This is a genomic window from Pseudoalteromonas sp. THAF3 (genome assembly GCF_009363775.1).
GTDB classification, from domain to species: Bacteria; Pseudomonadota; Gammaproteobacteria; order Enterobacterales; family Alteromonadaceae; genus Pseudoalteromonas; species Pseudoalteromonas ruthenica.
The window spans coordinates 2130371-2188041 of the sequence record NZ_CP045418.1 but is presented as its reverse complement, the minus strand read 5'-3'; the positions used below and the strand labels follow the sequence as shown (position 1 = coordinate 2188041).

The 57671-nt window shown below is 47.6% G+C and carries 44 protein-coding genes and 11 tRNA genes (2 of these 55 running past the window's edge); 28 read left to right on the top strand and 27 right to left on the bottom strand.

Annotated features, from left to right (window positions below; all coding sequences use genetic code 11):
* The 3 genes in view from FIU82_RS10100 to FIU82_RS10090 are tightly spaced (at most 11 nt apart) and all read right to left on the bottom strand, a layout consistent with a single transcriptional unit that may run on beyond the window.
* Positions 1-678 carry the beginning of a hypothetical protein gene (locus tag FIU82_RS10100; RefSeq protein WP_152441001.1) on the bottom strand. Its footprint begins 1236 nt before the window's first position, so only the first 678 of its 1914 coding nucleotides appear in the window; its start codon is at positions 676-678; its stop codon lies beyond the left edge, outside the window.
* A gap of 11 nt (positions 679-689) precedes the next feature.
* Complete coding sequence (locus FIU82_RS10095) at positions 690-1703, bottom strand: M48 family metallopeptidase (protein WP_152441000.1); 1014 nt, start codon at positions 1701-1703, stop codon at positions 690-692.
* Positions 1704-1706: 3 nt separating this feature from the next.
* A complete protein-coding gene (locus FIU82_RS10090) occupies positions 1707-2816 on the bottom strand; it encodes a YjgN family protein (protein ID WP_152440999.1) in 1110 nt (369 codons plus the stop codon).
* A 160-nt stretch (positions 2817-2976) separates the two neighbouring features.
* On the opposite strand from FIU82_RS10090, the gene FIU82_RS10085 reads away from it, so the two are divergent.
* The 8 genes from FIU82_RS10085 to msrB all read left to right on the top strand — a co-directional run bounded on the left by FIU82_RS10085 (position 2977) and on the right by msrB (position 11837).
* Positions 2977-3720, top strand: coding sequence for an RNA methyltransferase (locus FIU82_RS10085; protein WP_152440998.1), 744 nt, complete (start codon positions 2977-2979; stop codon positions 3718-3720).
* 42 nt (positions 3721-3762) lie between these two features.
* A complete protein-coding gene (locus FIU82_RS10080) occupies positions 3763-7152 on the top strand; it encodes a chromosome segregation SMC family protein (protein ID WP_152440997.1) in 3390 nt (1129 codons plus the stop codon).
* A gap of 30 nt (positions 7153-7182) precedes the next feature.
* Complete coding sequence (gene zipA / locus FIU82_RS10075) at positions 7183-7923, top strand: cell division protein ZipA (RefSeq protein WP_138589157.1); 741 nt, start codon at positions 7183-7185, stop codon at positions 7921-7923.
* A gap of 63 nt (positions 7924-7986) precedes the next feature.
* Positions 7987-10005 (top strand): NAD-dependent DNA ligase LigA, encoded by a 2019-nt coding sequence (ligA, locus tag FIU82_RS10070; protein WP_152440996.1) that lies wholly within the window; start codon positions 7987-7989, stop codon positions 10003-10005.
* 1 nt (position 10006) lies between these two features.
* Positions 10007-10351 carry a DUF3392 family protein gene (locus tag FIU82_RS10065; RefSeq protein WP_152440995.1) on the top strand — a complete coding sequence of 115 codons (345 nt, stop codon included), beginning with the start codon at positions 10007-10009 and terminating at the stop codon, positions 10349-10351.
* Positions 10348-10845: a DUF2919 domain-containing protein gene (locus FIU82_RS10060; protein WP_152440994.1), complete on the top strand. Its 498-nt coding sequence runs from the start codon at positions 10348-10350 to the stop codon at positions 10843-10845. The genes FIU82_RS10065 and FIU82_RS10060 overlap by 4 nt, the downstream gene beginning before the upstream one ends.
* The gene (locus FIU82_RS10055; protein WP_152440993.1) at positions 10805-11293 is read left to right on the top strand and encodes a hypothetical protein; all 489 of its coding nucleotides are present in this window, start codon (positions 10805-10807) and stop codon (positions 11291-11293) included. The genes FIU82_RS10060 and FIU82_RS10055 overlap by 41 nt, the downstream gene beginning before the upstream one ends.
* A gap of 97 nt (positions 11294-11390) precedes the next feature.
* Entirely contained in the window at positions 11391-11837 is a 447-nt protein-coding gene (gene msrB, locus FIU82_RS10050; protein WP_152440992.1) for a peptide-methionine (R)-S-oxide reductase MsrB, read from the top strand.
* Positions 11838-11874: 37 nt separating this feature from the next.
* On the opposite strand, the gene FIU82_RS10045 is transcribed toward msrB, so the two are convergent.
* From FIU82_RS10045 to FIU82_RS10010, 8 genes are all read right to left on the bottom strand, one after another.
* Positions 11875-13743: a DUF885 family protein gene (locus tag FIU82_RS10045; protein WP_152440991.1), complete on the bottom strand. Its 1869-nt coding sequence runs from the start codon at positions 13741-13743 to the stop codon at positions 11875-11877.
* Positions 13744-13836: 93 nt separating this feature from the next.
* Positions 13837-15468 carry a response regulator gene (locus tag FIU82_RS10040; protein ID WP_022944715.1) on the bottom strand — a complete coding sequence of 544 codons (1632 nt, stop codon included), beginning with the start codon at positions 15466-15468 and terminating at the stop codon, positions 13837-13839.
* Between the two features lie 622 nt (positions 15469-16090).
* Positions 16091-16166, bottom strand: a tRNA-Val gene (locus FIU82_RS10035).
* Between the two features lie 32 nt (positions 16167-16198).
* A tRNA-Val gene (locus FIU82_RS10030) sits at positions 16199-16274 on the bottom strand.
* Between the two features lie 42 nt (positions 16275-16316).
* Positions 16317-16392 (bottom strand) — tRNA-Val (locus FIU82_RS10025).
* 31 nt (positions 16393-16423) lie between these two features.
* Positions 16424-16499 (bottom strand) — tRNA-Val (locus FIU82_RS10020).
* Positions 16500-16541: 42 nt separating this feature from the next.
* Positions 16542-16617, bottom strand: a tRNA-Val gene (locus tag FIU82_RS10015).
* Positions 16618-16649: 32 nt separating this feature from the next.
* A tRNA-Val gene (locus FIU82_RS10010) sits at positions 16650-16725 on the bottom strand.
* 269 nt (positions 16726-16994) lie between these two features.
* Here FIU82_RS10010 and FIU82_RS10005 point away from each other — a divergent pair.
* The 6 genes from FIU82_RS10005 to FIU82_RS09980 all read left to right on the top strand — a co-directional run bounded on the left by FIU82_RS10005 (position 16995) and on the right by FIU82_RS09980 (position 19095).
* On the top strand, positions 16995-17801 hold the full coding sequence (locus FIU82_RS10005; protein WP_172972727.1) for a class III extradiol ring-cleavage dioxygenase: 807 nt from the start codon (positions 16995-16997) through the stop codon (positions 17799-17801).
* 265 nt (positions 17802-18066) lie between these two features.
* A tRNA-Ala gene (locus FIU82_RS10000) sits at positions 18067-18142 on the top strand.
* Positions 18143-18342: 200 nt separating this feature from the next.
* Positions 18343-18418, top strand: a tRNA-Glu gene (locus tag FIU82_RS09995).
* A 141-nt stretch (positions 18419-18559) separates the two neighbouring features.
* Positions 18560-18635: transfer RNA gene (locus tag FIU82_RS09990), tRNA-Glu, on the top strand.
* Between the two features lie 141 nt (positions 18636-18776).
* A tRNA-Glu gene (locus FIU82_RS09985) sits at positions 18777-18852 on the top strand.
* 167 nt (positions 18853-19019) lie between these two features.
* A tRNA-Glu gene (locus FIU82_RS09980) sits at positions 19020-19095 on the top strand.
* A gap of 169 nt (positions 19096-19264) precedes the next feature.
* On the opposite strand, the gene gloA is transcribed toward FIU82_RS09980, so the two are convergent.
* The 9 genes from gloA to FIU82_RS09935 all read right to left on the bottom strand — a co-directional run bounded on the left by gloA (position 19265) and on the right by FIU82_RS09935 (position 27491).
* A complete protein-coding gene (gene gloA / locus FIU82_RS09975; protein WP_022944716.1) occupies positions 19265-19663 on the bottom strand; it encodes a lactoylglutathione lyase in 399 nt (132 codons plus the stop codon).
* Positions 19664-20302, bottom strand: a complete 639-nt coding sequence (nth, locus tag FIU82_RS09970) for an endonuclease III (protein WP_022944717.1) — start codon at positions 20300-20302, stop codon at positions 19664-19666.
* 34 nt (positions 20303-20336) lie between these two features.
* Complete coding sequence (locus FIU82_RS09965; RefSeq protein ID WP_152440989.1) at positions 20337-21035, bottom strand: electron transport complex subunit E; 699 nt, start codon at positions 21033-21035, stop codon at positions 20337-20339.
* Positions 21032-21673, bottom strand: coding sequence for an electron transport complex subunit RsxG (rsxG, locus tag FIU82_RS09960; RefSeq protein WP_138547627.1), 642 nt, complete (start codon positions 21671-21673; stop codon positions 21032-21034). The genes FIU82_RS09965 and rsxG overlap by 4 nt, the downstream gene beginning before the upstream one ends.
* On the bottom strand, positions 21670-22728 hold the full coding sequence (gene rsxD / locus FIU82_RS09955) for an electron transport complex subunit RsxD (protein WP_152440988.1): 1059 nt from the start codon (positions 22726-22728) through the stop codon (positions 21670-21672). Before rsxD ends, rsxG begins: the two co-directional genes overlap by 4 nt.
* The gene (gene rsxC / locus FIU82_RS09950; RefSeq protein WP_152440987.1) at positions 22725-25193 is read right to left on the bottom strand and encodes an electron transport complex subunit RsxC; all 2469 of its coding nucleotides are present in this window, start codon (positions 25191-25193) and stop codon (positions 22725-22727) included. Before rsxC ends, rsxD begins: the two co-directional genes overlap by 4 nt.
* A 10-nt stretch (positions 25194-25203) precedes the next feature.
* Positions 25204-25758 carry an electron transport complex subunit RsxB gene (rsxB, locus tag FIU82_RS09945; protein ID WP_022946146.1) on the bottom strand — a complete coding sequence of 185 codons (555 nt, stop codon included), beginning with the start codon at positions 25756-25758 and terminating at the stop codon, positions 25204-25206.
* A 1-nt stretch (position 25759) separates the two neighbouring features.
* Positions 25760-26341: an electron transport complex subunit RsxA gene (rsxA, locus tag FIU82_RS09940; RefSeq protein ID WP_022946147.1), complete on the bottom strand. Its 582-nt coding sequence runs from the start codon at positions 26339-26341 to the stop codon at positions 25760-25762.
* A 121-nt stretch (positions 26342-26462) separates the two neighbouring features.
* Entirely contained in the window at positions 26463-27491 is a 1029-nt protein-coding gene (locus FIU82_RS09935) for a LacI family DNA-binding transcriptional regulator (RefSeq protein ID WP_022946148.1), read from the bottom strand.
* A gap of 487 nt (positions 27492-27978) precedes the next feature.
* Here FIU82_RS09935 and pgi point away from each other — a divergent pair, with 487 nt between their 5' ends.
* The 5 genes from pgi to FIU82_RS09910 all read left to right on the top strand — a co-directional run bounded on the left by pgi (position 27979) and on the right by FIU82_RS09910 (position 37237).
* Complete coding sequence (gene pgi / locus FIU82_RS09930; protein WP_026111282.1) at positions 27979-29619, top strand: glucose-6-phosphate isomerase; 1641 nt, start codon at positions 27979-27981, stop codon at positions 29617-29619.
* 439 nt (positions 29620-30058) lie between these two features.
* A complete protein-coding gene (gene zwf, locus FIU82_RS09925; protein ID WP_022946149.1) occupies positions 30059-31531 on the top strand; it encodes a glucose-6-phosphate dehydrogenase in 1473 nt (490 codons plus the stop codon).
* Positions 31531-32241 (top strand): 6-phosphogluconolactonase, encoded by a 711-nt coding sequence (gene pgl / locus FIU82_RS09920; RefSeq protein ID WP_152440986.1) that lies wholly within the window; start codon positions 31531-31533, stop codon positions 32239-32241. Before zwf ends, pgl begins: the two co-directional genes overlap by 1 nt.
* A gap of 759 nt (positions 32242-33000) precedes the next feature.
* A complete protein-coding gene (locus tag FIU82_RS09915; RefSeq protein WP_022946151.1) occupies positions 33001-35649 on the top strand; it encodes a TonB-dependent receptor in 2649 nt (882 codons plus the stop codon).
* Between the two features lie 67 nt (positions 35650-35716).
* The gene (locus FIU82_RS09910; RefSeq protein ID WP_152440985.1) at positions 35717-37237 is read left to right on the top strand and encodes a tryptophan halogenase family protein; all 1521 of its coding nucleotides are present in this window, start codon (positions 35717-35719) and stop codon (positions 37235-37237) included.
* Here FIU82_RS09910 and FIU82_RS09905 read toward each other — a convergent pair.
* Positions 37234-38781, bottom strand: coding sequence for a tryptophan halogenase family protein (locus FIU82_RS09905; RefSeq protein WP_152440984.1), 1548 nt, complete (start codon positions 38779-38781; stop codon positions 37234-37236). The two genes, FIU82_RS09910 and FIU82_RS09905, sit on opposite strands and share 4 nt — an antisense overlap.
* A gap of 17 nt (positions 38782-38798) precedes the next feature.
* On the bottom strand, positions 38799-39494 hold the full coding sequence (locus FIU82_RS09900) for a DUF6445 family protein (RefSeq protein WP_152440983.1): 696 nt from the start codon (positions 39492-39494) through the stop codon (positions 38799-38801).
* A gap of 168 nt (positions 39495-39662) precedes the next feature.
* Here FIU82_RS09900 and FIU82_RS09895 point away from each other — a divergent pair, with 168 nt between their 5' ends.
* The 3 genes from FIU82_RS09895 to hemH all read left to right on the top strand — a co-directional run bounded on the left by FIU82_RS09895 (position 39663) and on the right by hemH (position 42306).
* Positions 39663-40376, top strand: a complete 714-nt coding sequence (locus FIU82_RS09895; protein WP_022946155.1) for a SapC family protein — start codon at positions 39663-39665, stop codon at positions 40374-40376.
* A 180-nt stretch (positions 40377-40556) separates the two neighbouring features.
* The gene (gene adk / locus FIU82_RS09890; protein ID WP_022946156.1) at positions 40557-41201 is read left to right on the top strand and encodes an adenylate kinase; all 645 of its coding nucleotides are present in this window, start codon (positions 40557-40559) and stop codon (positions 41199-41201) included.
* Between the two features lie 100 nt (positions 41202-41301).
* Complete coding sequence (gene hemH / locus FIU82_RS09885) at positions 41302-42306, top strand: ferrochelatase (protein WP_022946157.1); 1005 nt, start codon at positions 41302-41304, stop codon at positions 42304-42306.
* 52 nt (positions 42307-42358) lie between these two features.
* On the opposite strand, the gene tpx is transcribed toward hemH, so the two are convergent.
* Positions 42359-42946 (bottom strand): thiol peroxidase, encoded by a 588-nt coding sequence (gene tpx, locus FIU82_RS09880; protein WP_152440982.1) that lies wholly within the window; start codon positions 42944-42946, stop codon positions 42359-42361.
* A 213-nt stretch (positions 42947-43159) separates the two neighbouring features.
* Here tpx and FIU82_RS09875 point away from each other — a divergent pair, with 213 nt between their 5' ends.
* Complete coding sequence (locus FIU82_RS09875; protein ID WP_152440981.1) at positions 43160-44164, top strand: response regulator; 1005 nt, start codon at positions 43160-43162, stop codon at positions 44162-44164.
* 3 nt (positions 44165-44167) lie between these two features.
* A complete protein-coding gene (locus tag FIU82_RS09870; RefSeq protein WP_022946160.1) occupies positions 44168-45133 on the top strand; it encodes a diguanylate cyclase in 966 nt (321 codons plus the stop codon).
* Here FIU82_RS09870 and FIU82_RS09865 read toward each other — a convergent pair whose 3' ends face one another.
* From FIU82_RS09865 to FIU82_RS09850, 4 genes are all read right to left on the bottom strand, one after another.
* Positions 45134-46642 (bottom strand): SpoVR family protein, encoded by a 1509-nt coding sequence (locus tag FIU82_RS09865; RefSeq protein WP_045980311.1) that lies wholly within the window; start codon positions 46640-46642, stop codon positions 45134-45136.
* A 15-nt stretch (positions 46643-46657) separates the two neighbouring features.
* Positions 46658-47944, bottom strand: a complete 1287-nt coding sequence (locus tag FIU82_RS09860) for a YeaH/YhbH family protein (protein WP_022946162.1) — start codon at positions 47942-47944, stop codon at positions 46658-46660.
* Positions 47945-47973: 29 nt separating this feature from the next.
* Positions 47974-49896: a PrkA family serine protein kinase gene (locus tag FIU82_RS09855; RefSeq protein ID WP_022946163.1), complete on the bottom strand. Its 1923-nt coding sequence runs from the start codon at positions 49894-49896 to the stop codon at positions 47974-47976.
* A 231-nt stretch (positions 49897-50127) separates the two neighbouring features.
* Positions 50128-50712: a superoxide dismutase gene (locus tag FIU82_RS09850; RefSeq protein WP_022946164.1), complete on the bottom strand. Its 585-nt coding sequence runs from the start codon at positions 50710-50712 to the stop codon at positions 50128-50130.
* Positions 50713-51066: 354 nt separating this feature from the next.
* Between FIU82_RS09850 and FIU82_RS09845 the strand changes: the two genes are divergently transcribed.
* From FIU82_RS09845 to FIU82_RS09830, 4 genes are all read left to right on the top strand, one after another.
* Positions 51067-51405 carry a Grx4 family monothiol glutaredoxin gene (locus FIU82_RS09845; RefSeq protein WP_022946165.1) on the top strand — a complete coding sequence of 113 codons (339 nt, stop codon included), beginning with the start codon at positions 51067-51069 and terminating at the stop codon, positions 51403-51405.
* Between the two features lie 193 nt (positions 51406-51598).
* Positions 51599-52513, top strand: a complete 915-nt coding sequence (locus FIU82_RS09840) for an ABC transporter substrate-binding protein (protein ID WP_152440980.1) — start codon at positions 51599-51601, stop codon at positions 52511-52513.
* A 338-nt stretch (positions 52514-52851) separates the two neighbouring features.
* On the top strand, positions 52852-57309 hold the full coding sequence (gene gltB, locus FIU82_RS09835; RefSeq protein WP_152440979.1) for a glutamate synthase large subunit: 4458 nt from the start codon (positions 52852-52854) through the stop codon (positions 57307-57309).
* Positions 57310-57317: 8 nt separating this feature from the next.
* Positions 57318-57671: the 5' end (the start) of an FAD-dependent oxidoreductase gene (locus FIU82_RS09830; protein WP_151172491.1), read on the top strand. 1062 nt of this gene lie beyond the right edge of the window; only the first 354 of its 1416 coding nucleotides appear in the window; it begins with the start codon at positions 57318-57320; its stop codon lies off the right edge, out of view.

Genomic DNA, 57671 nt, shown 5'->3' with positions numbered 1-57671 from the left:
GAGCTGTTTAACGCGTTTAAGACTGACGGCCTTGGCTGCACTGCGCCAACATAGCAGTAGGTAGACTAAAATAAGCGCTGAAAAAATAGGAATAATAATATGGCCCGCTTTACCGGCAAGCCCAGAAGAAGACACAAAATACGTCAATGCGAAGGCAATAAGCGCGAGCACTGTCTGCAACAACACCGCGACAATTTCTTGTGCGACATTACGCATTGGATAAGGTAAAAACACCAGCTTTGGCATAATCGAATGCACCAAGCGGCCAACCCAACCTTTGGGTTCGCTAAACGTGGTGTTTTTGCGGCCCATCAGCATCGACTCTAGGGTTTTTGCGCTGTAGGCTAACGATCCCTTTCGGCGCTCCAACTCTGCATTTTCTTGCTCGCTTTTAGTGAGGTTTAGCGCCAAGGAGCTAGGCACAGAACGACCAACAAAAAACTTAAACAACTGGAACAAGCCACTGCCACAGCGCTGTAACCCCATAATCAACAGCACAAGGCCAAAGCCGGCGTAGATCCAAGCCGCGACCAAGTTGTGCTCGGTGAGGGTGGTTACTTTAAAGAGGCTATATAGGCCTAATAGGGCGATACATAGGCCGCCGATGGAGCGAATTAACCCTTCCGCTTTAAAGGGGTTGGTTATGCCTAAGCCTTTTGAACCAAAATCATACGCCATAAGGGTTCCTTTTATTCTTGGGCCTGTTGAGCCCGTTCAATACGTTCAGAAATAGCAGGGTGAGAAGATAAGTACTCCCACTGCGAATCTTGCTGAGGGTCCAACTCATGAGCCTGTGCGAGCGCTTCCATGGCCTCAGCAAAGGCTTTCGATGAATAGCCTAAGCGTTTAAGTTCGCGTAATGCGTAATCATCGGCTTGGCGCTCCATATCGCGGGAAAATTGCTGTTGTAGCAACGTCGAGCCGGTGCCCATGATAATCTCAGCAAACCCTTGCAAGTCGCCAAATAAGAGCGCCAAGGATACCGAGGCACCCGCTGATTGCGCCGCTAAGGTGAGACCGTGCTGATACTCGACATGACCAATTTCATGCAACAGCACCGCCAGCAATGCGGTGTCGTTCTCTTTTAATGCGTCGGCCAACTCATCAGTTAACACGACTTGCCCATCGGGCAGAGCAAAGGCATTGGCTCCGATTTTTGGGGCGCTAAAAAAGTGCAATTGTAAATGCGAAGGTGGATGCTCGATCTTGTTTATATGGGTGCGCCACAGGGTGCGGATGTGCTGTTTACGCGCGTCACTCAGTTCGCTGGGTTCAAGGTAAAGGTATTTAACCGCTTCGAAACTTTGCTCTGAGGCAGCATGGACAATGGGTTCAGGCAGAGCGCGAGCCACCGTTGCAGCGGTGCTAGGAATAATTTTGAAAAATAAGGCCCAGCACAGTAAGGCCGCGGCCAAAACACAGACGCAAAGGGCCAACTTATGGCGCTCAATAGCTTCCAATGCTTTGTCCCAGCGCGACTCACTCGGCCAGCGATGCTGAGCGTCGTGAGGCACAAAGCGACTGCCATCGGCAAAGGTCAATTCCACCGGTAGGCCTGTTATTTGTTGCCCTTGCTGATAATCATCAAACTGCGCGATGAGCTCATCATCACTGAGCAGTTGCACACCAGCATCACAAAGCCAAAGCGTGGCGTGCACACTTTGGCTTTGCTTATGCAAGTAATAAACGCCCGTTACTTGCATGGCTTATCCTAATGAAAGGTCAACATCAAAGAAATCAGCTGCTTCTTCAGCAAATGATGAGTTTTGCTCACCTTGCGCGTCAGTCAGTGTTTGCGGATCGCATAAGAAGGTGATCTCAGTGGCTCGGCATAGCATTTTTGCAGTGCGTACTTTTGCCCACGGGATGGCTAAACCGAGAGTACATAACACGGCAAGGGCATTGGTAAGAGTCAGTAAGGTGTAATCCACTATGCGTAAATCGGATTTAAAACCGGCGATACCTTCGATCTCACTGCTATTGAGCAAGTGGTTACGAACATGAGTTTGATACACACCCATGTAAACGGCAAAAATAGCGGTATAGCCAACAACGAATAAGATGATTAATGCCACAGCGCTAATGGTGGTGAGCGATTGTTCAAACCCTTCAGGGTCGAGCATCATGGTTTGTAAACTCAAACCAAATACGCCAGCAATCGTCATGACTATTACACCGACAATGGCACAGGCAACATAGGCCAAAATCACAGCCAAGTAATACTCACCGCCTTTGGTGTTCACAGTGATGGGTTTATCGGCATAGCTAATTTCGCTATGTAGGTATTTATCAATGCGCTTGAGTACGTAAGGCAGCAACAAATAAAGCGTAAATACACTAACGATAGGCAACACGATAAAATTCAAAAATGCATCGCCATAGTTACCTTTAAACGCAAAGCGTACATTGCGATAGCGACTCATGCGCATATTAAAACGCATGCCCTGATTGACCATCCACGGCATTAAAAATAGCAATCCGAACACCGCTAAAACACCGAGAATAGGCACAAATTGAGTACAAAACATATAAATAACAAATAAAATAAAGGCGAGAATGCGGCCTTTTAAAATTTGTATAGGCGATGCAAGGTAATCAAACCGGTGGCCATCAAGTTGGGTGTGACCATAAAAATAGCGATAAGTGCGCACTTTGGCCCAAGCGGAGTATATGCCTAGCGTCAACAAGGTGAGCACGATATTAACGATCCAAATTGAGAAAAACTCTTTCCCGGAGCCGGAAAATTCTACGCGCCGAGAGTAGGCTTCAAACTCTTGCGAGCGCGCGGATGGGGTGGGGGTAGTATCTAAGTCCATTTAAACGTCCATAAGTCCTAAGTAAATTTAAGAGCGTTAATTTAGCGTTAAGCTTAAAATATTGCAACCTGTGCAATGCAACCTTTGATCAGGGCTCCGCTTTATGCTCGCGCATGTGTATAATCGCGACTATTGTCTAGGGGAATGACGAAGGCACTGTATGCTGTCCAAAAACCAACAAAAATATTTGCGCCAGTTAGGGCAAAAGAAATATCGCCGTCAACATCATATGTTTTTAGTACAAGGGGCGAAAAACGTCCTTGAGCTATTGCAAAGCGACCATGATATTGACAGTGTCTTTGCCAGCGAAAGCTTTTTAGCGCAGCATCACCAACTGCTGGGCTCTCGTCTCAATGCCCGCCATATTCACCAAAGCGATGAGGGAAGCCTCTCTAAAGTCAGCACGCTGGTGACCAATAACGAGGTTATTGCTGTTGCGCCTATGCGCGATGTCACTATTCAGGAAACGTCTTGGCAATTGGCCCTTGATGGCGTTAGCGACCCTGGCAACTTAGGCACCCTGATCCGTTTGGCGGATTGGTATGGCTTTTCGCAGATTTTACTTTCACCGAATTGTGCCGACCCATACAACCCCAAGGTGATCAGTGCCACTATGGGTTCATTCACGCGTGTGTCGTGCGCCACAGTTGATTTACCTGAGTACCTGCAACAGCTTGATAAACCTGTTTACGGTGCATTTCTAGGAGGCACTAACGTGCACCATGTCGAATTTGCTCAGCAAGGAGTGCTCGTTATGGGCAGTGAGTCTCATGGTATTAGTGAGGCGGTGGGTCAAGCTATCTCAGAACGAATTACCATTAACGGGTACGGTGGGGCAGAGTCGCTGAATGTGGCTATTGCCAGTGGCATAATTTTAGATAATATAAAGCGTTGTAGCGGTTAGGCCGCAGCCACCAAACATAAAATCATAATAACTGGGGCATCAATGCGCTTAAGCAGCATTAAGCTGGCGGGGTTTAAGTCCTTCGTCGAGGCAACAAAAATACCTTTTCCCGACGCCATGACCTGTGTTGTCGGCCCTAACGGCTGTGGCAAATCGAATGTGATTGATGCCGTTCGTTGGGTGTTAGGAGAAAGCTCGGCAAAGAATTTACGTGGCGACGCGATGAGCGACGTTATTTTTAATGGTGCAGCCACCCGAAAACCGGTCTCCCAAGCCGCCGTTGAACTCATTTTTGATAACACGCAAGGGCGTTTGCCCGGCACCATGGCATCACGTAACCAAGTAGCCATTAAGCGTGTTGTTACCCGCGATGGTCAATCCCTGTATTACCTCAACGGCAGTAAATGTCGTAAGCGAGATATCACTGACATCTTCCTCGGCACCGGCTTGGGCCCGCGCAGTTACGCCATTATCGAGCAAGGGATGATTTCCCGGCTTATCGAAAGTAAACCTCATGAGCTGCGAGTGTTTATCGAAGAAGCTGCTGGCGTGTCGAAATACAAAGAGCGCCGCAGAGAAACACAGACCCGCATTCGCAGCACCCGCGAAAACCTTGAGCGCTTGCTTGATGTGCGTAGTGAACTGCAAGCTCAACTCGATAAACTTGATACTCAGGCGCAGCAAGCCCAGCAATATCGTGAACTCAAAGCCCGACAACGACAGCTAAAAAGTGAACTGGCGGTGTTGAAATGGCAAAAACTACATGCCCAGCAACTGGAAAAATCGCAACAACTCGCGCAGTTAAAAGAGCAGCTCACCTTTATTAAAGAAGCACACAGTGGTGAGCAAGATATACTCAGCGCCTATCAACAGCAAGTTGATGATACCCAGCACGCTTTAGCCGCTGCACAGCAACAGCAGTTCCAAACCGATAATCAGTTGGCGCGAGTCGAGCAGCAACATATTCATAGCAAACAGCAGCTGCAGCAGTTGCATGCAACATTGCAGCAAAGTGATGAAAAGCACCAAGCGCTGGTGGTTGATAAGCGCCAGCAAAACGATGCGGTGGCGCAAAAACAGCAAGAGTTAGCGCAGGTGCGTGAACAGTTGGAATTAATGGAAGCGCAAGCAGAGCAGTTAACTGAGCAGCACCTTATCGCGCAAGAACAATTTGAGCAACTGCAAAACCAGCAACATCAACAGCGTGAGCAGCTGTACCAAAGCCAGCAGCAAGTCCAACAAAGCCAGCATGAGTTGCACGCACTGAGCGCGGAGCAACGCAGTAACACTGAGCAACTGCAAGAGGTGCAAGAGCAACTCAAGGCGCACCACGAGCAACCTATTAATCAACAGCTGCAAGATAGTGAAGCTGAGGTCAAAACCTTGACCACTCAGTTAGCCAGTGCCAAAAGTGAGCAGCAGCGTATCGAAAAGCAATTAACTGTGGCGCAACAGGCCTATCAACAGGGCAAAAACGAATATCAACAACACCAAGATCAAGCGCGTCAACTGAGTGCCAAACAACAAGCGATGGCGGAGTTGCTCGCACAGCACCAAGAGCAACAAAGTCTATTGTTTCAGCTCGAGGTGCAAAGCGGTTATGAAGCGATAATTGAGGCGGCACTGATGCAGTTACAGCATTTGCAGTTAACTGAGCAGCGCCAGGGGAGTTGGCTCCAGCCCACCGAACACCAGGTTAAAGCCGAGGCTGTCAGTGCGTTTATCCAGCAAGGCGAGTACCCGGACCTGCTTGACCGTATCGCCTATGTCGAAAATGGTGATATTACGCTGTTGGCCGATGACTATTGGTTTGCGGTGGTTGACAGCCAAGGTACATTGCATGGTCGTCATTGGGCACTCGAAAATGAGCAAGCACAACAAGGCATCTTAGCTAAGCGTCAGCAACTGGCGCAACTTGATAGCCAGCTTGAGCGTGCACAGCGACAGCAACAACAAAGTGAGCAATATCTACAACAGTTGCATGAGGAGCGAGGGCAGTATACGCAGCAACTGGACAATAGTAAGAAGCAAGTGCATGAGCTTTCACGTAGCCATGCCAGCATGCAAACCCGGTTGGAATTATTGCGCGAGCAACAACAACAATGGCAACAGCAACAACAACGCCTCACTGAAAAACAACAAGCGTTGATGACCCGAGACCGTGAGCTTCAAGATAAGTATGCACTTACTGATGAGCAGTTCCAGCAGGCACAGGAGCAGTTGGAACAAGCGCAGCAGCACAATGAGCAATTGCAGGGTCAGTACGAGCAGGGTCAACAGCACCTGCGCCAATGCGAGCAGCAGTTGCGGGAGCATCAAGCTCGAGTCGCAGATATGCGTCTTAGCGCAGAGCGTCAGCAAAGTGAGCTGTCCCTCAGTGAGAATAAGCTGACACACATCGACAATGAATTAAGCCGCTTGGCGTTAACGGTGGAACAGGCTCAGGAGCAGCAGCAAGCGCTGGAGCAGCCGCTTGAGCAAATGGCCGAGCAAATTGAAACCTTGTTGCAGGCAAAAGAGCGCCTGAGCGAGCAGCAGGTTGATTTGCGCCATCAGCTTGAGTCAGCACAGCAAAACTATGAGCAAAATAAGTCACGCTTAGCCCAAGGTGAGCAGCAGCGTGAGCAATTGCAAGAGCAGATTCAGCAGGTGCTATTGGCGGAGCAAACCCTGACACTGAAAGCGCAGCAGGCGCTAGCACCATTAGAAGAGCTCAAAGTCACGCTCAAAGAGGTGCTCGAAAGCCTTGATGACGATGCCGCAGTGGGTCGCTGGCAAGCGCAACTCACGCAAATTGATAAGCAGTTAGACACGCTTGGCGCTGTTAACCTGGCGGCGATTGATGAGTTTGCCAGTGCCAAGCAGCGCAAAGCTTACCTTGATGAGCAGCTACAAGATTTAACCGATGCCTTGGAGATTTTAGAGTCGGCGATTGCTAAAATTGACCGCCAGACCAAAGCGCAATTTAAAAGTACCTTTGATCAGATCAATGACGATCTCAAAGAGTTGTTCCCTAAGGTCTTTGGCGGCGGCTCAGCCTATTTGGAATTAACCAGCGATGATTTGCTGGAAAGCGGCGTCGCTATCATGGCTCGTCCGCCAGGCAAGAAAAATTCAACGATCCATTTGCTAAGTGGTGGAGAAAAAGCGCTGACCGCATTATCATTGGTGTTTTCAATATTCAGGCTCAATCCAGCCCCGTTTTGTATGCTTGATGAGGTGGATGCACCTCTGGATGATGCCAATGTCGGTCGTTTTTGTCGTTTGGTCGAGGAAATGTCGCAAACAGTGCAGTTTATTTATATAAGTCATAACAAAATAGCCATGGAGATGGCAGGGCGTTTAACCGGCGTGACCATGGCTGAGCCTGGTGTGTCGCGTATGGTTGCGGTGGATATTGAGCAAGCAATGGAAATGGCTCAAGCCAGTTAAGTTAAACAAACACAGAATAAAGGTGAGGGGATGGCCGAAAATCTCAGATGGGTATTAATTTTAATCAGTGCAGTGGTCATTGGTGGTTTGCTAGTTCATGGCTTGTGGTCAGTACGCAAACGCTCTCAGGCAGTCGAGAACAAACCTGCTAAAGCTAAACCACAGCCAAAGGCAGAGCCCCATGAACCGCACAACACGCAAGACACGGTGAGTCGTTCTGAACCTGAGCCAACATCAGTGCAGCATGACGAGCCTAGCTTTGGTGCTATCGACGATGAACCAAGCATTGGCGAAATTAACATTGATGACGAGCCTGCAACGGCGCATGAAGAAACTGAAGCGAATAGTGACAGCGAGCAGCCAGCAGAAGATTTTGTGATCATTCACGTGCATATGCCTGAAGGGCTGCAAATGCAAGGGGCTAAGTTATTACCCTTAGTGCTGACCTTAGGGTTTAAATATTCCGACGATGGTTTTTTCCACCGTCACGAGCAAGCCAGCGGTCAGGGCCCGGTGTTGTTCCGTATGGTTAACATGTACAACCCAGGCACTTTTGACGTCGACAATATGGAGCAGTTCAGCACTGCAGGCGTGAGCTTATTTATGACTTTGCCTAACGATGGCGAAGCCATGGCCACCTTTAATATGTTGCACAGCGCGGCGAAGAAAGTGGCAGATGAGTTTGGCGCTGAGTTATTAGATCATAACCGCCAGCCACTAAGCGTTAGCACCGTGCGTGAATACGTCGAAAAAGTACGTGAATACGCTTAATATCACATTCTGTAAGTAGTAGCAGCCACCCACTTGATGCGGTGGCTTTTTTATGAGGAACTTATGAGTAGCACGCCAGAGCAACGCATTGCACAATTGCGCCTTGAGATAGAAGAGCACAATTACAACTACTACGTATTGGATAACCCCAGCATTCCCGATGCCGAATATGATCGTTTGCTGCGCGAGTTACAGACGCTCGAAAACGAACACCCACATTTGCTTAGCCCTGATTCTCCCAGCCAAAAAGTCGGCGGCACAGCACTGAGCAAGTTTGCTCAAGTCACCCACCAAGTGCCGATGTTATCCTTGGATAATGCCTTTGATGAGAGCGAATTCAACGCCTTTAATAAACGTATTCAAGACCGCTTGGCAGACACGCAAGCACTGGCGTTTTGCTGTGAGCCCAAGTTAGACGGTTTAGCGGTGTCGATTTTGTACCGCGACGGCGTATTAGTGCAAGCGGCAACGCGCGGCGACGGTCAAGTTGGTGAAAATATTACCGAGAACGTTAAAACCATTCGTAATATTCCCCTAAAGCTGCGGGGTGATTACCCACAAGAGTTAGAAGTGCGCGGCGAAGTGTTCATGGATTTAGCGGGTTTTGCGCGCCTTAACGAAGAGGCGACAAAAAACGAGGGCAAAGTGTTTGCCAATCCACGCAATGCCGCAGCGGGAAGCCTGCGTCAGTTAGACTCTAAAATTACCGCTAAGCGGCCATTGATGTTTTATGCCTACTCAATGGGGCAAATTACCGGGGCCGATTTGGCCGACGGCCACTATGAGCAGCTGCACCAATTAAAAGACTGGGGATTGCCGCTGTGCCCGGAGACCAAGCTTGTCAACGGCACAGAGCAAGCGATTGCTTACTATCAAGACATTTTAACCCGCCGAGGCGAGCTTAAATATGAAATTGATGGGGTGGTAATTAAAGTGAATAGTAAGGCTCATCAGCAACGTTTAGGCTTTGTCGCCCGAGCGCCGCGCTGGGCTATTGCCTATAAATTTCCGGCGCAAGAAGAGATCACCCAGTTACTGGATGTGGAATTCCAAGTGGGTCGTACTGGGGCAATTACCCCCGTAGCCCGCTTGCACCCGGTGTACGTAGGGGGGGTGACAGTATCCAACGCCACACTGCACAATGGTGATGAAATAGCCCGCTTAGGCGTAAAAGTTGGTGATACCGTGGTGGTGCGCCGAGCTGGTGATGTGATCCCTCAAATAACTCAAGTGGTGCTTGAGCGCCGCCCCGCAGATGCCAAGGAGATTGTCTTTCCGCAGCAGTGCCCAGTCTGTGATTCCCACGTTGAGCGTATAGAGGGCGAGGCTGTGGCGCGCTGCAGCGGTGGTTTGGTATGTGCTGCGCAGCGTAAAGAGGCCATTAAACACTTTGCCTCACGCAAAGCCATGGATATCGATGGCCTCGGCGATAAAATTGTTGAGCAACTGGTGGAGCGCGAATTAATCCACACGCCAGCAGAGCTTTTTCAACTGCGTCAGGGTCATTTTGAGAGCCTTGAGCGTATGGGGCCCAAATCCGCAGCCAACCTAGTCAGTGCCCTTGAAGCGGCGAAAGAAACAACCTTGGCGAAGTTTATTTACGCGCTGGGGATCCGTGAAGTGGGAGAGGCCACCGCACAAAACTTGGCCATGCACTATCGCACCCTCGACGCGCTAATGCAGGCCGACGTCGAAAGCTTACAAGAGGTCAGCGATGTCGGTGAAGTGGTGGCTAAACACATAGTGAGTTTCTTTAGTGAGACGCTAAACCAGCAAGTGGTTGAGGAATTACTAAAGCAAGGGCTGCACTGGCCGGCTATTGAAGTGAAAGCCGATAACGAGCAACCACTCAATGGTCTAACCTATGTGATCACCGGTACCTTAAGCCAGCTGAGTCGCAATGACGCCAAAGCGAGATTACAAGCATTAGGAGCGAAGGTTGCGGGCAGCGTATCGGCTAAAACTCATGCCTTAGTGGCTGGGGAAAAAGCGGGCTCGAAGCTAACCAAAGCGCAAGAATTGGGAGTGGATGTGCTCTCAGAAGAGGCGCTGCTCGAATTGCTAAGCGAGCATGGCGGTTAATATGAGTGACTTCATTAACTGGCTGAAATTAGGCCTTTATCAACTGGGACAATGGCTATCGCCTTATCTTGGTGATATTGCCTTGGTGTTTGTGGTGTGCATCATCGGCCTGTATGCCGCTGATGTGATCAAGGCGGTGAAAAAAGTAGTTGCTGCGAAGCACTTTATGCTGCGCACCTTAGTGTTTGTGCTGGTGAGTGCATTCGGCTTGGGAGCGCTTACGCTGTGGGTAAGTCCTCTGATCGCTAAATTATTGATGCTCTTTGGCAGCACTTATTTGCCACTGACGGTACTGGCGGCGTTTATATTGGTGGGTGTGTTAGCCGATAGGAAGTCGCAGCTGTGAATCGATATGGCCCCGAGTATTGGGATAAACACGGTGCTTATCGCACCCCTATAGGCTTTACTTTGTCCCTACTGGTGCTGCTTCGGGCTTATCTAATTTGGGCGTTTGCAGCGATTTCGCGACGCCCCGAGCTTGATTTACTCGCCTTGGTATACCAACAAAAACGTGACTTCTTTATTGCCTTAGGGATTGGTGCCATTGCCTTAGTCCCTGCGGTGCTTTACTCATTGCGCCGACCCAGCTCGAGCCTGAAACTCAAACCCCTATGGCGGTTTATGCGTTGGCCGTTATTAGTGTGCGCGATATTGGATTTTACTTGGATCATGCTCCAAGCCGCTCAGCAGTATTATCAATTCTCTCTCCATTTAGCCCTACAGGGAGTCATGGTTGCGTGGGTCATACTGTATTTATTGCGTAGTCGCTACCTCAAAGTCTTTTTCGCTGACTGGCCGGATGAACTGGAAAGCAAAAAAGACGGTGCAGATAAGCGCTAACCAGATGAAGGTCGTTAACGCCGCCCGAGCTGTGGATGTAATGCTTGCTAAATACACCTTATTGGCTCTACCCGTGGTGGTGTTAATTATGGTTTTGACGTTATCTTGGCCTTGGTTAACACTGATCATCGGGGGTGGCTACTTGGTGGCGCTAAGCTCATGCCTTTATCGGCTCACGGCGCTGTTCAGGACGCGCAACCCCATTAGCAATTTTATTCATCGTCAGCAGGGTCAACTCAGAGTGTGCTCACTAGCAGGGGTTTATGATCTCCATGGCCCGTGGCAGAGTATTCCCTTACATAATATCAGACACATTAGGGTGTACGACCATCGTATGTGCATTGTCACTAGCAATAGCGAGTGTGAGCTGAGTTTAGTCGCTACGCGTGACGCGCTATTGGCATACATGCGCGCTATTATGGCCGATACACAGGTCGAAATTAAATAGTTCATGTGGCTAAACAGTGGTCCTAAAAGCAGCCTCGCTGTGGCGTTAGCTTTGCTGTTCTATCATCTTAAGGCATTATCAAATTTAAGGAGTGTTTATGCTTAATTGGCAAGACATCATGCGTATGAGTGAAAAAGGCAACCCCGAGCCTCCTTATCGTGTGGAAAAAAGCGATGAACAGTGGCGGCAGCAACTCAGTGACGAAGCGTTTTATGTGACTCGCCAAAAAGGCACTGAACGTCCATATAGTAGCGATTCATGCACTCTTTTTGAGCCAGGGCGTTACCTTTGTGTGTGCTGCGATAACGTTTTATTCGCCGGTGATGAGAAATTCGACAGCGGCAGCGGTTGGCCTTCTTTTACGCAACCGGCACAAACCAATGCTATCGCCTACATCAGTGATAGTAGCCATGGGATGCAGCGGATTGAAGCGGTGTGCAACGTGTGTGATGCGCATTTGGGGCATGTGTTCCCGGATGGCCCGCCACCGTCTCACCTGCGCTACTGTATTAACGCAGTGGCCATTTATAAAGGCGAGGATTAAAGGAGTACGGGGCGAGGTAGCTCGCCCCACGCAAAGGTTATTGTTGACTGGCTATCCAAGCATCAATGTCTTGCTCAACAATCGCCATAGGGCGAGCCCCGGGAGTGAGAACAACATCGTGGAACGCTTTTATATCGAACTTGTCGCCTAGTGCTGTACGCGCTTTATCACGCAGCTCGACCAGTTTGATCATACCTAGTTTGTAACCTAAGGCCTGACCTGGCCACGCAATATAGCGGTCAATGGCAGAGACAACATCACTCATAGCGGTGCCTGTGGCCTCGGCAAAATAATCAATGGCCTGCTGGCGTGTCCATTTTTTATAGTGCAGGCCGGTGTCTACCACCAAACGTGCAGCGCGGTACACTTCAGCCTGTAATCGTCCTAAGTCACCAAACGGGTCGTCCTGATACATCCCCATCTCATAAGCGACGAGCTCGGAGTAAAGCGCCCAGCCCTCTACATAGGCATTAAAGGAGGCATTTTGGCGCATCAGGCCAATATCTTGTTGCAACATATTCAATGCGATTTGGAAATGGTGTCCCGGTACGGCCTCATGGTATGTGAGTGTTTTCATGCCGAAGCTGGGAACTGCTTTCATATCCTTGAGGTTAATAAAGAATACACCAGGGCGTGAACCGTCCAGCGATGGGCCGTTATAATAGCCGCCGGCGGAGCCTGCCTCAACAGCGACAGGAATACGACGAACCTCTACTTTTTGTGGTGGTAAGGTGGAGAAATACTGCGGCGCCTTGGCGACAATTTTGCTTATCTCACCGCGTAAAAAGGTGAGTAGCTCGGCTCGCCCTGCATCGCTATCTTCATATAAAAAGCGAGGTTCGTTATTGAGTTGCTGCATGCGCTTGCCAACGCTGCCTTCACTGTAGCCGTTGGCTTTAAGGATTTCATCCATACGTTCGGTAATGCGCGCGACCTCATCAAGGCCTAGCTGGTGGATTTGCTCGGCAGTGAGCGTGGAGTCCCCTAAGTAAGTGATTTCATGCTGATAGAAAGCATCGCCATTTGGTTGAGCCCAAATACCGACATCAGTGGGCGCGTGCTCTTCAAGCGCCGCCATGTCTTTGCTTACACCCGCAAAACCAGGATAAATCTCTGTGCGCACGAGTGTCTCGGCAGTGTTTATGTAATCTTGGCGTTGGCGCTCATCAAGGCCGTCGATAGCACTTAGCTTGTTGGCGAATGAGGCAACAAGCGGGTGCTCGCTGGGTTGCACAGCGGTAAAATTAGTTAAATAACCCAATGTGTTTGCAAACAAGGGTTTCGGTAATATGACTCCAAGCTTGGCGTCGGCTTTAAGTTTTTCTCTGACCTGTGCAATAACCTCGGCAAAACCACGTAGACGAGCAAGGTAATTGTCAGCATCTTCAATGTCTGAGACCTCATGCTGATCCTTTAGCAGGTTGGGTAAATCGATGAGCGGACCGGACAGTTGGTTGACCACGTAAGGTAGGTGCCCGCCCCAGGTATCGATATAGCCCGCTGCAAAGTCCTCGTCACCAGCATAATAGCGAGCAATTACCTCATTGACGCGCAGGTGCAATAACTCATCCGCAGCCAGATCAGGGTGTTGCAGTGCTGCTAATTGCTCGCCAGCGCGGCGCATATCTTTTTGCAGTTGCTGCATACCGGCCACCGAATAATCAGGGAGCTGGCGGTTATAGTCACCATAACTTTGCTCTGGTAGCTTAAGCGACGTGGCTAGGGCGCTTTGATGGTTGATAAAGGTTTTGGTGTATTGCTCTACGGCATTATGAACTTGTTCAGACGTTGGCGCTTGATTGCGTTGCTGAGTTGGTTGCTCTGCTTTTGCGATGGTTTGGGGGGCTTCAGAGCAGCCTACTAAGGCCAAAGTGATGGCAAGAGCAAGGGTGTTGATTGGCTTCATTGTTGTCCGTGTTTTTTATTGTCGTTGGGTAGTGACTTAATATACACGCTTGGCATAGCAAAGCTAGCAAGGTGCGGGCAACAATCTAGGCGGCTAAGCGATATGTGAGTGCTTGTTAATATATTTCTGCTTTATCTTTTCAAAGCGCTCGCTCATCTCCGCATCTAAATCCGCCTGTTCCAGTAAGCTTACACACTTGTTGGCAAGTTGCTGGTTAAACGTCATGCCTTGGCGGGTGCTGCCTTCATATAAGCACTGCAATAAGTTTAGGGCAATACTGCGGTTTTTCGGCATCACCCGAAAAGCCTGAGTAAAAGCTTCCAGTGCCAATAGGTAATTGCCCTGTTTAAATTTCTCTACCGCATGGTTGTTCAACTCACGCGGCCCCATGCGTAAATCTCGGCGCTCACTTTGCTGTTGAATGACGCTTTTTAGTTGCAATTCAGAGCGTCTCTCAGGGTAGCGCTCACAATGATCGATAATCTTGTTAAACAATGCCTGTGCTTGCGTGTGAAAGCCTAGCTCATGGTATGCCTTGGCTTGATCAAGGGCACCATCAATAGAGCGAATAGGGGAGTCATCAATGACCAGCTGCTCGATAAGCATTTTGGCTTTGTGGTGTTCATCTTTTAAATAATGAAGCCGCGCGTTAAGAACATCCACCTGGGTTTGTTGCTGGGCATCAGGAAACTGCTTTTTTAGGTCATTAAGGTATTTGGTTGTTTGTCGGGTAACGCGGGATATTTGCTCGCCTTGATCGGTTGTCAGGGCATAATCAATACCTGCTCGAGCGGCATTAAGGTAGACCTCAGGGTTATCGTGTACTGAGTGGCGAGCAAACTTAGCAATATCACGTTTAGCTAGGTAAGTTTGTTCATAATCATGATTGATCTGCGCTACCTGCGAGAGAGACTCTTGACGCTCTAGGTTGCGCGGAGCCATAGTGGTAGCCGCACTTAAGTACTCTTGAGCCTGCTCGAATTGATTCAATTTTATCTCTAACTGCCCTAATAAGTCATAAGCAACAAGACGGGTTTCAGTACGCTCTAGCAGGGTTTTGAGCATGCGGTGGGCGAGGTTATGCTCGTTGTTTCCAATAAGTGCTTCAACTAAGCCAATGCGCGCCCAGGTAAATTTTTGAATATCCAATACAGATTTAAAGAAGGTTTTTGCCTGCTCATATTGCTGCTGCAGTAGCAGAGCATCTCCCTTAAGGCGCAGTAGCACTGCCGCATAACCTTGTTGGCTGGCAAGTTTAGTATCGATCATCTTTACCGCTTTGGAGTAATTCTCATCATCCATGAGCTGGAAAATATCCTTGAGCGCGCGTTTGCGTTTCACTACGCGCTCGATACGGCTTTTCAGTTCTAGGGTATTGAAGGGTTTTACTAAAAAGTCATCGGGGTGTAGCTCAAGCACACTGTGTACTAATGCCCCCGAAGTTTCTGCAGAAATAAAAATAAAGCCGGTGGCGCCTTTGATCAGCTTATTTACCTTGAGCTCTTCGTATAATTGATAGCCATCTTGGTGCTTGCTTAAGTTAAACGCACAGATGATCAAGTCGAAAGCGTCTTCTTTACATAATGTTTTGGCGACTACGGCATTTTCAGCAAAGCGTAAGCGTCTGTAGCCCAAACGCTCTAAAGATTGCTTCATATAGCTAAGTGCTAATGGCTGCTCTTCAATGATTAATATATGCGCTGAGCTGGAAACTTGCTGGGCCATACCGCTACTAGGGAGATGTTATTTAAACCGACTATATAAACTAGTCTAGCTGCTGACAAGTAAATCGCGAATAAAGCCAGAAAATGCTGGTGAAGAGAGTAAAAGCTGTGCAGTCATGGTTAATGTGCAGGCGTTGGATAATAAGAAGGTGGTATGTTGAGTACCTAAGGCTTTATATTACAAGGCGTTTATATATTGTGCTTTATATCTAAAGAGTATCTATACGGTGGGTTGTACTGGACTTGAACCAGTGATTTTTGCCTTGGAATAGGGACTGAGTGCGGTGCTGAGCATCGAGAGTTTTATATCTGGTGAGTGTCTATATGGTGGGTTGTACTGGTTTTGAGCCAGTGATTCTAGCCTTGGAATAGGACTGAGTGCGATGCCGAGCATCGAGGGTTTTATATCTGGTGAGTGTCTATATGGTGGGTTGTACTGGACTTGAACCAGTGATTCTAGCCTTGGAATAGGGAACGAGTGCGATGCTGAGCATCGAGGATTTTATAACTGGTGAGTGTCTATATGGTGGGTTGTACTGGTTTTGAGCCAGTGATTTTTGCCTTGGAATAGGACTGAGTGCGATGGCGAGCATCGAGGGTTTTATATCTGGTGAGTGTCTATATGGTGGGTTGTACTGGACTTGAACCAGTGACCCTCGCCTTGTAAGGGCGATGCTCTCCCAACTGAGCTAACAACCCATATAGAGTTGTGCGGATAAAGCACGGTAGAATGGTGGGTTGTACTGGACTTGAACCAGTGACCCTCGCCTTGTAAGGGCGATGCTCTCCCAACTGAGCTAACAACCCGGGTCTAAGTTATTCTATATGCGATACTCGAAGGTGAGTAAATGGTGGGTTGTACTGGACTTGAACCAGTGACCCTCGCCTTGTAAGGGCGATGCTCTCCCAACTGAGCTAACAACCCATATAGAATATGCAGATGTCTCACTTTAAAATGGTGGGTTGTACTGGACTTGAACCAGTGACCCTCGCCTTGTAAGGGCGATGCTCTCCCAACTGAGCTAACAACCCGGGTCTAAGTTATTCTATATGCGATACTCGAAGATGAGTAAATGGTGGGTTGTACTGGACTTGAACCAGTGACCCTCGCCTTGTAAGGGCGATGCTCTCCCAACTGAGCTAACAACCCATATAGAATAAACAGATGCGTCACTTAAAAAGTGGTGGGTTGTACTGGACTTGAACCAGTGACCCTCGCCTTGTAAGGGCGATGCTCTCCCAACTGAGCTAACAACCCACATCTGACAACAAAGAGTGAGGAAACCTCTCTCGCTGTTGTGGGGCGCTATTATAGATAGAGACGAAAGACTGTCAACACTTGAGTTGCACATTTTGTTTTATATGCGGGTTTTATAAACAACCTGTTCATCAACTACGCACGCGAAGCTAGCACTCTCGCTTATGTGAGTCATAGTTGTGCGCGTGGTAACAAGGGATGTGCGTTCATAGAGCTATATAGGTATCGATACCAGCGCAATAATGAAGGTCTTATTTATGGAGCGCATTATGAATCACAGTCTTTTTATCTCCCACGGGGGAGGGCCGTTACCTCTATTGGCTGAACCAAGTCACACAGGTATGTGTGATGCATTAGCAAAACTAGCGACTCAAATCCCTAAGCCTCAGCTTGTTATTGTAATAAGCGCGCATTGGCTTTCACAGGAGGGAGTTGCTATTAATACCCAGCAACAGCCCAACTTGCTGTATGACTATTACGGTTTTGATAGGGCGGCCTATGATATTGCTTATCCTTGCACGGGTCATACTCGAGTTGCCAACTACTTAGCCGGTTATTTACAACACCAAGGTATACCTACTCTTATTGAGCAGCAACGAGGGCTAGATCATGGTGTCTTTGTACCGTTAAAGTTAATGTATCCAGATGCAGACGTCCCTTGTGTACAAATATCATTGCATGGCGGTTTAGATGAGCGCTTTCATGTAGAGTTAGGGCAACACCTCGCAAATGCTGTTGCTGATCTTGATAACGTATTATTGCTTGGTTCAGGTTTCACCTTTCATAATATGGCTGCATTTAAAAAAGGGCCGATTGATGATACTCAGGGGTATAATCGACAGTTTGAAGATTGGCTCATACACACTTTGCATGCGCCAATGAGTGAAAAGCAGCGCCAACAGCAGTTAATTGCGTGGCGAACAGCACCTGGTGCACTTTATTGTCAGCCCACATCAGAACACTTGCTGCCTTTACACTGTGCATATGGAGCAGCTCGCTGTCGACCTGATACCCATATCTCAACAGAAATTATGGGGTGGAAAGCCAGCTTTTTATTATGGCAACTAGAGGCTTAAATGGTCATTGCGATTAAGGTGATATTTTGGCTGACGAAATAACCACAATAGATACCGGTATTTATCTGTATCAAGTTAGGTAAGTGGTTAATAAAGAGCCACATTTGACTGTTTTTGTCTAACCTTTGCGCGTCTTGGCTAAAATTGCTTCGGTCAGTAAAAAGTTACTTAAAAAGTGTTGACTTTGTTTAGGGGGGTGCATAGAATGCGCCCCGCACTCAACGAGATGAACACCGCAAGTTTGGCAGTTTATCTCAAGCTGTTTGGGGCTATAGCTCAGCTGGGAGAGCGCTTGCATGGCATGCAAGAGGTCGGCGGTTCGATCCCGCCTAGCTCCACCAAATTCTATAGTGCAACACACGTTTCTATCTCGGTAGGCTAAACTTCGAATGTTTAGGTGTGATACTCGTATGGTAAGAGTTTAAATAACCAGTCCTAGTGACATTAAATTCAGCGTTTTTGCTAAGGCCGCTTCGCCTCACTGGTTCGGCTCAGCCTTCAAAAAAATTTATCGAAGTTATACTTCGATAGCGAAATTTGTGTCCCCTTCGTCTAGAGGCCTAGGACACCGCCCTTTCACGGCGGTAACAGGGGTTCGAATCCCCTAGGGGACGCCACTTTACTCGTATGGTAAGAGTTTAAATAACCAGTCCTAGTGACATTAAATTCAGCGTTTTTGCTAAGGCCGCTTCGCCTCACTGGTTCGGCTCAGCCTTTACAAAAATTTATCGAAGTTATACTTCGATAGCGAAATTTTTGTCCCCTTCGTCTAGAGGCCTAGGACACCGCCCTTTCACGGCGGTAACAGGGGTTCGAATCCCCTAGGGGACGCCACTTTACTCGTATGGTAAGAGTCTAAATAACCAGTCCTAGTGACATTAAATTCAGCGTTTTTGCTAAGGCCGCTTCTCCTCACTGGTTCGGCTCAGCCTTTACAAAAATTTATCGAAGTTGTACTTCGATAGCGAAATTTGTGTCCCCTTCGTCTAGAGGCCTAGGACACCGCCCTTTCACGGCGGTAACAGGGGTTCGAATCCCCTAGGGGACGCCACTTTACTCGTATGGTAAGAGTTTAAATAACCAGTCCTAGTGACACAGAATGTAGTGAGCTTGTTGCTCGTACAGGTTCTGCTTGGATGAATAAGGCCATTCGCTTTCGCGGGCTCAAGCTCATCTTACGCAGAATAAGCAAAGTACACTTTGCTAAACCAATTCTGCGTCCCCTTCGTCTAGAGGCCTAGGACACCGCCCTTTCACGGCGGTAACAGGGGTTCGAATCCCCTAGGGGACGCCACTTTCTTCAAGTACTCACTTGAAAAACACCATCTCTTCATAGCTATTAATATTCATCGCTTATAAAAAATTCCCGTTATTTTTTCTTTTCTTGCCACAGAAGTGCGCATTAAAGCGTGGTTTATGGGAAGGATAGGAGCCAAGGGACAACCTTGACTCAGGAGCGTAGCTTAAAAGCTGTTATCAGCCTTTTTCTGGATCAGTTCAATTGCATAGCCATCAGGGTCTTTAACGAAGGCTATTTCTGTCGTGCCTCCTTTTACCGGACCCGGTTCGCGGCTTACTACGCCACCGGCGGCACGAATTTGCTCGCAAGCCTGGTAAATGTCGTCATACTCAATGGCAATATGGCCATAAGCATTGCCGAGATCGTAGCTATCTTCATCCCAGTTATACGTAAGCTCTAACACGGTAGTGTCTTTCTCCTCACCATAACCGACGAAGGCGAGGGTGTAGCGGTATTGCTCGTTGTCGGCACGGCGTAGCTCTTTCATACCCAGTACATTGGTATAAAACTCGATCGAGCGCTCTAAGTTGCCAACACGCAACATGGTGTGTAATAAACGCATTTATGCTACCTCAGTCTTGTCTTTAAATTCACATAAGTCTTCGATAATACAGCTGCCACAGCGCGGTTTGCGCGCCACGCAGGTATAGCGGCCATGGAGAATAAGCCAGTGGTGTACATCAACCTTAAATTCTTTCGGCACGACTTTTTCTAGCTTTTGTTCCACCGCGACGACATCTTTACCCATAGCAAACTTGGTACGGTTAGAGACCCGGAAAATGTGGGTGTCAACGGCAATGGTTGGCCAGCCAAAGGCGGTATTAAGCACGACATTTGCGGTTTTGCGACCAACGCCGGGTAACGCTTCTAAGGCTTCACGGTTTTCAGGGACTTCCCCGCCATGTTGTGACACCAAAATTTCGCACATTTTGTACACGTTATTGGCTTTGGAATTATATAAGCCGATGGTTTTGATACTCTCACGCAGTGCCTCAAGACCGATATCCAAGATTGCTTGTGGCGTATTGGCACGCGGAAAGAGTTTTCTGGTCGCCTTGTTGACCCCGACATCGGTGGCCTGTGCAGATAAAGTCACTGCCACTAAGAGCTCAAAAGGAGAGCTATATTCCAGCTCTGTTTCTGGGTGCGGATTGGCTTCGCGCAACCGCTCAAGGATGAGTCGGCGCTTATCTTTGTTCATTGTTGCCCCTTGATTGTATGTCGTTAAAACGAGCTTAATCTAAACTGGTCACGCGTGCTCGTGGACCTTTTACTTCCTCAGCGCTAGGCGCATGTTTGGCTTTAAGCTGCGCGTCAATGAGATTTTTAGCTGCGATCAGCAAGCCTAAACCAATAAATGCTCCCGGAGGTAAGATGGCCAGCAAGAATTGGTGGTCAAAGTGAATAATGTCTAGACGCAGGCTTTGCGCCCATGGCCCCAGCAGTAAGTCGGCGCCATCGAATAAGGTACCTTGACCAATGAGTTCACGCATGGCACCCAGGAGCACTAAGATCATGGCAAAGCCCAGGCCCATCATGAGCCCATCCCATGCACTTAATAACGCATTGTTTTTAGAAGCAAACGCTTCTGCGCGGCCGATAATGGCACAGTTAGTGACTATCAGAGGGATGAAAATGCCTAACGACTGGTATAAACCAAAGGTAAAAGCGTTCATCAGCAATTGGATAATGGTTACAAACGCGGCGATGATCATCACAAACACGGGAATGCGGATATCTTTAGGCACCCATTGGCGCACCAGAGAGACTGTTACATTAGAGCCCACTAATACCAGTAATGTCGCTATTCCCAGCCCCAGTGCGTTAGTGACTGTGCTGCTGACTGCCAGCAACGGACACAAGCCCAGTAATTGCACTAGCGCCGGGTTGTTGCCCCATACACCTTCTTTAAATAAGGTTTTATATTGGCTCATGATTGCTCCTCAGCTAAGCAATGATTGTCTGCTGTTGCGAGCGTGTCAAAGTGTTGTTGTGCATATAAAACGGTGCTTTTCACTGTTGTCACCACTGCGCGAGGAGTAATGGTTGCGCCGGTGAACTGATCAAACATGCCGCCATCTTTTTTCACTGCCCAACGCTCATCGTCTGCGCCTTGCACTTGCTTATTGGCAAACGAGTAAATCCAATCACTGCGTTTAGTTTCTACTTTATCGCCAAGCCCTGGGGTTTCGTTGTGTTTGGTAACTCGCACTCCACTGACGGTGCCGTCAGGATAAACAGCACTGATCATATCTATATTGCCACTGTAGCCATTGGCGGCGGTACTTTGTAGCACTAAGGCGATGACCTTACCTTGCCTGCGAGCACGATACACTGTGTAGCTCTCACGCGGGCCTAACTGCGGGGTATTGACGGTGGTGCAGTCTAAATAAAGGTCGTTGTCATATTGCGATGCCGGCAACACTTGTTGTAACAAGCCTTGTAACTGCTTTTTCTCTTGGATCGCAATTTTGGGCGCGGTGTATTGCTGCACTAAAGTCACAGCACCTGTAGTTATAAGCGCGAATGCAGCTAAAATTCCACCATTTTTCGCCATCGAAGAAATAATCATGATTTTGCTCCGTGACCATAAGTACGAGGCTGGGTGTAATGATCTATGAGTGGCACTGCCATATTCATCAGTAACACCGCAAAGGCGACGGCATCGGGGTAGCCACCAAAGCTACGAATAAGATACACAATAACGCCTATGGCAGCGCCATAAATTAACCGGCCGCGATTCGTGGTTGATGCCGAAACCGGGTCGGTAGCAATGAAAAACGCACCGAGCATAGTGGCCCCGCTTAACATATGAAATGCCAGCCCAGGTTGGTTGCCCGAGTCGAAGATATAGCCGATGCTTGCACACACAGCCAAGGCACTGAGCATCGCCACCGGAGTGTGCCAATTGATTACGCGTTGTTGTAGCAATAACACGCCACCAAAGAGATAGGCCATGTTGACCCATTGCCAAGCGATCCCAGCGTACTCGCCAAACACAGGTTTTTCCATGCTCTCGGCTACAGTTAGGCCATGGCTAATATCGGTGCGTAGGGTATCCAGTGGCGTGGCCATGGTAACGCCATCAACACCGACACGGATCTGTTCGAGGCTAAAGCCGGCTTCGGTATAGTGTGTGAAGATGAGTGACAGCTCATCGCTAAAACTTAGTGTGTGCTGCATAAGCTCGCTCGGGGGCACCCATAAGGTCATTTGCACTGGGAAGGAGACAAGCAGTAGCACATAGCCTGCCATGGCCGGATTAAATAAATTAAAGCCCAGTCCGCCATAGAGCTGCTTAACAAAGACAATGGCAAAAAAACAGCCAATGACAATAACCCACCACGGGGCGAGGGGAGGAATACTGATAGCCAGTAGAAGTCCCGTGAGCCAAGCACTGCCATCTTGCAAGGTTGGCCAAATTTTACGCCCGCGAATCGCCAGCATAGCGGCTTCGAATACACTCACGCACACTAAGGCTAAAACTAATTGCACCACCACACCCGCGCCGAAAAAATACCACTGTGTGGCAATGCCTGGAAGCGCCGCGAGCGCCACCAAAAGCATTAATTGCGTGACTGATTTATGGCTGTGCTTATAAGGTGAACTCATCATATTGAGCTTCATGATGACTCCTCATCATCGTTTTTATCGGCTTCTCGGGCGGCTTTCTTGGCTTTGGCGCGAGCTATTGCGGCGGCCACAGCAGCTTTTTTGTTATCCTCTGCAGAGGATGCCTCGGTCTCGCCTTCGGCACTGTCATCTGCCCCATCGGGCTGCTGCGTAGTTGTATTGGCTTTTGCCGCCTTTTTCGCTTTGGCGCGAGCTATTGCAGCGGCCACAGCGGCTTTTTTCTTATCCTCAGGGGAGGGGGGATCGCCACTATCTTCGGCTTCGGCACTTTCAACTGCCCCATCGGGCTGCTGCGTAGTTGCATCGGCTTCTCGGGCGGCTTTCTTGGCTTTGGCCCGGGCTATTGCGGCGGCCACAGCGGCTTTTTTCTTATCCTCAGGGGAGGGGGGAACGCCACTATCTTCGGCTTCGGCACTTTCAGCTGCAGCATTGGGCTGCTGCGCAGATGCATCGGCTTTCGCCGCTTTTTTCGCTTTGGCGCGAGCAATAGCAGTGGCCACAGCGGCCTTTTTGTTATCCTCAGCAGAGGATGCCTCGGTCTCGCTTTCGACATTTTCAGCTGCCTCGTCGGGCTGCTGCGTAGATGCATCGGCTTTTGCCGCCTTTTTCGCTTTGGCGCGGGCAATAGCAGCGGCTACGGCGGCCTTTTTATCTTCTGCGGCTGTGGGCTGGCTATCACTTTGTTCACTTTGCTGGGCTTTTTTCGCCTTGGCACGAGCAACAGCAGCGGCGACTGCGGCTTTTTTGTCATCCGCTGTTGCGCTTGGCGTTTGCTCAGGCTGTTGTTTTTGTGCCTTGTATGCACGAGCCTGCTCTTTTCTTTGCGCACGAGCTTGAGCAACCTCTGAGTTATCTGGCTCAGGCGCTTCACCTTGCGCTTTTTTGGCTTTGGCGCGGGCAATAGCTTCGGCGACTTTTGCCTTGTTATCACCTGGCTCTGTTTTCTTTGCTTTCACGCGAGCCAGGGCCTCAGCCACTTTTTCCTTACTTTCACTGCTTTTAGCGGCGCTTCGGCTGGGCCGTTTGTGGCGGTTACGGCGCTCTTCTTGCTCGCGCTCTAAGCGTGCTTTTCTCGCTTCGAAGCGTTCGCGTGCACGCTCAGCTTTTACTTGCTCTATCTGTTGTTCGCGAATTTCAGCTTTTGCGACTCTGTAATACTGTACCAGCGGAATTTCACTTGGGCATACGTAAGCGCAAGCACCGCACTCAATACAATCAAATAACTTATGTTCTTCGAGTTTTTGGTACTCTTTGGTTTTGGCAAACCATTGCAGCTGCTGGGGTAATAAGCTAGCAGGGCAGGCATCTGCGCAGGCACTGCAGCGAATGCAAGCGCGCTCATCACCGGGCGCTGGCATTTCTTGGTTACTGGGAGCTAATATACAGTTGGTGGTTTTGACTACAGGTATGCGCACACTGGGCAAGGTAAAGCCCATCATTGGCCCACCCATAATCACGCGCTGCATTGGCTCAGGATTAAAACCTTGGAAAGCTAATAAATGCTTTATTTCCGTTCCCAGTAAAGCCCAGACGTTACCTTGTTGCTCAAGGGTTTCGCCTGCAAGGGTGACAACGCGTTCGATCAGCGGCTTGCCGAGCTCGACAGCTTGCTGTATCGCATATAAGGTGCCCACATTTTGTACCAGCACACCGATATCGGCGGGGATCCCGCCAGCAGGCACCTCTTTAGAGGTGAGTATCTGAATAAGCTGCTTTTCGCCGCCCGAAGGGTATTTGGTTTCAATCGCTCGGACGATAATATTGTCGTAGTCGGCGCAGGCCTGAGTCATCGCCTCAATGGCCTTCGGCTTATCATCTTCAATACCAATGATAGTCAACTCAGGGCCCAGTAAGTGCTGGATGATATGGATACCGCGTACGATTTCTTCACTGTGCGCTTGCATAAGCACATCATCGGCGCTGATATAAGGTTCACATTCGGCGCCATTAACAATCAAAATATCGATTGGCTGTTTGCTTGCGGTTTTAACATAGGTCGGAAAACCCGCACCGCCCATGCCAGAAATACCAGCATAATGAATGATGTCAACTAGTCGCTCGGCGGTAAGCTGCTGATAATTAGGGTGAGGCACAAGCTCACACCAAGTCTCTTGGCCATCGGGTTCAATAATAATACTCAGCTCAGGAATGGCTGAAGGGTGCGCCGAGGGCATAGGCGTGATATCCACTATACGCCCCGAGGTTGGTGCATGCACCGGCACTGACCAATTGGCATTGGGGCGAGTGAGAGCCTGGCCTTTTAATACCTGCTCACCTGCGTTTACTAATAACTGCCCCTCAGCACCAATGTGCTGTTTGATAGGTAACACCAGTTTTTCGGGCAACGGTAAGCTGTGAATAGGGAGCGAGTTCGTTTTATGTTTATGGGTAGGCGGGTGAATGCCACCAGGGCTTTGCCATAACTCACCGCGACGAATACGTGATAATAAAGAGTCCACACTACACCTCTTAATCTATCTGAGTCACGGGGATGGCATCGAGCTGCCATTTCCACGTTTGTTTACTTTGCGCTAGAGGAATCATATCAATGCAATCCACCGGGCAGGGCTCAACACACAAATCACAGCCAGTGCACTCATCTTTGAGTACGGTATGCATTTGACGTGTTGCCCCAACAATGGCGTCGACCGGGCATGCTTGGATACACTTAGTGCAGCCAATGCATTCGTCTTCGCGAATGTAGGCAACTTTTTTCTCTGGCTCTGCTTCCTCGCCACCGGCGAGTGGCTTCGCTTCTACCCCCATTAAGTCGGCTAGCTTCTTAACAGTTGCTTCACCCCCTGGCGGGCATTTATTGACATCATCACCGTTGGCAATGGCTTCGGCATAAGGGCGACAGCCAGGGTAGCCGCATTGACCGCATTGGGTTTGTGGCAAAATGGCATCAATTTGCTCGACAACAGGATCGCTCTCAACTCGGTAGCGCACAGCAGCAAAACCGAGGATCACGCCAAAAATAAGGGCCAGTACACCCAGGGCGATTAAGGCATAAAATAAGGTCATATTAAAACGTTACCAATCCGCTGAAGCCCATAAAGGCCATCGACATAAGTCCCGCCGTTACCATAGCGATTGCTGCACCTTTGAATGGCACGGGTACATCGGCACCGGCCAAACGCTCACGCATGGCGGCGAATAAAACCAGTACCAGAGAAAAACCAACGGCAGCACCGAAGCCATATACGGCAGATTCAACAAAACTATGCTGCTCTTTGATATTTAACAGGGCAACGCCGAGTACGGCGCAGTTAGTGGTAATTAACGGCAAAAAGATACCTAACAAGCGATAGAGCGTCGGCGAAGTCTTCTGCACCACCATTTCGGTAAACTGCACCACCACGGCGATCACCAAGATGAAACTCATAGTACGCAAAAAGGTGAGCTCTAAGGGCAGCAAAATATATTGATTAACCAGGTAGCTGGTGACGGAGGCCAGCGTCAATACAAAGGTGGTGGCCATAGACATGCCCACGGCGGTGTCCAGCTTACTTGATACGCCCATAAAGGGGCATAGTCCAAGAAACTGTACGAGCACGAAATTGTTTACCAACACGGTACTGACGAGCAGTAAGAGATATTCCGTCATAGCTACCCAAAAAACTGAAAAGAACCCGCGTATTATCCTTATTTCTCGGTCATTTCACAACAGTTGTAAGGGCTTATACGAACAATACAGCGGTGACGAGCACCGCTTTTATGGCGTTTACCTAGCTCAATGGGCCTGAGCTGTCGCGCATCACTAATGAGGGGGTGAAAGTGCGGATAATTTCTTTATCTTGATTACGGGCTCCCCGAGTCTTACTAAAAAGCAAGCGTGCGGCGTGCTGAGAGATAACATCGTTATCCTGATGCGCGGTGGTCAGCTTTGGCCAAGTTTGTTTGGAGAAGGGCGAGTCTTCAAACCCCGTGATCGATAACTCATCGGGAATAGCCATATCCATAAGCCGCGCTGCAAAGAGTGCGCCTGCTGCAATTTCATCGTTACCACCCATCACCGCACTGATATCCAAACGGTTCCCTTCTTTAAGCAGTGCTTTAGCACCATTGACGCCAGATTCAAATGAGTAATCGCCGCGATAAATTAGCTCTTCACGCACCTTGATACTATGATCTTGCAAGGCTTGCTCATAACCAGCGAGTCGTTCGGTGGTTGATTTGTGTCCTTGATCACCACAAATGAAAGCGATGTTACGGTGTCCTAAACTTATTAAGTGAGACGTAATTTCGTATGCAGCAGCGTAGTCATTTACATATATACACGGGCTAGTCTGTTCGCTATCACCACGGCCAGAGAGAATGCGCACATAATGCATACCCATCTCATCGAGCATATCAATCAATGCTTGCTGTTCTGAAAGGGGTGGGGTTAACACTAGGCCTGCGATACGCGAGCGCTTGATCATGGTTTTTAGTTCTTCTTGCATAGTGCTATCGGCATAACTGCAAGGGTGAATGACCAACTCATAACCCTCCTTTCGACAGTGAGACAATACCCCGTTTTGCATATCAATTACATAATAGGCGTTGGGGTTATCATACACTAGGCCAATGGCATAAGAGGATGTTCCTGCAAGGTTGCGGGCAGCTAGGTTAGGTTGGTAGTTTAATTCGTTTACAGCGGCCATAACGATATCGTGCGTTTTCTTGCGCACGGACGGCTCGTTATTTATTACTCGCGAAACCGTTTTCATTGATACACCAGCTAGTTTCGCGACATCATTTATCGTTACTTTCATGTTCTTTTCTTATTATGTCTGTGTTGGCACACAGGTGTTGTCATTAAGAGTAGCAGACACAGAGGTCACTATCGCGGTGGACCTGTTTTGCTTAAGCGTGCTCTATTATTTCCTTGCCGATGAAATCGCTTTGGCGTTGCTGTAGAGCATTTACATCGCTTAAAACGCATACATAGCCATGCTTCTCCATGAGTGTATCTAAAGTTAAATGCAAATAGCAGAGAAAATTTTAAATTTTCCTCATGATACCGGTGTCAAAGACGAAATTATGCGCTATGATCCCTCCACTAAAATCGCAAATTAGCAGATTGACAGCGTTGTCATTTTAACTTAGTGTTAACGCCATTAGGTTGAATTTCGTATATTTGCAGGTAAAAAAGTATCTTCGCTGACAATTCACTTTTTCACAGCGAGCCTTTCGTATTTTTACCTAGCGCTAATGATAGTAACAATAGCCCCATAAGCAAGGACTTAAAGGAAGTATAAAATGGTAGCAAGTCGTTCACAACTAGCGAGCTGGCAGAGCCTAGAAAAGCGCGCTCAGGAATTACAAAACACCCATTTGAAAACGCTTTTTGCAAACGATGATGCGCGTTTCAACACTTTCTCCGTTCAGGCTCCTGGCATTTTATTCGATTATTCTAAGCAGCTAATTAACCAGCCGGTGAAGGACGATTTACTTCGTTTGGCTGAGGACTGTGAATTAGCGCAGTGGCGCGACAAGATGTTCGCGGGTGAAAAAATTAACTTTACCGAACAGCGCGCCGTTTTGCATAGCGCGCTGCGCAACCGTGACCAATCGGCGATTATCGTTGATGGTGAAAATGTGAGCGAGCAAGTCGAGACTGAATTGGAGAAAATGCGCGCTTTTGTTGCCAAAGTGCGCTCAGGTGAATGGCTCGGATTTAGCGGCAAGGCTATTCGCCATGTTGTGAGTATAGGCGTGGGTGGCTCAAACCTGGGTCCACAAATGGCCACTGAGGCTCTCGCAAGCTTTGCCGATGACACCCTAGACGTACATTATGTTTCCAACGCCGATGGTGTACAAATTGCGAAAGTACTGGATGCGGTTGACCCTGAAACCACACTGTTCGTTATTTCCTCAAAGACTTTTACCACCTCTGAAACCATGACCAACGCCCAAACAGCGGTGCAATGGTTACAAGATGCTACGAGCGAAGCGGGTGCAATTGCTAAGCACTTCGTTGCTGTGAGCACCAATTTAGAGAAAACCTCTGCATTTGGCATTGCGCCTGAGAATGTATTTACCATGTGGGATTGGGTTGGTGGTCGCTTTTCAATGTGGAGCGCAATTGGTTTACCTATCGCTTTATATTTAGGTTTCGATGCCTTTATCGAGTTACTTGAAGGGGCATTTGAAATTGACCAACACTTTAAAAACCAGCCAATGGCGAACAACATCCCAGTGCTGATGGGGCTATTAAGTGTCTGGAATACCACTTTCTTAGACCATAAGGCGCAAGCTATTTTACCCTATGACCAAGCATTGCATATGCTCCCCGCCTATTTACAGCAGGGGGAAATGGAAAGTAACGGTAAGTCAGTTAATTTTTCCGGTTCTCGCGTTAATTACACCACAGTCCCGCTTATTTGGGGCATGACTGGAATAAATGGTCAGCACGCGTTTTATCAATATTTACACCAAGGCACCACCATCGTTCCGGCAGATTTTATCGGCTCGATTAAGCCGCAAGTGGAAGTGGGTGAGCATCATCGTGTATTGATGTCGAACTTTTTTGCGCAGACCGAAGCCATGATGAATGGTGTCAGCGCTGAGCAAATCCGCGATGAGCTTACTGCAAAAGGGGTCAGCTCCGAGGAAATTGACCAATTGGTTGCTCACAAAGTACATCAAGGCAATCGTCCTACTTCTTCGATACTGTTAGACACCGTGGATGCGAGAGGACTTGGCCGCCTCATTGCGTTGTATGAACACAAAATTTTTGTCCAAGGTATCATCCTTGAAATTTGCTCTTTTGATCAGTGGGGTGTGGAATTAGGCAAAGGATTGGCTAAAAGCATTGAAGCTGAGCTGAGCGATGGCCAAGTCGGCGATCACGATAGTTCGACAGCCGGATTAATGAATTATTATCAAAGTAAACGATAAACTGAATTTGCTGCCTAGGCAGCACAGCCGAGTAGCGCTGGAGGGCTTAGAGGGGCAGTGTGGTTTTACTGACCCTCTAAGACTCTATTTCCTTTACGGACCAGCACAAAAGAATACCTTTGAACGGGTAGCGCTGGAGTCTTTAGGGCCTGTATGTTTGTGAGAGGACGTATGGTTACCCTAAGACTCATTTATTTTAAAGCTCCGATAACACGAAAACTGTGTCGGAGCTTTGCCATTTTCATTTAGGTGGATTTGGCCGCTGACTTCGTATTCATCGATGTCAGTGTGAAAACTGTCACAGGATAGAGCCGCGAAAGGTTATACTGTCCTCATAATAACAAGTATTATTGGCTCGATAGATAGCCGATGAGAGCAGCCCCTAGGGTGTGAATCTGCATCCACACGAAATGGGCACCAAACAGGTAGAGAGTAAATCATGCTAAATCCTTTTGATATTATCATTTTTGGCGGCGGTGGCGATTTGGCCTTGCGCAAATTGCTTCCGGCGATGTATCGCGCTTATCAGGAAGGGAACCTACCACAAGGGACACGCATCCTCCCCACTGTTCGTGGCGCAGATAAACGTGACGAATATATTGATACCGCTCACAAAGCAATGAAAGAGTACTTGGCCAAAGGTGAGTACAATGCCAAAGATTGGAAGGCGTTCGCAGAGTTCTTAGTGCCAGTCGTTGTCAATGTGACCGAGGCGGACAGTCATTGGGATGAGCTAAAAACGATTTTAGATGAGCACGAAGCAGATAAATCACGTGTATTCTACTTATCATTGCCGCCAGCAGTGTATGGCACCTGCTGTGAAATTCTCTCTGCTAAAGAGTTGATTACTGATACCTCGCGTGTGGTGGTTGAAAAGCCCATCGGCTACTGTGGTAAGTCGGCAGAAGAGATTAACGCGAAAATTGCACAATTCTTCAGTGAAGAGCAGATTTTCCGTATTGACCACTATTTAGGCAAAGAGACGGTTCAAAACCTGATGGCGTTGCGCTTCTCTAACTCTTTGTTTGAGAATTTATGGGATGCCAAGTCGATTGATAATATTCAAATTAGCATCTCGGAAACGGTGGGCCTTGAAAGCCGTGCGGGCTTCTATGATAAAGCCGGCGCGCTGCGTGATATGGTGCAGAACCACTTGTTACAATTACTTTGCTTGGTGGCGATGGAGTCGCCGCATAAGCTCAATGCGAACTCCATTCGCACTGAAAAATTAAAAGTGCTTGAGGCGCTAAGGCCGTTGGTGGGTGAGCAAGTCGATGAAAATATCGTACGTGGCCAATATGTACCAGGCGATCTCGATGGTAAACTCGTACCGGGGTATTTAGAAGAACTGGGTGAAGGCTCAAGCGCGACAGAAACCTTTGTCGCTATCAAAGCGCATATCGATAACTGGCGTTGGGCTGGCGTGCCATTTTATTTGCGCACAGGCAAGCGTATGCATAAGCGTTGTGCGGAGATTGTTGTTGAATACAAGCCGGTCTCGCACAATGTGTATGAGCAAGATGTTGGTCCTATCCAGCCTAATCGCCTGGTGATCCGCCTGCAACCAGAGGAAAGCATCCAACTTACGCTGATGTCTAAGCGTTTAGACAATCTAGAAATGCAACTAGAGCCTGTTACGTTAAATATCGAGCTTTCAGAAACCTACTCAAAGGGTTTCCATTCAGATGCCTATAAGCGCTTAATGTTGGATGCGGCAGCCAATAACCCAGCGCTATTTATTCATCGTGATGAAGTGCGTCAAGCATGGAAATGGATTGATCCTATTATCGAACGTTGGCAGGAAAAAGGGATCCCGTCCCTATACCGAGCTGGCTCATGGGGCCCAGATGATGCAGATGAGCTTCTAGCAACAAATAACCACCGTTGGTTTAATACCGGGGAGGGCGCGTAATGGCGAATATTACAGAACACTTCTTTGATTCCAAAGAGCAGATGACCGCCAGTTTAGCCGAGTCACTAGAGCAGCGCTTAACCCAAGGTTTAGCTGATAATAGCCGTGCAGCGCTGATGGTATCTGGCGGCTCATCGCCGGCTCCCGCCTATAAGTACCTATCAAACCTTGATATTGATTGGCACAAAGTGGATGTTGCTATGGTTGATGAGCGCTGGGTTGATGCCAGCCATGAGAAAAGTAACGAGACTTTCATCAACGATACCTTGCTACAAAATAAGGCTGCGCGCGCTAACTTTATCACCATGAAAAACGCAGCCCCGACTGCTGAGCAAGGCGTTGAAGCATGTGAGCAGCACTATCAGCAAGTGCACCGCCCTTATGATGTAACCATTTTGGGCATGGGGCCGGATGGCCATACTGCGTCTCTTTTCCCGCACGCGCAGGGTTTAGAAACTGGGCTTCAAGCCGAGCAACTGGTATGTGCTATTAATGCGATTGAAAGTGAGGTGACAGGAGCGATTACCGAACGAATGACATTAACGGTGCATGCTATTGCCCAATCAAAGGTCGTGAAGTTACTTATCAGTGGTGAGCAGAAGCTTGCAACTTATAAAGCGGCTAAGCAGCAAGGAGATGTTGCAGAGATGCCACTGCGAGCAATATTGCAGCATCCCGATATTGAGCTCGAGGTGTATTGGGCTCCTTAACCGTATGACTATCAATAATGAATAACAAAAGCGCGGCAATAGCCGCGCTTTTGTTTTTTAGGGATGTAAGCTAAATGGCTGACAGTTTAGCTTTTGGTATCCTGCTAGAAGGCGCAAATCAAAGGCTGCAAAATCGTGCCCCCAAGTTTTTGTAAGCAAATATAGATTTAATTGCAGTGGGCACTAGACGGCAGCAGAATATTTGCATAGAATAACAATGACAGCGCTGTCATTGTTATTGATAATTAATTGTGACCCTTGAAAAGATACAAACGCTTCTGCCCGATGCTCTGTATTAAAGCGCCGCTCAACTATTATCTTTTGTATAAAAATAGTGCTATGAGAATAGTTGTTGTTAAAGTTATCCAAATGGGAGTAGAACAGGGGATACTTTAAGCATTTTAAAATTATTCTTACTTTTACAGGTACTTAGTCGCTCACTTAGCGGTAAGTAGAATCAAAACTGCCCTCTTATTTACCTTAATCAGAAACCAAGTTGCCAATTAGGCTTTACTTTTGTTGTCACATTTGTGTTATATTCATCTCGATTTCACACTAGCAGAGCTAAATTCACCTCTATTAAATGTTCACTAAATCATAGAGTTAAAGATTAACTCGCGGTTTTTTTAAACAAAAAAGCCAAAAAGATGTAGCGAAATTGTAATTTAGGGTGTATGGTTTGTTAGTAGATGACAGCGTTGTCATCATCACTGGGCAGAAGTGATAAAAAAATCAACAAAATGATTCAAGGGGAATCCTGTGTTAGCTAAAAATTTTAAAAAAAGCTTATTAGCAGTGAATATCGGCCTTGCTATGGGTGCTGGTTTTTCCGGCGCAGCAGTAGCGGCTGATGCACAAACTCAAGCAAAAGAAGATGTTGAAGTAATTGAAGTGCGCGGTATCCGCCGCTCATTAGAAGCGTCAATGAATACCAAACGCTTTGCTAATGCCGTGGTAGACGCGGTGTCAGCAGAGGACATTGGTGAATTTCCTGATAATAACCTTGCCGAGGCTCTAGGTCGTGTGCCTGGTGTTACTGTTTCTCGTCAGTTTGGTGAAGGTTCAGCCGTCTCTATCCGTGGTGCGTCAAACTCGCTGACATTAACCACGCTAAATGGTCAGAATGTGGCCTCTACAGGCTGGTATTCACAACAAGCCATTGACCGTACCTTCAACTACTCTATGCTTCCACCAGAAATGATCGCTGATATGGAAGTATACAAGTCATCGCAAGCTGACCTGTTAGAAGGTGGTGTTGGCGGTACTGTAATCGTAAATACCCGCAAGCCTCTAGATTTAGAGCCAATGACTATTTTTGGCAGCGTTAAAGGTTCGGGTTCTAGTCAGTCAGATGAAATCGATCCAACCGTTTCTGGGTTAGTCAGTTGGAAAAACGAAGCTGAGAATTTTGGTGCATTAATTTCTGTTGCACAATCGGACTATACACTGGAACGTCGCGGTGATGAGGCGTTACCTATTTGGGGTGGTCGTATTGCGCCAACTGCTTTTGTGCAAGAGCGTGAGCGCACAGCCTATGATATCCAGCTTCAATACGCACCAACTGATGCACTTGAGTTCGGCGTACACTATATGAACCTTGAGTTGGGTGCTGATGGCGTAAATAACCAAGTATGGATCCCACAAGATACGTCTAACTGCGAAGCGCTGAATGCCGATGGTGTGCCAGAGCGTTGTACTTCATCGCAACAGTGGTTTGATGACACAGGTTTAGGTGCAAACAGCTATTGGGACGTGCGTCCACGTAACGCAACAATGGAAACTGAACTGATTGCCGCAGACATGAAGTTCTTAGGCGATGGCTTCACGGTTGAAGTTCAAGTGGGCACATCAGAAGCCACGGGTGGTACCAATTTTGAAACCAACGTTGCTTATATTTCGGGCCTAGGCGGCTCGGTAGGCACACTTGATGGCACGGGCACGAATTGGATTTTTGATACCGAAGACCAATCTTATCCATTGCCTGCGGCTGGCGAGTACGTTGGCTGGGAAGGTTTACAGCCGGGCGCGATTGTTAATGAGCCGCGTACGGATGAAGAAACGTATGCACAGGTAGATGTAGAGTTCGAAACAGACTTTGAATACATCACGTCAATTAAAACCGGTTTACGTTGGTCCGATCACGATGTTGTTCGTGACAAAAACCGTCCCAACTTGAACTTTGATGGTGCTGCAGAGGCTGAAATCGTTGATGCTGACCGCTTCACCGATGGCCGAATTGATGCTGGCATGAGCGATATCTCTATCCCTAATGGTGATGGCGCTGAGATGATTGCTTATACTCAAGAGTTCATCGAAAGCTGGGCTCGTGAACGCTCAGGGTATGCATCACTAAACGAAGAAACGGTTGCTGCCTATGTAATGGCTAATTACTCAGGTGAAAATTTCCGTGGTAACTTCGGTTTACGTTACGTGTCAACTGAAGCAACCTCGCAAGCCTATGCTTTAGCACCTGGTTTTGTCGACCCAACGCATGCATTTAATAATGGTTATTCGACAGCTTTAACAACTGAAGAGCATGACTATTCAGAGGTTTTACCTAGCTTTAACTTGGCTTATGACCTTTCTCAAGACATGATCTTACGTGTATCTGCTGCGACCGTTATTTCTCGTCCAAACTACAATGACATGTTCAGTAACGCTGCATTAGCAGGTTATGACGACAACGACGATAACAACCAGTCGGTCACCAAAGGGACTCCGTCACTGAGCCCATTTAAAGCGAACCAAGCTGATGTTGGTGTTGAGTATTACTACGCACCGTCTAGCTTAATTGCAGGTAGCTTCTTTTGGAAAGACGTTGACACCTTTACCACAAATACAGAACAACCAGGTCAAAGTATTGGTATCGTTGACCCAGGAACAAACACCGACAACTGGCGTGTAGAAACGTACACAGACGGTGACGGTGGCACCATTTATGGTGCAGAGTTCCAGTTGCAGCATACGTTTGATAACGGTTTCGGGGCTGTTGTAAACTACACTTACTCTGATTCAGATGCCAATGCAGAGAACTTCGTAGATGGCAACTCTGTATTCTCTGATGCATCAGAGCACACAGTGAATACAGTCGCGTTTTATGAGACCGACGCACTATCATTACGTGCGGCCTATACTTGGCGTTCAGAGTACATGATTCGTGAAACGGGTTTCTATGGTAGTCGTCTACATGAAGACTTTGGAACATTGGACTTAAGTGCGAGTTACGATATCAACGAAAACTTCACTATTATCGCCGATGTTACAAACCTTCTAGAGGAAGACAGCATCCAGGTTGGTAACCACCAAAACTGGACTGACACTGATAACCCACGCTTCAGTCGTGGATACCCAGCGTATAATTATCAGGGTGAGTCGCGTTACTCTGTTGGTTTACAATTCCGCTTCTAAAGCGATATTGTTGATAAAACCCGAGCTCATGCTCGGGTTTTTTGTTTAGGCAAGTGGCAGTTTGAAAATGAAAAAATTGAGAAAAGTCGTTATTGTCGGTGGTGGTACATCTGGCTGGTTGGCTGCAAATCACATTGGCAAGAGACTATTAGGCAGCGATATTGAGGTGTGCTTAATTGAGTCACCTAATATTCCAACCATTGGCGTCGGTGAGGGCACTGTGCCGATGATGGTCAGTACCTTACAAAGTTTTGGTATTTCCGAGCAAACCTTTATTACCCAGTGCGATGCGACGTTTAAACAATCAATAAAGTTCATAAACTGGCTTGATAAACACCACCATGGTGAACACAACTATTATCATCATTTGTTCGAATACCCCTTTCCAAATAATCAAGATGTCACGCAAACTTGGCTCAGTGACACAACAACCGCCTCATTCGCCGAAACCGTTTCGTTTCAACACATGCTCTGTGAGCACGGTGTCGGCCCTAAGGCGATAACTCAAGCGCAATACACTGGCCACGCCAGTTATGCCTATCACCTTAATGCGCTCAAGTTTGCCCAACTATTAAAGGACAATGCCACATCTCGGTTCAACGTGAAGTTATTGAAAACCAACGTTACAGCGGTAAAGTGCAATGATGAAGGCTACATCAGTGAGCTGCAAACTGACGATAGTGGCCAAGTCAGCGGCGATTTTTTTGTTGATTGCAGTGGCTTTTCGAGCATTTTGCATCGACAAGCCTTGGGCGTTAAATCAGTGGATGTAAGTGATCAGCTGCCGATTGATAAAGCCATTACGGCCCAAGTCCCGACCTCTGCAGATGATGCGATCCCTCCTTACACGCTGGCCACAGCACATCAGGCAGGGTGGATATGGGACATTGCCCTGACCACACGACGTGGGACCGGCTTTGTGTATGCCAGTGACTACTTAACAAAAGAGCAGGCATATACCAAATTTGAACGTTATTTAGGTCAGCCGTTATCTGGCTTAAAAGTACGGGAAATTGACATGAAAGCGGGGTTCGCTGAGCGGGCTTGGCATAAGAACTGTGTGGCTTTAGGGCTTGCTCAAGGCTTTGTTGAGCCTTTAGAGGCTACCTCCATTCTGCTGACTGACTTTAGTGCAAAGCTGTTGGCCGAGAATTTGCCAGTGCAGCATCATGCGCTAGCGTTAGCCGCTAAGAAGTATAACGAAATTGTCGATTATGCATGGCGCCGAGTCGTCGACTTTATCCAATTGCACTATTATCTTTCAGATCGTCAAGACTCTGCGTTCTGGCGGGCAATGAAGTCAACTGACAGCATGTCTGTGGTGCTCAAAGAACGTCTTGCGTTGTGGCAATACCAAGTCCCTAAAAAGTCTGACTTTAACTCTAAATATGAGGTGTTTGAGCTAGAGAACTACTTGTACATTCTTTATGGTATGCATTTTAAGCCATGCGCTCATTTAGTTGCCAAGCCTGAGCATAAAGAGTTGATTGCTATGCTAACAAGCTATGGTGAGCAGCTGCTAAAGCAGCTGCCTAAGCACCGAGCCTTGCTTAACAATATAGCCCAACATGGGCTGCAGAAAATTTAGCTTTTACACGACGCACCAAACGCTTCGAGCAATGCTCTGTTTGACAAGAGCTTGCTTGCGGCACTGCGTTTTTGTGCGGCGATTGAGGCAAATGCCTTATCGATGATCTCCTCGTTGATTGGCGCTTTTTCAACGTAGTCAGGTAAAAACTCTAATCCATAGAGAATGTATTGCCAACTAGCGAGAGTAAACAGGTCGTATTTGTAGGGTAAGTCGCCATCGGTGATACCATAATGCTGCCAAGCCTTGAGCTTTTCCTGTAGTGAGGCAGGAATGGTCTCGGGGTTTTTCTGCTCTCGCCAAAAAGGGGTATCATCGCGCTTGGTGAGACAATAATGCAGCTTAATGAAATCGATAATGTTGTCCCAACGGGATGTGAAAATACGATTGTATTGTTTTTCTCTCTCGAGCATTGCTTCTCGAGTTGCAGGGAAACGGGCGGCAAGAGAGCGCACTCCCGCCTCAACCATGGCTATAGCGGTTGCTTCCAAAGGCTCGACAAAGCCACTGGAAAAACCGATAGCACAGCAGTTTTTGGCCCACGATTTTTCTCGATAGCCGGTTTTGAAGCTGATATGACGATAGCGCTTCTCACTATCATGGGCAATACCATGATAATCGCACAAGGTTTTCTCAGCCTGCTCTTTGGAGCAGTAGTGTGAATTGTAAACATAACCGGTGCCTCGGCGATTTTGTAAGGCAATATCCCAAATCCATCCGGCGTCTTGCGCCGTGGACACCGTATGGGTCGTGATAGGGGTCTCGGCATCGGCATATTCCACAGGTAACACAACGGCGGTATCGACTGTGAGGTAGTGGCTCTTATCAACAAAAGGCACCCTTAAAGCTTTTGCTAACAGCAAAGAGGAGAAGCCCGTACAGTCGACAAAAAAATCAGCGTCATGCTGGCGTTGCTGCTTATCAACTAAGTGCGCGATGAAACCTTGCTCATCAAGCTCTACTTGCTCAATATCTGCAACAATATGCTCAACTTGTAACTTGTTCATTGCATGCTTTTTGAGTAATTGACCCAGCTTTGCGGCATCGAGGTGGTATGCATACTTGGCAAGCCAAGCATATTCTCCCGTCTCGGGTGTCTTAGGTGCGAGGTTTTCGTCGCACAGGAATGACTGCACCGACGTCGCGTGGGCAAAATCTTGTTGCATCGTGCCTTGATGTTTTCGGCTCACCCAATATGCGCTCAAATCAAGGCCTTTTGGTTTGGCGGGGGGATCAAAAGGGTGGTAATAGGCATGAGGTTTGTCGTTTGGGTTATACAGCCAATTTTTAAAAAGAGCACCTTGCTTAAAGCTGGCGTCACACTCAGCGATAAACTCTTTTTCAGAAAGGCCAATCTCATACAAGGTATTGACGATAGTAGGGAAGGTGCCTTCGCCAACGCCAATTGTGGGGATAGTGTCTGACTCAATAATACTGACTTTAATATCTCGTCCGGTTCGCTTAAAACTACTGGCTAAGTAGGCTGCGCTAAGCCAGCCAGAAGTGCCACCGCCAACGACAATAACACGTGATAAATCTTTCATTCTTATTCCTTTATTTTTTATTCTAAGTAGAAAAAGGAAGCGACACTCAGGCGACCATTATCTATATCATCCTGCTGATTATGTTGTCCCTTTAAATCAGCGCTGTGCAATATATTGCCCTGATAAATAATGATTCTATTGAATTTCGCCGGCACACTCAGTACTCGCTCGAAAAGGTCAGAGTCGCCCTGAATATAACCATCAAAACTATGTGCATGATGCTGAATTGATTTAAGCATGTTTTTGACAGCGTTGTCATCACTAAACTGCGCCATCCCCGTTGGCCGGTAGGAGTAAAAGGAGGTGCCGCCATGTTGCTCAGAGCATAAATAGTGCACGGTTGCATAGTCTTTATTATCTAAGCTATCGATATGGGGGGCTTTTTGAAAGAGCGAAAGTTGAGACTCTTTCACCGTGGTCAGAGATAACTCGTTTCTGTAAATATCTACTTTACCGTCAAGTTGCAACACTCCTCTGTCGCGCAGACTATTGAGTAATTCTGATAGCGCGCGTTTATAGGGTAAAGGCATTTTGTCGCGTTTACCTGGATAAAAAGAGCGGTCCGTTCCCGGAGGGTTAAAGTATGCGGTGGTTTTGGCATAGTGAATGACTTGTTCAGGGTTAGCTAAGAAGTCATCAACGACGACCACGCTTTCATTGGTTGCAGGAATTGCAATGACGTTCGCTTGGTAATCTAAATTCAGTGTATACATTGGTTTTAGCTTGTAACGGGTTAGACAGCATTATGTTAGCCAAAATCAATTAGAGTCAAATGCGATGTTCCATTGCCACAAAATTTTCACTTCCTTTTTCCTAGTAAAACCGCTAGCCTTAGTGCCACTAGATAAGTAACAAATACGTAAAATTAATGGAGCAGTAATATGGCGGAGCAACAAGTGCAGCCTTTGCATAACGAAAAACATGCCAACACAAAAATCAAAAATGGCATTAACCTAGAATTTTTGAAAACTCAGCACCTCGTTCCTGTAGTTGCTCACGAGTTTGGTCGTGTTGCTAACGAATTTCCGATGGCATTCGTTAAAAATAATGAAACTGGTAAATTCCAAGCAGTAGCGATTTTTGGACTTGAACCAGGTGAAAACCTATTTGTAGATGGCGATCAGTGGGTAGCAGGTTTTGCCCCATTAGCTGTGACTCGCTATCCGCTAGGTCTTGTTAAGCACCCAGAAGAAGAGCAGTACGGTGTAGTTATCGATGAAGCTAGCCCGTTGGTAGGCGAGGAAGACGGTAATGCACTGTTTGAAAATGGCGAAGAAACTGAATACCTGAAGCGTCGTAAAGATGCACTTGTGTCGTTCATTGAATTCTCAGGTGTGACTGAAACCTTCACTCAGTATCTTGCAGATAAAGAGCTATTGGTACCACAAACGCTGACTGTGGATATCAAAGGCGAAAAGAAAGATATCTCAGGTATCTATCTAATTGATGAGAAAAAGTTAAATGAGCTAAGCGACGAAGCTTTCCTAGAGCTTCGCAAGCGCGGTTACTTAGCGCCTATTTATTCGTTCCTAACGTCTACTCACCAAGTGGGCCGTCTGGCGCGTTTAAAAGCTCAGCGTGATGCTGACGCATAAATCGCATAAAGCGTGAAAAAGCCCAGCAATTGCTGGGCTTTTTTGTACCTGCTTGTTCAGTTATTACACGAATATGAAAATTGGACCAAAGTTTTATCTCTTTACCCTTGAGTAACGTCGGCCCATGTGAAAAAATTTGAGTTTATTTTGTAACCCCAACTCAGACACGAGGAATCAATTATGCGCATCATCCTATTAGGCGCACCCGGTGCAGGTAAAGGCACGCAAGCTCAGTTTTTAATGGACAAATACAACATTCCGCAAATCTCTACCGGCGATATGTTGCGCGCAGCTATTAAAGAGGGCACACCGCTTGGCTTAGAAGCGAAAAAGGTGATGGATGCCGGACAACTTGTGTCTGACGAGATTATTATTGGTCTTGTAAAAGAGCGTGTCGCCAAGGCTGATTGTGAAAACGGTTTCTTGCTCGATGGTTTCCCACGTACCATCCCTCAAGCCGATGCAATGAAAGAAAATGGCATCGATGTCGATCACGTGATTGAGTTCGATGTGGCTGATGAAGTCATTGTTGAGCGTATGGGCGGACGTCGTGTTCACCCAGGTTCTGGTCGTGTTTACCATGTGGTTTACAATCCACCTAAAGTGGATGGCAAAGATGATGTGACCGGTGAAGATTTGATCATCCGTGACGATGATACTGAAGAGACAGTACGCAAACGTCTTGCTATATATCACGAGCAAACTAAGCCGTTAGTTGATTATTATCAAAAAGAAGCGGCTGCTGGCAACACTCAGTACCATAAACTCGATGGTACCCAAGCTGTTGAAGCAGTCAGCCAGCAGTTAGCCGAACTGCTAGGCTAACCCCGCACTAAAAAAACCGCCTGAAGGCGGTTTTTTTTGATCTTAGCGATTGTTTTCAAAGTATAATCACTTTTAATTTAGCGTTTAGGACTTCATTGCTATGTCACTTGCTTTATCGCAAAGCGCCAGCCGTTACGGGGTGCTGTTAGTTAATCTTGGTACCCCTGATGCGCCCACGTCAAAAGCCGTTCGTGTTTATTTGCGCGAGTTTTTATCCGACACTCGCGTCGTAGAGATACCGCCAGCTGTGTGGTTTTTTATTCTCAACGGCATCATTCTTCCTATTCGCTCGCCCAAGGTGGCTAAAGCATACGCATCAATATGGCAGGAGCAAGGCTCGCCGCTGCGCGCAATTACCGAGCAACAAAGCATCGCCTTACGGCAGCACTTAGAACAAGGGACGGGAGAGGCCATTCACGTCGACTATGCCATGACCTATGGCAACCCCAGCATCGCTAGCCGTATTAAAGATATGCAGGCGCGTGGCATCGACAAGATAGCGGTGTTGCCACTGTATCCGCAGTACTCTGCGACAACCACGGCTGCGGTATTCGACAAGCTGATGGCGCATCTAAAAACCGTGCGTAACTTACCGGAAATTCGTTTCCTTAAGCACTACTACGAGAAGCCTAGCTATATTAATGCATTGGCGCAATCTATTGCTGATTACCGCGCTCAGCATGGCGAGGCGGATAAACTGATTTTCTCTTTTCATGGCATTCCTAAGCGCTGTGTTAAAAAAGGCGATCCTTACTTTGAGCATTGCCAGGCTACAGCGCAAAATACAGCAGCCAAGTTGGGGCTCAGTGATGAGCAATGGATGATGACCTTCCAATCGCGTTTTGGTGCTGAAGAGTGGTTAAAACCCTATACCGATGAAACTTTGGAAGCGTTGCCAGAGCAAGGGGTGAAAACAGTGCAGGTGGTTTGCCCGGCTTTTGCTGCAGACTGCTTAGAAACCTTGGAAGAGATTTCCGTGGAAAACGCCGAAGTGTTCAAAGAGGCGGGAGGCGAGAGCCTAGACTACATTCCCGCGCTTAATGATAGCGAGGCTCATATCGCCTTACTGGCTGAGCTAGCCCAGCAGCAATTGCAGAATTGGTAATACGAAAGGCGCCACGTAAGGCGCCTTTTTACTATCACCAATAAAACCGAGTCTATAAGCTATTCAGTGCTCTGATCGCATGATCGTAATTAGGCTCTTTGGATAGGTCGCTAACGAGTTGTTTGTAGATGACTTTGTGGTCTTTACCCAACACCAATACGGCACGGCTAAGCAAGCCCATATCTTTGATAAGTAAACCATACTGCTCACCGAAATCTCGCCATACTGCATCTGAGAGAGTCTCTAGCTTGTCAATTCCCTCTGCGGCGCAATAACGTTTTTGCGCAAAAGGTAAATCAGTGCTGACAGTTAACATAGCGACTTGAGGGAATTCGCTGGCCACTTTCTCATTAAAGTGCTTTGTTTGAATACTGCACACGCCAGTGTCTAAGCTCGGAACTACACTCAATAGAACCGCTTTGCCTTGGTAGTCATTTAAGCTGCGTGGTTCAAATTGGGCATTCACGGTACGAAAATCCGGTGCGGCATCACCCACTTTGACTCCTTTTCCTAACAGGGTGACAGGCTTTCCTTGGGCTGTGACTTTACCAGCATCAATGGTATTGATAGTCTCGCTTTGCTGAGCTAGCGCCACAGTGCTGCAGGTCAACAGGGTGCACAGTGCTAATTTCTTAAACATAACGCTCTCTTTTCTATTTTCTGCAAAATCCTATGAACTATTATATCTATACGCCAGTACAAAAGGATATAGCGGCGGTGGATATTTAAATTGTGTTTATTGTTATCTTTTATTAACATTAATACAGGCTAGTTTGCGATCTACAACAATAACAACGCATTCCGATACGACTAACCACCATTCAACGATCATGCGAGTGAGGTACTGCCTGTCATGAAAACACCAGTGTTAATTTGTGATGACTCCACAGTTGCTCGCAGGCAGTTAGCCCGATCCCTACCCGAAGATTGGGAAATAAAACTGGAATACGCCGTCAACGGCGAAGACTGCCTAGATAAATTGCAGTCGTTCTCACCGGAAATCTTGTTTCTAGACCTCAACATGCCAGGCATGGATGGTTATCAAGTCTTGCAGGCCATCAAAGAGCGTAATATTCAGGTGCTCGTTGTGGTGGTCTCTGGTGATATCCAACCGACAGCGCACGAGCGTGTCCTTGCGCTTGGTGCGATTGATTTCATTGCCAAACCGTGCGATGCCAACAAATTAGAGCAAATTATTGATCAGCACGGCATAAAAGATAAGGCGGCACGCCAACGTTTAGCCTTGCAGCTCGGGGAACAGCTTGACCCGGATATTCGTGACATTTATCAAGAGATCACCAATGTGGCGATGGGGCAAGCGGGTGACTTGCTCGCGCGGCTACTTAATGTATTCGTAAAGCTGCCTATTCCTAATGTAAACGTACTTGAAGTGAATGAGCTGGCAATGGCACTTCGCTCAATCGACCAAAATGCGGCAACCTCAGGCATCTGTCAGGGCTTTATTGGTGGGGGGACCTCGGGCGAGGCGTTGTTATTGCTTAATGACTCCAGCTTTAAAGAAATTGCTTCACTGATGAATTATGAGGGGGAGATCACCGATGCGGTCGAGCTCGAACTATTAATGGATGTCAGCAATATTTTAGTGGGCTCGGTACTTACCGGCTTAGCGAAGCAGCTTGATGTGGGTTTTTCCCAAGGCCACCCAGTGGTGCTCGGTCAGCATCGTGAAGTTGAAGAATTGGTCTCGGCCAACCGCTCGCGTTGGCAACGTACATTGGCGATAGAAATCAGCTATGGAATTGAGGACCACGATATAAATTGCGACCTCATGTTGTTGTTCACAGAAGATTCCCTGAAAACTCTCAAATACAAAGTCGAATACCTATTGGAAGATTAATTTATGCCTGCAGCTGATTTTAATATGCACGAAATACACTGGCTCATGGATATGTTTAATACCGTGGATGTGGGCCTTGTGGTATTGGACCGCAAATACCGGGTGTGCATATGGAATGGCTTTATGGAGAATCACTCTGGGCTACTGCCTAGTGCGGTGAAAGACAAAGACTTATTCGACTTGTTCCCCAGCATTGATGAGAAGTGGTTTCGAACCAAAACCGAGTCAGTGTTTGTACTGAAAAACCGCTCATTCACTATTTGGGAGCAAAAGCCCTATATTTTTCGCTTTAAGAACTACCGCCCGATCACTGGTAAAGCGAATCATATGTACCAAAATGCGACTTTCATCCCGTTAACCAGTACCACCGGAGATGTGACTCACGTATGCATCATCATTTATGATGTAACCGACGAGGCTGTGAATAAAATCGAATTGGAAGAAGCCAATCGTATGCTCGAGCAAATCAGTCGCACTGACGGGTTAACGCAATTACCTAATCGCAGCTTTTGGGAAGAAAGTCTGCAAAAAGAGTTTAAGCGTGTGAGTCGCTCACAAGGGCATGATAGCTTGTTAATGCTAGATATCGATCACTTCAAAAATATTAACGACAGTCATGGCCATGCGGCAGGAGATGAGGCGTTAAGACACATAGCCAACATTATAAGCAACACCTTGCGCGAAAGTGACATGGCTGGGCGTTATGGCGGTGAAGAGTTTGCTATTACTTTATATGATACAGATGCAGAAGGCGCCAAAGTATTTGCCGAGCGCTTGCGGGCACAGGTTGAAAGTTCGCAAGTGGTTGTTGACGAGGAAGTCATTAAAATGACAATCAGTGTAGGGATCGCTCAGTACGACAGCGCTTTTGAGCAACATGAGCAGTGGGTCGCCGCAGCAGATAAAGCGCTGTACAAGTCGAAACAAGAAGGGCGAAACCGCATTTCTATCGCTAACAACGGCGCTTAATTAAGCGTCGCTGTTTTGCGCTGCAGGGCACTGACTAAGCAGTTGGGTACTGCCATCTTGCTGCTCTTGCTCTAACCTCACGGCAAACCCCCATAACCGGTATAGGTGCTTCATCACCTCATCGCTGGAGTCCGCTAAAGGAATCGATTGATGTGGTACATAGCGTAAAGTTAAAGAACGATCCCCTCTAATATCAACATCATAGATCTGAATATTAGGCTCATGGTTACTGAGGTTGTACTGCGCTGATAGGGTTTCCCTAATTGCTTGGTAACCCGCTTCATCGTGAATAGCTCCGACTTCCAAGTGAGGTTGTTGAGCATCATCAACGATGGAGAACAGTTTGAACTCCCGCATCATACGAGGAGAAAGGAATTGACTGATGAAGCTCTCATCTTTGAAGTTTTGCATGGCAAAGTGCAGGGTCTCCAGCCAGTCACTGCCAGCATACTCCGGAAACCATTGTTTATCCTCATCCGTTGGGTTTTCGCAGATTCGGCGAATATCCGTCATCATATTAAACCCTAAGGCATAAGGGTTAATCCCCGAGTAGTAGTTACTGTTGTAGGGAGGTTGATACACCACATTAGTGTGGCTTTGCAGTACTTCGAGCATAAAGCCGTCGGTGACCTTTCCTTCATCATACAGGTGATTAAGTATGGTGTAATGCCAAAAAGTAGCCCAGCCTTCATTCATTACTTGGGTCTGTTTTTGTGGATAAAAGTACTGCGAGATTTTGCGTACAATACGCACAATTTCTCGTTGCCACGGCTCCAGTAAAGGCGCATTTTTTTCGATGAAATAAAGAATATTTTCTTGTGGCTCACGCGGAAAACGCTCGCGCTTTTGTTTGCTGTGTGACTCAGCCTCTGGAATTGTGCGCCATAACTCATTAACCTGAGACTGTAAGTAGTCTGCTCGCTCTTTCTGTCGTCTCTTTTCTTCGAACAATGAGATTTGCTGTGGCCTTTTATAGCGATCCACACCGTAATTCATTAGCGCATGGCAGGAGTCGAGAATATTCTCCACTTCATCAATACCGTATTTTTGCTCGCATTCGGCAATGTAGTTTTTGGCAAAGAGTAAATAGTCAATAATGGAACCGGCATCCGTCCAGGTTTTAAACAGATAGTTACCCTTAAAAAATGAGTTGTGGCCATAGCAGGCGTGAGCCATGACTAGGGCCTGCATCGGCATGGTGTTTTCTTCCATCAGGTATGCGATACAAGGGTTGGAGTTAATCACAATCTCATAGGCCAGTCCCATTTGTCCGCGCTTATAGTTTTGCTCAGTTTGGATAAATTTCTTACCGTACGACCAATGGTTGTAGCCAATAGGCATACCGACACTGGAGTACGCATCCATCATTTGCTCAGCGGTGATCACTTCAATTTGGTTCGGGTAAGTATCAAGCTTATAGTGTTGTGCAACGCGTTTTATTTCGTCGCGGTATTGCTCAAGCAAATCAAAAGTCCAATCTGGACCATCACTTAATGGCTTTCGAGTCATAATCGCCCCTCATTACTAGGCGCTACGCGCCGTTTTGTTGGCGTTTTTCTTAAATAGCTCTCGGAAAATAGGATAAATATCATCAACAGCACGAATGTGCTCTATGGCAAAGTTGCCGAATTGAGCCGCGAGTTGCTCATACTCTCGCCACAAGCTTTGGTGTGCACGATTGGTGATTTCGACATAGGCATAGTATCGCACCATGGGTAAGATTTTATTGCTCAACAAATCGGCGCATTGCGGTGAATCATCTGCCCAGTTGTCGCCATCGGACGCCTGCGCTGCGTAGATATTCCATTCACTGGATGCGTATCGCTCACTCACTATTTGATGCATCAGTTTTAATGCGCTGGAGACAATGGTGCCGCCAGTCTCTTGCGAGTAAAAAAACTCTTGTTCGTCGACCTCCTTGGCTTGAGTATGATGGCGGATATACACCACCTCAATGTTTTCATAGCTGCGGGTAAGAAATAGGTAGAGAAGAATATAAAAGCGCTTCGCCATGTCTTTGGTGGCTTGATCCATCGAACCAGAGACATCCATAAGGCAAAACATAACGGCCTTAGAAGTGGGGTGCGGACGCTTTTCGTAGTTGCGAAAGCGTAAGTCGTAATTATCAATAAAAGGCACCGCAGATATTTTTCGCTCAAGCACTTCTATCTGCTCAAGGAGCGCGTTAATTTTGGTTTGCTCTGGTACGGGGGCATGCTCAAGTTCAACCAATTGCGCTTTTAGTTCAGCGAGCTCGCGTCGCTTTGCTGCGGTCATCGCCACTCTTCGGGCAAGCGAGCCTTGTAAAGAACGAACAATATCAATATTGCTTGGCATGCCATCGCTGCAAAAGCCAGCGCGGTGCGTTTTCATTTGTACCAGCTTATCGACACTGGTTTCTTGTAAGTTCGGTAGTTCTAAATCTTCAAATAATAAGTCTAGATACTCATCCTTTGAAATTGAGAATACAAACTCATCTTGCCCTTCACCTTGATCGCTGGCTTCGCCCTCACCAGCGCCGCCGCCTTGACCCTGCGGCGGGCGTTTTATTTTATCGCCTTTATTAAATTGGTCGTTGCCCGGGTGCACCTGCTCACGATGCCCCCCGCGACCTTGATGAAAAAAAGGCTCCTTGATGTCTTTGGCGGGGATAGAAATGCTTTCCCCGCTAGAGACATCAGTAACACTGCGTTTATTTATAGCGTCTGAAACGGCTTCTTTAATTTGCTTTTTATAGCGGCGAATAAAGCGCTGTCTGTTTAACGTGCTTTTATTCTTGCCGTTCAGGCGCCTATCGATAAAGTGCGCCATAAAACCTCCCTCAACTCACTACGTGCTGGTTACTGCGATTTGCGAACGCGCAAATACCACTCAGACAGTAAGCGCACTTGTTTCTGGGTGTAGCCTTTTTCAACCATTCGGTTAACGAAGTCTTCGTGTTTTTTCTGATCCTCTGCTGATGTTTTGGTATTAAATGAGATAACTGGCAGTAAGTCCTCGGTGTTGGAGAACATTTTTTTCTCAATCACTGTGCGCAGTTTCTCGTAGCTAGTCCAAAGCGGGTTCTTACCGTTGTTGTGAGCGCGCGCTCGTAAAACAAAATTAACGATCTCGTTGCGGAAGTCTTTGGGGTTAGAAATACCCGCAGGTTTTTCGATTTTCTCCAGCTCAGCATTGAGTGCGGCGCGGTCGAATAGCTGTCCGGTGTCAGGGTCGCGGTATTCTTGATCTTGGATCCAAAAGTCGGCATAGGTGACGTAGCGATCGAAGATATTTTGCCCGTACTCGGAGTACGACTCTAAATAAGCTGTTTGTAGCTCTTTACCGATAAACTCGACATATTGAGGGATCAGGTAGCCTTTTAAGTGCGACAAGTAACGTTCTTGCACTTCGGCGCTGTATTGCTCCCGCTCTATCTGCTGTTCCAATACATAGAAAAGATGGACCGGGTTGGCAGCCACTTCACTGTGATCAAAGTTAAACACGCGCGACAAGATTTTAAATGCAAAGCGGGTTGATAGCCCAGTCATGCCCTCGTCGACGCCGGCATAGTCGCGGTACTCTTGGTAGGATTTGGCTTTAGGGTCGGTATCTTTCAGGCTTTCACCATCGTAGACCCGCATTTTTGAGTAAATACTGGAGTTTTCAGGCTCTTTTAGCCGCGATAACACCGAGAACTTCGCTAAGGTTTCTAAGGTGCCTGGAGCACACGGAGCGTCGCTTAGCTCACTGTTGTGCAGTAACTTATCGTAGATTTTTACCTCTTCAGTGACGCGTAAGCAATACGGCACTTTCACAATGTAAACCCTGTCTAAAAAGGCTTCATTATTCTTATTATTTTTAAACGTTTGCCACTCTGATTCATTTGAGTGGGCCAAAATAATGCCATTAAAGGGCAGGGCGGAAATCCCCTCAGTACCGTTGTAGTTGCCTTCTTGGGTGGCAGTTAGCAGCGGATGCAGTACTTTAATGGGCGCTTTGAACATTTCGACGAATTCCATCAAGCCTTGGTTGGCAAGACATAAAGCGCCTGAGTACGCGTACGCGTCTGGATCGTTTTGCGCGTAATGTTCAAGTTTACGAATATCAACTTTACCCACTAGGGCGGAGATATCTTGGTTGTTTTCATCACCAGGCTCAGTTTTGGCAATGGCCACTTGATTTAAAATAGAGGGGTAGCGCTTTACCACCTTAAATTGACTGATGTCACCATTGTATTCTTTTAATCTTTTCGCTGCCCAAGGCGACATGATGGTACGCAAATAACGCTTTTTAATGCCGTATTCTTTTTCTAGCAGTTCGCCGTCTTCAATGGCATTAAAAAGGCTCAGGGGGTGATCATTCACCGGTGAGCCTTTAAGACAGTAAATAGGCACTTGTTGCATCAAGTACTTAAGCTTTTCAGCAATCGATGATTTACCACCGCCTACAGGGCCGAGCAAGTATAATACTTGTTTACACTCCTCTAGGCCTTGTGCGGCGTGTTTTAGGTAGGAAACAATCTGCTCAATGGCATCTTCCATACCATAAAATTCATTGAAGGCGGGGTATCTTGGTACAACTCGGTTAGAGAAAAGCCGACTTAACACCGCATCTTGCGATGTATCGACCATTTCTGGCTCGCCTATGGCTGTTAGCAGGCGCTCTGGTGCCGTGACATAGGCTGTCTTGTCTTTTTTGCACAGCTCTAGAAACTCGCTAATGCTGTACTCTTCTTCCTGGGATGCTTCAAATCGTGATTGATAATGCTCGAAAATTGTCATACCGACCTCCAAGTTACCCGAAGCTGAGATGAAAGGGTGGAAAGATGCGACTCGGTACTTAAAGCGTAGACAGTAAAGTGAAATTTTGCGAAATATATTAGGAATTTAGTTATTCATATTTAGCGCTATGAACAGCCACAAAAAAGCCGCATGAGCATGGTGCGCACACGGCTTTTATCAACTTAGAACAAGCAGGTGAAAAAATTTCACCTATTTATATCAGCGGTTAAATTAAGCGCTGAAGTTCTGGTTTGCGAAGTCCCAGTTTACTAGCGACCAGAAGCCTTTAAGGTAATCTGGACGTACATTGCGGTAGTCAATGTAGTAAGCATGTTCCCAAAGGTCAACGGTCAGAATTGGAGTTACGCCTTGCTCAGTTAGAGGCGTAGCTGCATTTGATGTGTTAACGATATCCAATGAACCGTCTGCAGTTTTAACTAACCAAGTCCAGCTCGAACCGAAGTTGTTTACTGCTTTGTCATTGAATGCTTCTTGGAACGCTTCAAAAGAGCCCCATTTAGCGTTAATCGCATCGGCTACAGCGCCGGTTGGTGCACCACCACCGTTTGGAGAAAGGCTGTGCCAGTAGAACGTGTGGTTCCAGATCTGAGCAGCATTATTGAAAACACCGCCTTCAGATGAGCATACGATTTCTTCGAGAGATTTACCTTCGAAATCAGTACCAGCAATAAGGCCATTTAGCTTTTGCACGTAGGTGTTGTGGTGTTTACCGTGGTGATACTCAAGCGTCTCTTGAGAGATATGTGGCTCTAATGCATTGATTTCGTATGGTAGTGACGGTAGTTCAAATGCCATGTTTTTCTCCATCTATCATTATTTGAAAAAAGGGCAAGCAGCTGCGCGCGGACTGCGCAAAGTGTACTGAATGCCATTATAGTGGTACTATAATTCCTGAGTATTTTACTCAAGTTTTAGCAAACAGCAACGCCAAAACGGCGACAAGTGCCTGAACCTGCGTTTACAGTAGACGTCTTATACGACGATTTTGCTACATCAGAGCAAAAAATATCGTGGTTGCCTTCATCACCGTCATGCTACGGTATCAACAGCGCGCTGTTTGCTTTAAAATTACTGCTAACGATAGACATTGTGGTCAAAGTGATGGATTTCAACACTTACCGTCACATTTAACAGAAATTGAGGTTGTACATGGAAACCGTTGAAAAGATTAAACAGCAAATTGCTGAAAATCCCATTCTGCTTTATATGAAAGGCTCTCCAAAACTACCAAGCTGTGGCTTTTCTTCTCAAGCAGCGCAAGCGATGATTTCTTGCGGCGAGCAGTTTGCTTACGTTGATATCCTACAAAACCCGGATATTCGTGCTGAGTTACCAAAATATGCGAACTGGCCAACTTTTCCGCAGTTATGGGTGGAAGGTGAGTTAGTCGGTGGTTGCGACATTATTATTGAGATGTTCCAACGCGGCGAGTTGCAGCCTCTCATTGAGCAAACAGCGGCAAAGTACAAAGACGCTGATAGCGAATAAGAGTAAAAAAGCCAGGTTCTCCTGGCTTTTTTATTAACAGTAGAACCCTGTTCAGAGGCTTTGACTGATACCATCGATCAGCGACGCATTTCTCACTAAAAAGCAATTTTTCGAATCCCTCGGTAAAAACTTTCTATCTGCACAACTTCGGTTAAACTTTGTTATTAATAGCAGTTTATTGGGCGTGCCTTGTATGTTCATGCTTTATATTCGTGTGACCGTTTTAATTTTGGCAGTGGCCATACTCCCCGCTAGCTACTCCTACGCGCAGCGTCAATCTATTACGATTGACTATCAAGTAAATGATGCAACCATGAGTTACACAGGTTTTTGGCGTGGCAGCACCTTTATTGTTGATGCAGGGTTCGAGCGTAATGTGATTGTCGCGACGCTTGATTGGCCTCCTTACTTGGGGCGTAATCAATGTCAGGGTGGCTGGCTATTGCATTATATGGCGGCGTTGCTATTGCAGGCTGGGTATAATCCTGAGTTCAGGTTTTTGCCTTGGGCTCGAGCGGTACGCATGACTGAATTGGGTCATGCGGACATTTTAGCTCCAGAGTATGAAATAGAATCATCCGCGCCCTCAGACGTCATCCCTGGCAGCACGCGGCTTAATCATCTCGCATTGTCCTCAGCATTAGCGCATGCACCGGTGCATTATGTGGCTGCAGCAGACAGTGCTATCACCCAGGCCCCGCAAATATCGGAATTGCCCAATTACTCTCTTGGTATCGTTCGTGGCTATCAAAATGCCCCCCAGGTAGATCAAGTGATCGACAGTGGCCAAGTCATTGTTCAGCAAGCTATAGATGATGCGCAAAACCTTAACTTAGTGGTTAACGGGCGCGTTAACCTCATTATTGGCGATCCCTTAGTATTACATACCGTAGCCAGTGCAAACGGTATTGACCGCGCTGCCTACCGAGTATTGCAACCAAGCATAACCAATCAGCCGTTGTATTTTGCGTTATCGAAAACGCGGCCACAGTGGCAAGTGTTGATGCAAGATATCAATCAAACCATCCCTGTTGCCAGTGCTCAGCAATTGCGCCAACAGCTTACTGAGCGTATTGATGAGCACTGTGCAGCTCAGGGCACATATTAAGGTGAATTTTTATTCGCAATGTGAATAATTATTCACGCTCACCTCATCTTTACGTTAACGTAAACGTTCGATTTTAAGCTCGGTATTTACACGATTTGTAAATATGACACTGGTGTCATATAAAAAATAACGAGTATAAATAGTAAAAATACCTCTATATCCCCTTGCTTCGCATATGTTTACAAAGCGTGAAAAATATTCAAGAATGTGAATATGTATTCATAATTTCATTGACACTCTGTTTGCAAAGCGTTAGCGTTGACGGTCTGCTAGGCCGCCTGTGAGGGTTGCTTGCAACGCGGTTAGCACGCAGTAGCAAGGGGGAGAGGAGTCCGCAAATGTTATATGACTCAGCATTAGAAAAAGATAATTGTGGCTTTGGCTTGATAGCCCAAGTCAACGGGCAAGCCAGCCATAAGTTGATTCGCACCGCGATCACGGGTCTTGCCCGTATGGAACACCGGGGTGGTATTTCTGCAGACGGTAAAACCGGTGATGGTTGTGGCTTGCTGATGCAAAAGCCAGACAGCTTTTTTCGAGCTGTAGCCAAAGAAAACAACTGGTTACTGGGCAAAAACTACGCTGTGGGAATGGTTTTCCTAAGCCAAGATCCGGTTCAAGCCGAAGCGGCAAAACGCGTTATCACCAAAGAATTAGAACAAGAAACACTGACCCTACAAGGGTGGCGTGAAGTGCCGACCGATACCAGTTACTTAGGCGATATTGCCTTGAAGCAATTGCCACAGTTTATGCAGGTTTTTGTCAGCGCCCCGGAAGGATGGCGACCAAAAGATTTGGAACGTCGGCTGTACATTGCCCGCCGACGTATCGAAAAACAGTTAGAACAGGATAAGGATTTTTACATTGCTAGCTTGTCTGGGTTAGTCACTGTATATAAAGGCCTGATGATGCCAGAGGACTTGCCAAATTTTTATCTCGATTTGGCAGATATCCGCATGACCTCGGCAATTTGTGTTTTTCACCAACGTTTTTCCACCAATACCCAGCCGCGATGGCCTCTAGCACAGCCGTTCCGCTATTTGGCTCATAACGGTGAAATCAACACCATAACGGGCAATCGACAATGGGCTCGGGCTCGTGCTTATAAGTTTTCCTCGCCACTGCTGCCTGATTTGCAAAGTGCCGCCCCTTTTGTCAACGAGAGTGGCTCAGACTCTTCGAGCTTGGACAACATGTTGGAGTTGTTTTTAGCCGGGGGGATGGACCTGTTCCGCGCGATGCGCATGTTAGTGCCACCGGCATGGCAAAAGAACCGAGCGATGGATGATGATCTGCGCGCATTTTATGATTTCAACTCTATGCATATGGAGCCTTGGGATGGACCTGCAGGCATTGTGATGTCCGATGGTCGCTTTGCTGCATGTAACCTCGACCGTAACGGCTTGCGACCTGCTCGCTATGTGGTGACCCAAGACGGGTTTATCACCTTGGCTTCAGAGGTCGGGATTTGGGATTATGCCGCCGATGAGGTGGTGGAGAAGGGCCGTGTTGGTCCTGGTGAACTGATGGTGGTTGATACCTTGCATGGCAAGGTATGGCACTCAGGGGAGATCGATCAAGACCTCAAAGCAAGACACCCTTACAAACAATGGCTGGAGCAAAACGTTAAGCGCCTCACGCCTTTTGAGAAGCTGACCGACAAAGAAGCCGGTAACCGTTCGTTTGACGCTGATACGCTACTGATTTACCAGAAAATGTTTGCGTACACCAATGAGGAGTTGGACCAGGTCATTCGGGTAATGGGTGAAAATGGCCAAGAAGCCACCGGTTCAATGGGCGATGACACGCCATTTGCGGTACTTTCTGAAGGCCATCGCTCCTTATATGATTATTTTCGACAAAAGTTTGCTCAGGTCACGAATCCGCCTATCGATCCACTGCGCGAAAACCATGTCATGTCACTAACGACCTGCATTGGTCGTGAGCAAAATGTTTTCAATGAAACCACAGGACACGCTAAGCGCTTGCAATTTGATTCGCCAGTGCTGATGTACTCGGATATGGTGCAGCTGCGCAGTGCCAATGATGAGCACTATAGCCACAGCCAAGTGGACCTAAACTACACCAGTGATGAGACCTTAGAGCAGGCGTTGGAACGCGTTTGTGATGAGGCGCAGCGTAAGGCTGAAGAAGGCGCGGTGATGGTGATTTTAACCGACCGCCATATTACCCAAGACAGCCTGCCTATTCCGGCGGCAATGGCCGTTGGCGCGGTTCAGCAACGTTTAGTGAATAACAACTTGCGTTGTGACACTAACATAATTATCGAAACTGCAAGCGCACGCGATCCTCATCATTTCGCGGTGTTACTTGGTTTTGGTGCAACCGCTATTTACCCTTACCTCGCCTATGAATCGCTGGTGGCGATGAGCGATAATAAGGTGATCGACAAGAGCTATCGCGAAGTGACGTTGTCTTATCGCAATGCTATCAACAAAGGGTTGTTTAAGATTATGTCGAAAATGGGGATCAGTACCATTTCGTCATACCGGTGCTCTATGTTGTTCGAAGCGGTGGGATTATCCGATAAAGTGGTCGAGCTATGCTTTAAAGGCGTAGCGAGTCGTATCGCTGGTGCCTGTTTTGCGGATTTTGAGCACGACCAAGGCAAGTTGCGCAAACTGGCATTTAGTGCACGTAAACTGCTCTCCCATGGTGGGCTGTTAAAATACGTTCATGGCGGCGAATATCACGCTTATAACCCCGATGTGATCCAAACACTGCAAACCGCAGTGCGTTCAGGAGACTATGCGGACTATCAACGTTATGCGGCCCTAGTAAACAATCGTCCCATCACTAATTTACGCGATATGCTCGCGCTGCGCAGCGATACTACGGCCGTTAGTGTCGATGATGTTGAGCCGGCAGAGGCGCTTTATCAGCGCTTTGATTCTGCCGCCATGAGTATCGGCGCTTTATCGCCAGAAGCGCATGAAGCTCTGGCAATTGCGATGAACCGCTTAGGCGGGTGTTCTAACTCGGGCGAGGGTGGCGAGGACAAGCTGCGCTTTGGTACCGAGAAAAATTCACGTATTAAACAAGTGGCATCAGGACGCTTTGGCGTCACTCCGCACTATCTGCGCAGTGCTGATGTTATCCAAATCAAAGTCGCCCAAGGCGCTAAGCCCGGCGAGGGAGGCCAGCTGCCCGGTGAGAAGGTCACACCTTATATCGCAAAACTTCGGTATTCGGTACCAGGTGTGACCTTAATTTCACCTCCACCACACCACGATATTTACTCTATTGAGGATTTGGCGCAGCTGATATTCGACCTCAAGCAGGTGAATCCAAGTGCGATGATCTCGGTTAAGTTGGTATCAGAGCCAGGGGTCGGCACCATTGCTACCGGTGTGGCCAAAGCTTACGCCGACCTTATCACCATAGCCGGGTACGACGGTGGCACCGGGGCCAGCCCACTGACATCGGTAAAGTATGCGGGTAGCCCGTGGGAGTTGGGGTTAGCGGAAACGCAGCAAGCCCTAGTTGAAAATGGCTTGCGTCACCGTATTCGCTTGCAAACAGACGGCGGTTTAAAAACCGGCCTAGATATTATTAAAGCGGCCATTCTCGGCGCTGAAAGCTTTGGTTTTGGCACTGGGCCTATGGTGGCTCTGGGGTGTAAATACCTGCGTATTTGTCACCTCAATAACTGTGCAACCGGTGTAGCGACGCAAGACGAGACGTTACGGGCCAAGCATTATCATGGCTTGCCTGAGATGGCGATGAACTACTTTAAGTTTATTGCCCAAGAAGCGCGAGAAATCATGGCATCGCTGGGCGTCACGCGGCTAGTGGATTTAATTGGTCGTACCGAATTACTCGAAGCCATTGAGGGCAAAACGCCGAAACAGCAAAAAGTCGACCTCAGTCATTTATTGGAGAAGCCCAATAATATCAGCGGTGAGACCCTATACTGCTCGGTGCACAATACTTCGCATTATACGGGGCGCTTGAATGAGGAGCTGCTCGATAAAGCCAAGGAGGCCATTGATAACTTATCGGGTTTAAACTTGGTGAGCCGCATTAATAACACCGATCGTTCCATTGGTGGCATGCTTTCCGGCTATATTGCCTCGAAGCACGGTAACCAGGGTATGGCCGCTGATCCAATTCGTCTTGAGCTACATGGCACTGCCGGGCAATCCTTTGGTGTGTTTAATGCCGGTGGTCTCGAGATGACCCTTATTGGCGATGCCAATGATTATGTCGGTAAAGGCATGGCCGGCGGGCGCTTAGTCGTTCGCCCACCAATGGGCTCATGTTTCCAATCACACCAAGCAGCAATTATTGGCAATACCTGCCTATATGGTGCAACTGGGGGTCATTTATATGCTGCCGGTTGTGCTGGCGAGCGCTTTGGTGTGCGTAACTCCGGCGTCACCGCTGTGGTTGAAGGCTTAGGAGATAATGGCTGCGAATACATGACCGGCGGCGTCGTATGTGTGCTTGGTAAGGTTGGGGTCAACTTTGGTGCAGGGATGACAGGTGGTTTTGCCTATGTACTCGACGAAGCCCAAGACTTTGATAAACGCATCAACCCAGAGCTGGTGGAAATTGTCGAACTAGATAACTTAGTAACACATCATGAGCACCTCCGTGGATTGATAGCTGAACACTTAGAACTCACCGGTTCGCAGCGAGCCGAGGCTATTCTTGCCAGCTTTGATCTGTATTTACCGCTGTTTAAGTTGGTGAAACCAAGATCCAGTGATGTGCAGAGTTTATTGGGCCACCGCGCCCGCAGTAGCGCGGAGTTGCGCGTACAGGCGCAATAGGAGGAAGTATGAGTCAGAATGTTTATCAATTTATTGACGTGCAGCGCGTGGACCCAAGGAAAAAGCCGATTTCCACACGCAAACAGCAGTTTGTCGAGATTTACGAACCATTTTCGCAAAACCAAGTCGACTCTCAGGCCGATCGCTGCTTGGATTGCGGCAACCCCTATTGTGAGTGGCAGTGCCCGGTCCATAATTACATCCCGCAGTGGCTAAAGCTGATCCGCACTGGACGTATACTCGAGGCAGCAGAGCTGTCTCACCGCACCAATAGCCTGCCAGAGGTGTGTGGGCGGGTATGCCCGCAAGACCGTCTTTGTGAAGGCGCTTGTACGCTCAATGAAGACTTCGGCGCGGTGACT

Bases quoted from the DNA above. Each gene is read 5' to 3' on its own strand.
- FIU82_RS10095 (WP_152441000.1), bottom strand. From the start codon at position 1,703: ATGCAAGTAACGGGCGTTTATTACTTGCATAAGCAAAGCCAAAGTGTG.
- FIU82_RS09905 (WP_152440984.1), bottom strand. From the start codon at position 38,781: ATGAAAGATTTATCACGTGTTATTGTCGTTGGCGGTGGCACTTCTGGC.
- pgi (WP_026111282.1), top strand. From the start codon at position 27,979: ATGGTAGCAAGTCGTTCACAACTAGCGAGCTGGCAGAGCCTAGAAAAG.
- FIU82_RS10080 (WP_152440997.1), top strand. From the start codon at position 3,763: ATGCGCTTAAGCAGCATTAAGCTGGCGGGGTTTAAGTCCTTCGTCGAG.
- FIU82_RS09875 (WP_152440981.1), top strand. From the start codon at position 43,160: ATGAAAACACCAGTGTTAATTTGTGATGACTCCACAGTTGCTCGCAGG.
- FIU82_RS09895 (WP_022946155.1), top strand. From the start codon at position 39,663: ATGGCGGAGCAACAAGTGCAGCCTTTGCATAACGAAAAACATGCCAAC.
- gloA (WP_022944716.1), bottom strand. From the start codon at position 19,663: ATGCGTTTATTACACACCATGTTGCGTGTTGGCAACTTAGAGCGCTCG.
- FIU82_RS09840 (WP_152440980.1), top strand. From the start codon at position 51,599: ATGTTCATGCTTTATATTCGTGTGACCGTTTTAATTTTGGCAGTGGCC.
- rsxD (WP_152440988.1), bottom strand. From the start codon at position 22,728: ATGAAGCTCAATATGATGAGTTCACCTTATAAGCACAGCCATAAATCA.
- FIU82_RS10055 (WP_152440993.1), top strand. From the start codon at position 10,805: ATGAACTGGAAAGCAAAAAAGACGGTGCAGATAAGCGCTAACCAGATG.
- FIU82_RS10045 (WP_152440991.1), bottom strand. From the start codon at position 13,743: ATGAAGCCAATCAACACCCTTGCTCTTGCCATCACTTTGGCCTTAGTA.
- FIU82_RS10085 (WP_152440998.1), top strand. From the start codon at position 2,977: ATGCTGTCCAAAAACCAACAAAAATATTTGCGCCAGTTAGGGCAAAAG.
- ligA (WP_152440996.1), top strand. From the start codon at position 7,987: ATGAGTAGCACGCCAGAGCAACGCATTGCACAATTGCGCCTTGAGATA.
- tpx (WP_152440982.1), bottom strand. From the start codon at position 42,946: ATGTTTAAGAAATTAGCACTGTGCACCCTGTTGACCTGCAGCACTGTG.
- FIU82_RS09900 (WP_152440983.1), bottom strand. From the start codon at position 39,494: ATGTATACACTGAATTTAGATTACCAAGCGAACGTCATTGCAATTCCT.
- rsxB (WP_022946146.1), bottom strand. From the start codon at position 25,758: ATGACCTTATTTTATGCCTTAATCGCCCTGGGTGTACTGGCCCTTATT.
- FIU82_RS09845 (WP_022946165.1), top strand. From the start codon at position 51,067: ATGGAAACCGTTGAAAAGATTAAACAGCAAATTGCTGAAAATCCCATT.
- rsxA (WP_022946147.1), bottom strand. From the start codon at position 26,341: ATGACGGAATATCTCTTACTGCTCGTCAGTACCGTGTTGGTAAACAAT.
- FIU82_RS09865 (WP_045980311.1), bottom strand. From the start codon at position 46,642: ATGACTCGAAAGCCATTAAGTGATGGTCCAGATTGGACTTTTGATTTG.
- rsxG (WP_138547627.1), bottom strand. From the start codon at position 21,673: ATGATTATTTCTTCGATGGCGAAAAATGGTGGAATTTTAGCTGCATTC.
- nth (WP_022944717.1), bottom strand. From the start codon at position 20,302: ATGAACAAAGATAAGCGCCGACTCATCCTTGAGCGGTTGCGCGAAGCC.
- FIU82_RS10040 (WP_022944715.1), bottom strand. From the start codon at position 15,468: ATGGCCCAGCAAGTTTCCAGCTCAGCGCATATATTAATCATTGAAGAG.
- FIU82_RS10065 (WP_152440995.1), top strand. From the start codon at position 10,007: ATGAGTGACTTCATTAACTGGCTGAAATTAGGCCTTTATCAACTGGGA.
- gltB (WP_152440979.1), top strand. From the start codon at position 52,852: ATGTTATATGACTCAGCATTAGAAAAAGATAATTGTGGCTTTGGCTTG.
- FIU82_RS10005 (WP_172972727.1), top strand. From the start codon at position 16,995: ATGAATCACAGTCTTTTTATCTCCCACGGGGGAGGGCCGTTACCTCTA.
- msrB (WP_152440992.1), top strand. From the start codon at position 11,391: ATGCTTAATTGGCAAGACATCATGCGTATGAGTGAAAAAGGCAACCCC.
- FIU82_RS09855 (WP_022946163.1), bottom strand. From the start codon at position 49,896: ATGACAATTTTCGAGCATTATCAATCACGATTTGAAGCATCCCAGGAA.
- FIU82_RS09935 (WP_022946148.1), bottom strand. From the start codon at position 27,491: ATGAAAGTAACGATAAATGATGTCGCGAAACTAGCTGGTGTATCAATG.
- hemH (WP_022946157.1), top strand. From the start codon at position 41,302: ATGTCACTTGCTTTATCGCAAAGCGCCAGCCGTTACGGGGTGCTGTTA.
- zwf (WP_022946149.1), top strand. From the start codon at position 30,059: ATGCTAAATCCTTTTGATATTATCATTTTTGGCGGCGGTGGCGATTTG.
- FIU82_RS09850 (WP_022946164.1), bottom strand. From the start codon at position 50,712: ATGGCATTTGAACTACCGTCACTACCATACGAAATCAATGCATTAGAG.
- FIU82_RS09870 (WP_022946160.1), top strand. From the start codon at position 44,168: ATGCCTGCAGCTGATTTTAATATGCACGAAATACACTGGCTCATGGAT.
- FIU82_RS09860 (WP_022946162.1), bottom strand. From the start codon at position 47,944: ATGGCGCACTTTATCGATAGGCGCCTGAACGGCAAGAATAAAAGCACG.
- FIU82_RS09910 (WP_152440985.1), top strand. From the start codon at position 35,717: ATGAAAAAATTGAGAAAAGTCGTTATTGTCGGTGGTGGTACATCTGGC.
- adk (WP_022946156.1), top strand. From the start codon at position 40,557: ATGCGCATCATCCTATTAGGCGCACCCGGTGCAGGTAAAGGCACGCAA.
- zipA (WP_138589157.1), top strand. From the start codon at position 7,183: ATGGCCGAAAATCTCAGATGGGTATTAATTTTAATCAGTGCAGTGGTC.
- FIU82_RS10090 (WP_152440999.1), bottom strand. From the start codon at position 2,816: ATGGACTTAGATACTACCCCCACCCCATCCGCGCGCTCGCAAGAGTTT.
- FIU82_RS09965 (WP_152440989.1), bottom strand. From the start codon at position 21,035: ATGAGCCAATATAAAACCTTATTTAAAGAAGGTGTATGGGGCAACAAC.
- pgl (WP_152440986.1), top strand. From the start codon at position 31,531: ATGGCGAATATTACAGAACACTTCTTTGATTCCAAAGAGCAGATGACC.